The sequence below is a fragment of the Actinoplanes sp. NPDC051851 genome (assembly GCF_040681165.1).
Lineage (GTDB): Bacteria > Actinomycetota > Actinomycetes > Mycobacteriales > Micromonosporaceae > Actinoplanes.
Genome location: NZ_JBFAYF010000002.1, coordinates 171474 through 229144 on the forward strand (window position 1 = coordinate 171474; position 57671 = coordinate 229144).

Genomic DNA, 57671 nt, shown 5'->3' on the forward strand with positions numbered 1-57671 from the left:
CCCCTGCCGGGTCAGCTCGGCGGGCTGCTCGGCGGCGTGCACGAGATTGGCGAACGGACCCCGGGCGTACCGTCCGCGGACCTTTCTCTTGATCTTGCGGGTTGCGGCGAAGGCATCCGGGCCGGTCAGGTGCCACACCTCCGACGGGCCCTCGCAGAGGTACCGGTCGAGGAGGGCCCTGGTCAGCACGTGCTCCTCGTCCGTGTACTCGGTCCAGAGGAAGCGCAGGTCGTCCGGGGTCAGCGTGCGCCGGTGACGGCAGCGGACCGTCAGCCCGTGCGCGCGCGCCACCGCCTCCACCTCGGCGCCCAGCCCGAGCCGCAGACAGTCCGGCTTGAGCAACAGGAACGCCCGATCCACCCCCCGACTCTAGCCGCGCCTCGCACTCACGTGATCCACGAGACGCGTCCTGGAGATCCCCGGTCAACCCAGCGCGTCCTGCAGGAACGTTCCCGCCTGGGCGATCGCCGCCCGGGCCGCGTGGGTGTCGCGGAGCGCGTCCAGCATCACGAAGTCGTGGATGATCCCCTGGTAGCGGACGCCGGTGACCGGGACGCCGGCCGCCCGGAGCGACGCCGCGTACGCCTCGCCCTCGTCCCGCAGCACGTCCGCCTCGGCCACCACGAGCAGCGCCGGGGGCAGTCCGGCCAGCTGTTCCGTGGTGGCCCGCAGCGGCGACGCGGTGATCTCCGCACGGACCGGCACGTCCGGCGCATACTGGTCCCAGAACCACGGCATCGCCTCCCGCCGCAGCCCGTAGCCCTCGGCGAACTGGTGGTACGAGTCGGTCCCGAACGCCGCGTCGGTCACCGGGTAGAAGAGCACCTGACCGGCGAGGGTCGGCCCGGACCGCTGCTTCGCCATGATCGTCACAGCGGCGGTCATCGTCCCGCCCACCGAGTCACCGGCGATCGCGATCCGGCACGGGTCCAGGCCGTACCCGGCGCCGTGCACCGCGATCCACTCCAGCACGGCGTAGATCTCCTCGATCGCGATCGGATACCGCGCCTCGGGGGCCGGCGTGTAGTTCACGAACACGATCGCGGCGTCCGCGGCGACGGCCAGCTCCCGGACCAGCCGGTCGTGGGTCTGCACACCCCCGAACACCCAGCCCCCGCCGTGCACGTACACCACCGCCGGCATCGTCGCCGGCTCCTCCCGCAGCCGTCCCGGTGGCTCTTCGCGCCGTCTTTGCTGTGGCTCTTCCCGCGGTCGGGCCGGCGGGCGCACGATGCGGATCACGACCCGCCCGGTCGGTCCGCCGGTGATCTCCAGGTCCGTGACGTCCGCGGCCGGCCGAGGGACGTTCCCGGACTGCGCCGCCTCCAGCGCCTTCCGCCCGTCCTCCACCCCGAGCTGGTACGGGTAGGGCGGCAGCGCGCTCTCCCGGACGAACTGCTCCGCGGCGGGCTCCAGCACCGGCTTCGGATAACTCATACCCTCACCCTGCCCGCCACCCCACCCCGCGTCGTCCGTCGAACGACTGCACCTCCGGGGTGTGCCCGGTCCCGTGACCCACCCGTGAGGGCCGGCCGGGGCGGGTCGTCAGTCGGTGGGGGAGAGGCCGGGGAGCTGGGTGCGGCGGGTCACGCCGAGGATCGGGTAGGCGCGGCTCAGGTGGGTACCGACCGTGCGCGCGGAGAGGCCCAGCCGCGCCGCTATCTGGGGATTGGTCAGGCCCTGGGCGGCCAGCGTCACCACCTGGCGCTGCTGTGGGGTCAGGCCGTCCACCGCCGGGGCCGGGCCCGGGGAGCCCGCGGCGGCCAGCTCCGCCGCGGCGCGGTCCGCCCAGGCGTGCAGTCCGGCGGCGGCGAAGACGTCACGTGCCGCGCCGAGCAGCGGGCGGGACTCGGCCGGGCGCTGCCGTCGCCGGAGCCACTGGGCGTAGTCCATCCGGGTCAGTGCCCGTTCGAAGGCCCACTGGTCGGTGCCCGGGTCGGCCAGGGCGAGCCGGAAGTACGTCTCGGCGCCCGCCTCCGGTCCGGCCAGCAGCGCGTGCGCCCGGTTCCAGATCGCCGTCACGCGGACCGAGCGCAGCGTACGGACCCGGGCCTCGGCGTACGCGAGAAGGGGTTTGATCTCGATGCCCCGCCCGAGAGCGACGGCGACCTGGGCGAGATCGGCGAGGCTGAGGTCGGAGATCCGGTGGTGGAGCGGGCGGCCGTCGTCGTCGAAGTGCCGCCGGAGCCGGTGGAACGCGAGCCCGTGTTCGCCGCGGATCCCGGCGATCAGCCCCTGAGCGCGGTCCAGTCGCAGGTCGTGCAGGGTGTGCCGGCCGTACTGCAACGCGCCGCGCGCCGCCCCGACGTGCTCCTCGTGATCGGCCTCCTCGCGCAGCACGGAGACCGCGGCGATCGTGGTGAGCGCACCGGCACGGGTGTCGGCGATGATCGTGGCGTGCCGATCCCTATCGGTCACCCGCAGCGTCTGCTCGGCGAGTTCCCGCGCCGTCGTGAGATCACCGGCGTCGTAGGCGACCCAGGCCAGCCCGCCGAGCGCGACCGGCCGATTCAGCCCACCGGGCGGCGAGAGGTCGGCGGCCCGGGTCAGATGCCGCCGGGCCAGCGCCGTCTCGTGCCGGGCCAGCGCGATCGTGCCCAGCGCCACCGCACGGTGGTCCGGCGGCATGCCCTCGTTCCGGTGCGGTTTCCCGTACGCGTTGAGCAACCGCGACGCGTCCCCGTCCGGGTCGGCGTCGTCGACGAGTGCCCGCGCCCAGACCAGGAGCAGCTCGGACGCCCGGATGCCACCCGCGCGCACCAGCTCGCGGATCTCCCCACGGGTCTGGTCGTCACCGCGCAGCCAGGCGATCCGCAGCAGGCGCCCGAGGTCCGCAGCCTCCAGCGGCCCGGTCCGCTCACCACGCGCCTCGCCGTGCGTCCCGTCGTGCGCTTGTCCGTGTGTCCCGTCGTGCCCTTGGCCCTGCGTCCCGTCGTGCGTGCCGCCGTATGTTTCACCGTGCGTGCCGCCGTATGTTGCACCGTGCGTCCCGCCGTGTGTTTCACCGTGTGCGAGCTGGTGTTCCCATGCGGGCTCGCCGGCGTGCCGGGCGCAGATCGCCGCCCGCAGACGCCGGGCGCGCGCCGCATCGGGGTCCGGACCGCTCGCCGCGGCGAGGCCCAGCGCGTACGCCGCCGCCCGCAGACTCCCGCGGTGCAGCAGCTCGGTGCCGATCCGGTCGAGGTGGTTCGCCGCCGTCTCGTCGGGTTCGGTGGAGCTTCGTGCGGTATGCCAGGCCCGTGCCGGATCGTCCGGTGGTAGCAGGCCCGCCAGCCGGCGCCGGGTCTCCTGGCGCAGCGTGAAGCCGGCCCGCTCGATCACCGCCGCCCGGGTGACCGGGTGCGTGAAGCGGCGCGCCCGGCCGGGGCGGAGGACGCCGCTGCCGGTCAGCCCCGCCCAGACCCGCGGCGGGATCAGGGCGTCCAGGGCCTTGCGGGTGTTCCGGCCCGGCGTCTCGGTGGCGAAGGCGGCGAGGAGGGCGGCTTCCAGGCGTACGTCATCGAGGGTCTCGACGGCCGGTGCCAGCGCTCGCCGGAGGCGGGGCGGGACCGGGAGCTCGGTGCTGGTGGGCGGGAGCTCCGCGGGTGGGGGGAGATGGGCGGCGAGCTCGGTGAGGGCGAGGGGGTTGCCGGCGGCCTGGGCGAGGAGGAGACGGGCGCCGGGGTGCGCGCGGACTCCGGGCATCGTGCCGAGCAGCCGTTCCGCGTCCTCCCTGCTCAGTCTGCCGAGCCGGACCGTACGGATACCGTTCCCGTTCCCGGTTTCGCCGTTCCCGGTTTCGCCGTTCCCGGTTTCGCCGTTCCCGGTTTCGCCGTTTCCGGGCAGGAAGCCGGTCCCGGGCAGGAAGCCGTTTCCGGGCAGGAGGCCGGTGCTGGCCAGGAACGGGATGCGGGTCTGCTCGGTGAGCACGGTGCGGGACAGCTCGTCCAGGCGGTCCAGGTCGTCCACACAGAACAGCCGGCGGCCGCCGTGGCCCCACCGGTCCAGCAGCATCGCCATCGCCTCGGCCAGCGGGGCGGGCTCGACCGCCGGCGCGTCCACCCCGAAGATCCGCGCGAACGCCGCCGCGGCCGGTGCCGGGAGCTCCGCGGTCTCCCGCTGCACCGGCGTGAGCAGCCGTTGCAGCCCGGCTCCCGGTAGCGCCTCGTCCCCGGGCAACGCCCGTACCGCCAGCACGGTCGTGCCGGTCTGCCGGCGGGCGGCCTCCGCGAGCAGGATCGACCGCCCGGTTCCCCGTCCCCCGACGACGAGGACCGGCCGTCCCTCCCGCAGCGCCCCGGTGATCAGGTCGAGGTGGCGCGAACGCCCGATCAACGGCACCGTCATCCCGGCTCGCCGCGCGGAGGGGTCTCGTGCTCCGTGCGGGGGCCCTCGGCGCCGGCCGGGGTGGGTGCGAAAGCCGTGCGCAGGTACTCGGCGACCTGCTTGCGGGCCGAGCGCGCCGACGGCGTCCACCGCAGGGCGTCGAGCACCGCGAAATCGTGGACCGTGCCCAGGTAGCGTGCCGCCGTCACGCGTACCCCGGCAGCCCGCAACCGTTCGCCGAACCGCTCGCTCAGGTCCCGCGTGACGTCCGCCTCCGCCGTGATCAGCAGCGTCGGTGGCAGCCCGGCCACGTCCGTGGTGTTCAGCGGATCGGCCCGCGGTTCCTCGCGCGGCGCGTACTCCTTGCACAGCCGCCGCACGTCCACCAGCCGTAACGCCGCGCCGGTCGCGAACTCCACCGCGGACCGGTCCGCCGGATCCGGCAGGCCGAGCGGGTACAGCAGCACCTGCGCCACCAGCGGCGATCGGCCCGGCGGCGGATCGTCCTTCCGCGGCGCGCGGTCGATCAGCGCGACCGACAGGGCCAGCGTCGCCCCCGCGCAATCCCCGGCCAGCGCGATCCGGGCGGTGTCGGCCTCCGGGACGCCACCCGCGCGGGTCCACTCCAGCGCCGCCGAGAGCTGCGTGATCGCCACCGGATAGCGCGCCTCCGGCACCCGTGAGTACTCCGGCATCACCACGATCGCCCCGGTGTCCCGGCAGAGCGACGTCGCCACCCGGTGATGCGTCGACCAGCCGCCGAGCACCCATCCGCCGCCGTGCGCGTACAGGATCACCGGCGCGGCGAGCGCACCCCGCGGCGCCAGGATGTGCAGTCGCGCGTGGCCGCAGTCCGCCCCGAGCTCCGTGACCCGGTGGTCTATATCGGACGCGTCGGCGGGCGGTGACTGCATCATGTCCAGCGCCAGGCGCGCGTCGTCCGGACCCATCGCATAGAGGTACGGCGGATGCAGCGCACCCTCCGCCAGCCGCCGCGCCGCATCGTCGAGTTCGGTCACCGGGTGCCTTCCCGTCTTCCGCGGATGGGGTCGTCCTCGGTCACCGGGTGCCTTCCGGGGCGAGCAGGGAGCCGCGGACGAGATCGCCGAGCTGGGTCCGGTTCGCGACGCCGAGCAGCGGGAAGATCCGGTAGAGGTGTGAGCCGACGGTCCGCGGCGACAGGAAGAGGCGCTCGCCGATCTCCCGGTTGGTGAGCCCGCGCGCGGCGAGCCGGATGATCTGTTCCTGCTGCGCGGTGAGTGCCGCGAAGAGATCGGGTGCGGTCGGGGCGCCGGTGCGGAGATCGCCGCGGACCCGGGCCGCCCAGGTCGTGGCGTGCAGCCGTTCGAACGTGTCCAACGCCCCGACCAGCACGTCCCGGGCCTGGGAGGGCTGTTGGGCGCGGCGCAGCCGATCGGCCAGCTCGACCGCGAGGACCGCCCGTTCGAAGGGGTGGCGCGCCGCGTCCGGCGAGGTGACGATCTCGGTCAGTCTGGCTGCCGCCACTCCCGGCTCCGGTGCGAGCAGGGCGCCTGCCGCGGCCATCTGCCGCCTCTTGCGTTCGGTCGACCACGTTTTCGCGTACGCCGAAACGAAGCGTGCGTGGAGCTCTCCGGCCTCGTCGGCGTGCCCGGTGTGCAGCGCCGCGGCGACCAGGTCAGGCAGGATCAGAACCCGCCACGGGTGCGGGAGGTCCACCGCGCCGCGGAGCAGCCGATAGGCCTCCTCGTGGTCGCCCGCGCCCGCCGCCGCGACGCCCTGAGCCCAGCGGAGCCGCAGATCGAAAGCGGGCGTTCCGGTGACCGTGGGGGAGACGGGCCGCCCCCGCCCGGCGGCGATCACGGCGAGCTGGACCCGTGCCCCGGTCCGCACCATCGCGGCCTCGGCCATCACCGGCGACGAGAGCAGCGGCACGATCAGCTGCTCGGCCTCGACCCAGCGTCCGGTATCGATCAGCGACCATCCGGCCGCTCCGGTGGCGGTGAGGAAGACGCCGGTCGCGGTCCCGTCGGCGACGGCGCGGACCGCGGCGCCGAGCAGCCGGATCGCGTGCTCGGGTTCATCGATCAGCATCGCCCCCGCTCCGGCGGCCGCGGCGTACCCGACCTCCCGGGGCGTGACCGGTTCCGGAACCCGGAGGATCGCCCGCCGGAGCCGCTCGTCGGCGGCGACGAGTGCACGGGGGAAGAGCTCCCGTTCCGGTTGACGATCCGCGGCGGGCCGGGGGACGGCGATGGCGTCGCGCAGGGCTTCGGTCAGGGGGCCGTCGCCGAGGAGGAAGGCGGGGAGCCCCGCGGTCTCGGTGAGCGCGGTCGGGGTGGCGCCGGAGCTCGCCCGCCGCAGCACCGGAACGAGCAGCTCCGCCGCCGCGTCGGCCCGCCCGGCCATGGTCAGCGCCCACGCCTGCAGATCGATCATCTGATCGGACGGCTCCGGGTGGCCCTGCCCCTGTCGCGCCCGCTGGGCTATCCCGGCCGCCCAGCGGACCCGGCCCACCGCCGCGGCCCGGCCCGCCGCCTCGACCAGGACCGGCGCCCGCCGGTCGGCCGGAAGCAGATCGCAGGCCCGTTCCAGCAGCCCGACCGCGGTGACCGCCGCCGCGCCGTCCAGGGTCCGGGCGGCCGCGATCAGCTCTTCGGCGAGCCCGGCGTCGGTCCCGTCCGTCGCCTCCGCGCGATGCCACAGCGCGCGTTGCGGATCCGCGGTCGCCGCCGCGAGCATCCGGTGTGCCCGCCGCCGGGGTTCGGCACCCGCCGCCTCCAGCACCGCGTACTCGACCAGCGGATGCCGGAACCGCACCGCGCCGTCGACGACGGTGATCAGCCCGGCCTCCTCCGCGGGCCGCCAGACGGCGGGGGTCATCGCCGGATCGGCCCGGGCGACGACGGCGAGACTGCGCTCCCCGGCCGCCGCCAGGGTGAGCGCACGCAGCGACGTCTCCGGCAGCGCGGCGACCCGCCGCCCGAAGAGCCCCGCCCGTTCCGCCTCCCCGGACCGGGTGTCTTCGGCCCGCGGGCTTCCCGCGCGGGAGGCCCGCGGGCCTCCCGCGAGCCGGGCGTTCTCGCCGTACTCGTGCAGCGCCAGCGGATTGCCCGCCGAGCGCCGCAGGATCTCCAGCCGGGCCGCACCGGCCGGCGCTCCCAGCCGATCCAGCAGCTGCTCCGCCGCACGGTCGTCCAGCGGCGGCACCGGGATCTGCCGCACCAGCTCGGCCAGCTCGACCGGAACCCGCTCGGTCCTGCTGGCGAAGACCGCCACCACCGGCAGCTGCCGCCAACTGATCACCGACGCCAGCGTGAGCAGCAGATCGAGGCTGGCCGCGTCGACCCGGTCGACATCGTCGACGACGAGCACCAGCACCCGATCCGATACGGACAACCCGCCCTCTCGCCGTTGGCGCTCCGCTGCGTCCGGCCGGTCGCTCGCGAGCACCGCGCAGAGGGCGCACACCGCCGCCCGCAGGGCGAGCAGGTCCACCCGTTCCCCGGGCCCGTCCAGCGCCGCCCGCAGTGCCCGCCGCTGCCCGTCCGGCAGTTCACCGGTATCGCACCCGCCGAAGAGCCCGCGCAGGGTCGCGTAGGACGCCCCGCCGCTCTCCCCGCCACCGCGCAGCACCCGGTGACCGGCCGCCGCCGCGTGCCCGGCGAATCGCTCGACCAGCAGCGTCTTCCCGATCCCGGCCGGCCCGGCGAGCAGAACGGCCGGACCGGCCGCCCGCCCCGGTTCCAGCAGCGCGGTCAGCTCGCCCCACACTCCGGCGCGCCCGAGCAGGTCGAGTTCCATTCCCCGTGTTCCTCCCAGCGGTGCCGCGCCAAGTCTGCCCGCCCCGGCCCGTCCCGCCCACCAGCAGTGATCGTTATCGCTGCCGCCAGCGGTCAGCGATCAGCCGTTGCCTGTGGCTGCGGCCCTCATCCGGTGCGTGACCGTCTCGCTCGCGATCCGCGCCACGGTCCGCAGATCCGCCATCGGTGTCCCGGCCCGGCTGAGCACCGCCAGCGACTGGTTCACCGCGAGCACATAGGTCGCCAGATCGTCGAGCTCACCGCCCGGAACATCCGCTCTGTCGAGCGCCGCCCGAATCCTCGACCACTGCAACCCCATGATCCCGCGAACGTGCTCCGCGCTCGGCTCGCTCAGGTTCGGCGACTGCGCCGCCGACTGGACCACCAGACACCCGTCCGGTACGCCGGGATCCCCGATCCGCGCCAGCACCACCTCGAAGAACGCCGCCACCGCCGCCCCCGGATCGCCCGGATGCCCGGCGAGCGCCGACTCGTACCGGGGCCCGTACACCCCCGAGTACTGATCCAGTGCCTTCCGGAACAGCTCGTCCTTGCCCCCGAACGTCCCGTACAGCGATCCCCGCCCCAGCCCGGTGGCCGTGGTGAGCAGATCGAGCGACGCCCCGTCGTACCCGTGCTCCCAGAACACGTGCATCGCCCGGCCCAGCGCCACGTCGACGTCGAACTGCTTCCGTCCTGCCATGCGCACGACCCTATCGACTCATGTTGGACCGATCGTTCAAAGATAGGCTATGGTCCTCGTCATGACCTTCTCTCATCACCGGATCCCGGTCGGCGACCTGCACCTGCACGCCACGGTCGGCGGCGACGGCCCGCCGTTGCTACTGCTCGGCGGCTGGCCCCAGACCTCGCACGCCTGGCGCCTGCTGATGCCCGCCCTCGCCGAGGAGTTCACCGTCGTCGCCGCCGACCCGCGCGGGGTCGGCACCTCCGACAAGCCGAAGACCGGGTACGACACCGGAACCCTGGCCGCCGACATGGTCGAACTGATGCGGGCCCTGGGCCACGACCGTTTCGCCATGGTCGGCCACGACCTCGGCATGTGGACCGGTTACGCCCTCGCCGTCGACCACCCCGATGTCCTGACCAGGCTCGCCCTCGCCGAAGCCGTGATTCCCGGCCTCTCCGCGTCACCCCCGCTCTTCATGCCCGAGGCCGCCGTCGACCGCCTCTTCCACTTCACCTTCAACCGGCTCGACGGCCTCAACGAGAGGCTGATCGCCGGTCGCGAACGTCTCTTCTACGGCCATCTCTTCGCGACGAAGGCCGCTCGTCCCCTGGAACCGTCCGCCGTCGACCACTACATCGAGACGCTCACCGACCCCGAGGCCCTGCGCTGTAGCTTCGAGTTCTACCGGGCCCTGGACGCCACCATCGACCAGAACCTCCGCCGCAGGTCTCACCGCATCACGACCCCGGTCCTCGCCATCGCCGGCGCCGATTCCCTGGGCCCTCAGGTCGCCGCCACTCTCTCCCCGGTGACCGACGACCTGACGTCGGTCACCATCGCGAACTGCGGCCACTTCCCCGCCGAGGAGGCCCCGTCCGAGATGCTCGCCGCCCTCCTCCCGTTCCTCCGCTGACCCTTCCTCCCCGCTCCGTTCTCCCCGTTCCGTGTCCCCATGAGCCGACCGTCCGGCCGCCGCCCGCGCAGTAACGCCAGGGTGAGTGCCGAAGGGGACGCCAGCGCTACCGACACCGCTCGCGGACGCCGACAGCGTTCCCGGCACGTCAGCGATAAGCCGAGTGGCCGGTCAGCGCCTGACCGATGACCAGGGTGTGGATCTCGGAGGTGCCCTCGTAGGTGAGGACGGACTCCAGGTTGTTGGCGTGGCGCAGCGGTGGGTATTCGAGGGTGATGCCGCTGCCGCCGAGGATCGTCCGGCACTCGCGGGCGATGGCGAGCGCCTTGCGGACGTTGTTGAGCTTGCCGACGCTGACCTGGTGCGGCTTGAGGGATCCGGCGTCCTTGCGCCGGCCGAGGTGCAGGGCGAGCAGCGCCGCGGTGTTCAGGTCGACCGCCATGTTCGCCAGCTTCTCCTGAGTGAGCTGGAAGGCCGCGATCGGGCGGTCGAACTGGACCCGGGTGCCGGCGTAATCGAGGGCGGTGCGCAGGCAGTCCCGGGCGGCCCCCACCGCACCGAAGATGATGCCGAACCGGGCCTCGTTGAGGCAGCTCAGCGGGGCGCCGAGGCCGCGGGCGCCGGGGAGCCGGGCGGTATCGGGAAGGCGGACCTCGTCGAGGATGAGCTCGCCGGTGATGGAGGCGCGCAACGAGAGCTTCTGCTTGATGGTGCGGGTGGTGAAACCCGGGGTGTCCCTGGGGACGAGGAAGCCGCGGATGCCGTCCTCGGTCTGCGCCCAGACCGTGGCGACGTCGGCGATGCTGCCGTTGGTGATCCACATCTTGGTGCCGGTGAGAATCCAGTCGTCGCCGGCGCGGACGGCGCGGGTGCGCATGTTCGCGGGATCGCTGCCGAAGTCGGGTTCGGTGAGGCCGAAGCAGCCGATCGCCTCGCCGGCGGCCATCCGCGGCAGCCACTCCTGCTTCTGCTCCTCGGAGCCGTATTTCCTGATCGAGAACATCGCGAGGGAGCCCTGGACCGAGACGAAACTGCGCAGGCCGGAGTCGCCCGCCTCCAGTTCGAGACACGCCAGCCCGTAGGCGACGGCGCTGGTGCCGGCACAGCCGTAACCGTCCAGGTGCATGCCGAGGACACCGAGCTTGCCCAGTTCGGGGGCGAGTTCGCGGGGGAAGGTCCCCTCCTCGAACCACTCCGCGACGTACGGGCGGACCCGGTCGGCGACGAACCGGCCCACCGTCTCCTGGATCTGCCGCTCCTCGTCGCTCAGCAGACCGGCGACGTCGAGCAGTTCGAGCGGGTCCGTCACAGCCATTCGTCCTCCTTCGGGAAACCACCGAAAGCCCGCGCGGGCGTCGTCCTACCGGAGTCTGCTGCCCGGAGCGGTGCCACGTCACGCATCGGGGCGAAATCGACCGGAGCCGAGCGCCGGCCGAGGTCGCCGGATTCAGCGATACCGGCGCCGCCGGTGGGTGGCTACGGTGAGCGGAGCCGAGTCGACGGGGGCCGAGCGGAAACCGAGGGACGAGAGATGGCCGAGGCCAGCCCACTCGACCGCCTGAGTCCGGGTGATCACGTCTGCCTCGTCGTCGATGACGAACCGTCACGCAGCCGCGGCCTGGTCGCCTACATCCGGGCCGGGTTGCAGCAGCACCACCGGATCCTCTACCAGGGGCAGGGCGCCGGGCGGCTGCGTGTCGCGCTCGCCATCCGGGGCGTGGACGTGACCCGGGCGATGCGCAGTGACCAGCTCCGCCTGATCGGGTCCGGCGTCTTCGATCCGGCGGCGGCGATCGACTGCTGGCGGCAGGAGACCGCCCGGTCGCGGGCCGCCGGGTTCGCCGGGCTGCGGGCGGTCGGCGACATGTCCGGAGCCTGCCGCTGTGGTGCCGACCGGCTCGCCTGGTACGAGTCCGAGGTGAGCCGCCTCCTCGCCGAGGGCTACGCGTCGGCCGTCTGCCTCTACGACCGCCGCCTGTTCAGCGCCGCCGACCTGAGGCGGGTGACCTGCTCGCATCCCACCACGATCACCCATGAGACCGACCCGGACGCGGTGCCGCTGCTGCGCGGGGTGCGTACGGTCGAGCCGCGCGGTCTCCGGCTGGAGGGCGAGGCGGACCTCTCCAACCGGCACGCCCTGCGGGCCCTGATGGACCACCTCGCGGAGGACGCCGCCCGATCCCGGGAGGTGCTCATCGTCGACCTGGGCGGCCTGCGGTTCATCGACGCGGCCGCCGCCCGCATCCTGGTCGGTGTCGCCGGAACACGGATCGTCGGCTGCTCTCCGGCGATCAGCCGGCTCCTGGCCATGGGATGACCGCCCCAGCCCCGGTCGGCGACGTCTCGCCGGGATCAGCTCTCGGTCAGGTTGGTCAGCGGCGTCGGCTGGCTGATGTTCGCGGGCGCGTTCCACTTCTGCAGCTCGGAGGTGTTGCAGACGGCCACCTTCACCTTGCTGGTCCCGTCGCTGTGGAAGTCGTTGGAGGTGGTGCTGGCCTGGTCGGTCGGCTGCAGGCAGTAGCCCAGGTAATCCATGATCCGGTAGCTCGTGCCGTAGTCGCCCGTGTCGTGGTAGACGGTCCACTGGAGGGTGGAGAGCGCCTTGGTCACCGCCGTCTTGCAGGCGGTCACCGTCACCCATGACGTGGAGGTGGCGGTGCCGGGCGACTGGAGGCAGTAGTCGTTGGTGGCGGTGCCGCTGTTGCTGTTGCTCGTACTGCTGGTGTTGTTGACGATGATGGGCCCGGACGCGGAGACCGCCGGAACGACCGGTACCGGGTGCACCCACTGCTGGTTGAAGTCGACGACACCGCTCGGCGACTGCTTGCAGAACCAGGCGATCATGTACGTCGCGCTCATGGACTTGCTCGTGACGTCGAGACAGCGGCTGAACTGGGCGTAGTTGACCAGCTGGTTGGTGCTGTCGCCCGCCATGCCGGCGCCGACACCGGTGGCGGAGCGCCACACCGTGGTCGTGGTGCTGACCGTGCAGGATCCGAGGGTCACCGTCTTGACCGAGGTCGACCCGGGGGTCGTGACCCGGACGCAGAGGCTCTCCACCGCGCTCGCCGAGCTGGTGGAGTGGAACATGCTGCTGCCGTCCAGACTCCACTGGAACGTCGTGGTCCGCACCGACGGGCAGGCCTGGAAGACCAGGGCGTTGCCGCTGGTGTGGGTGCTCCCGGCGTACAGGCACATGCCGGAGGTGGCGGAGGACGACTCCGAGTTGATCAGCTTGAGGTAGAGGTCCGAGGTGTAGCCGAACTGCTGGCGGCTGCTCCCGTCACAGGTCGCCATGAGGATGGCCGTGCCGGCGGTCGGGGCCTTGGTCGTCGTGGAGTCCATGCACTGGTTGCCCAGGGTCGAGCTGGCGATCCGGATCTGGCCGCCCGGGATGTTCGTGTTGCTGGTGGAGAAGATGTAGGTAGCGGTCAGGGTCCGCTTCGCCGATCCGCTGGTGCCGATCGAGGTGACGACCGCGGTGGTGGGCACGTCGGTGGTGGGGCAGGCCAGGGCGGCGCTGTCCTGGTCCAGGTAGGTGAGGGTCACCGCGTACGTCAGTCGTTCGCTCGTGGCGGAGACGCCGCCGTCCCCGGAGAGGGTGCACGGCGGCAGGTTCTCCAGGTATCCGCTCTGGCTGCTGTCGGAGGCGGCCCGGACCCGCGCCATCATCATGTCCAGGCCCGTCTCGGCGGCGCTGAGCGCGGCGTTCCGCTGGTCGAGGTTCTGGGTGGACTTGATCTGCCGGAGCACGATCGGGACCAGGAAGGCGGAGAGCGACATCACGACCGTGATGACGAGCATCGCCATCGGCAGCGAGCCCTCGTCCCCGCGGCGTCGCGTCATCCTCACGAGGTCGGCCTTCCCTTGCTGCAGTCGTTGTCCACCAGGGTGCTGCTGTCGGTGAAGACGTTGTTGCGGTTGGTGTTCTGGGCGGTGAAGAGGATGTCGACCGGCAGCGCGGTGGTCCCCGTCGTGCCGGTGAAGCGGAGCCGGATCTGGGTGTGTTCCAGCTCATACGCGGTGCCCATGTTCCCGGTGCCCGCGCTGGCCGAGGCGTACGGCTTCGAACCGGGGACGTAGACGGTGAACGGCGCGGCGGTGCCGGTCAGGGTCAGGTCGGTGGCGATGGTGGTCGGTGTGCCCGGCGTCGAGGTGGTGGACGAACTCCAGGTGGCCCGGGTCAGCACGCCGCTCTTGTAGGCGAGTTGCCGGCATCCGGAGGGCGTGGCGTACTCCAGGTACCAGTTGCTGCCCACCTGGCCGGGCGTGGCGACCCAGCTCGCGTACCGCAGGTCCTTGTCCAGCCGGCGGAAGCTGTTGGTGAGCTGCTCCTGCGCGTTGCTCAGGGTGTCGGTCCGGTTGACGTCGGAGTAGATCTCGAGGATCCCGCCGGTCACCATGACCAGCACCACCGACATCAGGCCCATCCCGACCAGCAGTTCGACCAGGGTGAAGCCGCCGTCGCGGGAAGCAGGAGCAGGAGCAGGAGCAGGAGCGGGAGCGGGCGCGGTTACCGGGTCGTCGCTCATGTGATCTTCCAGATGAAGGTCAGGACGCTGGTCGCCGTCACCGTGGTCGCGGTGGCCGTCACCGTGTACGTGCCGGTGGCGGTCGGCGTCCCGGAGATGACCCCGGTCGTGGCGTTCAAGGTCAGGCCGGTCGGCAGGCCGCTGATGGTCAGCACCGGGGAGAGGCCGAGGAGGCTGCCGTTGGTGGTCAGCGTGAGCGAGGTGGCCGTGCCCTTGGCGGTCGATTGGTCCGCAGAGGTCAGCGAGGGCGCGGTGAAGACCAGCGACGTACTGGAGTTGACGATGATCACGATCTGCTGGCTGGCGGTGCCGCCGATGCCGTCGGTGACCGTGATGGTGGGCAGGAAACGGCCGGTCACGGTGGGCTTGCCGGCGATGGCGCCGGTGTTCTTGTTGATCGTCCCGCCGGTGGGCAGGCCGGTGGCGGTGTAGGTGTAGCTGCCGTCGCCGCCCGCGCCGACCGCGGTCAGGCTCAGCTTCGAGCCCAGGTCGATCGTCTGGTCGGCGAGCGTGCCCAGCGTCAGGGCGGCGTACACCACGTGCGTGTAGGTGCCGGTGCCGCTCACGCTGTTGGCGTCGGTCGCCGTCACGGTGACCACGTACGTGCCGGCCGTGGTCACGGTGCCGGTGATCGCGCCGGTGGACGCGTTGATGCTGAGCCCCGGCGGCAGGTTGGAGGCGGTGTAGGTGTACGGCGACACGCCGTTCGCCGCGGTGGCCTGCAGGCTGACCGCCTCCCCGACGTGGTTCGAGGCGTTGCTCGGCATGGTCAGCGTGGGTGGCAGCAGCACGGTGAACGTGATCGCCTCGGTGTCGGAGCGGCTCAGCTTGTCGGTGACGGTCGTCGTGGTGACGGTGATGCCGGCGGTGGTGGGGGTACCGCTGATCACTCCGGCCGGGGTCATCGAGAGTCCGGCCGGGAGTTTGCCGACCGTCCAGGTGTTGGGGAGCTGGCCGCCCCGGGCCTCGAGCTGGTAGGTGGTCGCGACGCCCTTGTAGAAGGTGACCGACGAGGTGAGCACCGTCGGGGACGGCCGGTGGATGTCGAAGGTCGGTTCGGCGGCGCGCGACACCAGCGTCGAGACGATGTATTCGCAGGTGTTGCTGGTGCTGCTGTTCGTGCAGGTCTTGTCGGACCAGGTCTCCAGGACGACCACCCGGAAGAACTTCAGGATCTTGGTGGTGTCCGTGGGTGCGGCCGAACCCAGCGGGTAGATGCACTCACCGGTGCCGGTCAGGTAGGCCTCGCACTCGCCGACGTAGATGTTCTGCGTGTAGGTGGTCCCCTCCAGGGTGAGGCTCCGGGCCGAGGTGGGGATCGGCGCCTCCGAGCCCGCCGTGGAGGTGCTGTCGGTGATCAACGGGTCGCCCGCGACCTGCATCGTCGCCAGGTAGGACTTCACCGACGAGCGCGCCGCGTCGAACTGGGTCTGCGTGGCGTTCACGCTGCGCCCGCTCAGCAGCGCGCTGCCCTTGAGCGCGCGGACCTGCTCCAGGGCGGTCGCGGCGAGCTGGATCGCGCCCTGCTTGGTCCGCTGCTTGTTCACGTTCGTCAGGCTGGTGACGAAGAACGGGGTGCTGGCCAGCAGCGTGATGGACAGGATGGTCAGGGCGAGGAGGATCTCCAGAAGACTGAAGCCCTCGTCGCCGGTGACCGGTTCCTGCCCGCTGCTCACGCTGCTCCCATCGGCAGCGGGACGGGTGCGGTTTAGATATTGGACGGGTTCGCCGCCCGCCACGGACCGGCCGTGGCGGGCGGCGGGACGTCAGCCGACGGGAACGAGGTCCGGCTCCGGGGCCGGGGCGGAAGCGGCGGCCTTGCGCAGCGCCCGCTTCTCCCGGCGGTTCTCCACCATCGTGTAGAGCACCGGGATCAGCACCAGGGTCAGCAGCGTCGAGCTGACCAGGCCGCCGATCACCACCACGGCGAGCGGCTGCGAGATGAACCCGCCCGAGCCGGTGACGCCGAGGGCCATCGGGATCAGCGCGAAGATCGTGGCGAGGGCGGTCATCAGGATCGGGCGCAGGCGGCGCAGGCCACCCTCGACGACCGCCTCGGCGACGCCCATGCCGCGCTCGCGGTACTGGTTGATCAGGTCCATCAGCACGATCGCGTTGGTGACCACGATGCCGATCAGCATCAGGATGCCGATCAGGGCGGCCACGCCGAGCGGGGTGCCGGTCACCAGCAGCAGCGCGAGCGCGCCGACGAAGGCGAACGGGATCGAGACCAGCAGGATCATGGTCTGCCGGATGCTGCCGAAGACGGCCACCAGGATCAGGAAGACCAGGCCGATCGCGACCAGGATCGCCAGGATCAGTTGGGAGAACGCCTCGTTCTGGTCGCTCGTCACGCCGCCGGTCTCGTACGTGGCGCCCGCGGGCAGGGTCAGACCCTTCAGCGCCGTCTGCACCGCGGAGCTGGCCGCACCGGTGTCCTCGCCGACCGGGGTGGCCGACACGGTGTTGGTGCGGTCGCCGTCCGAGCGGACCCGCTGGACCGGGCCGTCCACCTGGGTGACCGTGGCGACCTTGTCGAGCCGTACCGCGCCGGTCGCCGTCGAGATCTTGATGGCCTTGATCTCGGCGAGGCTGTCCGGGGCCGCGGCGTCCGCCTTCACGATCACGTCGTGCTGGGTGCCGTCCAGGGAGACCTGGGTGGCGGTGGTGCCCTGCACGGCGGTGCGCAGCGCCGAGACGATCGTCTGGTCGCTGAGGCCGTACGCGGCGGCCTCCTCGCCCTTGGGCACGATGCTGATCTGCGGCGCGCTCGCGCTCAGGTCGCTGGTCACATCCTTGACCTCGGCGACCCCGGTCATCGCCGTCTCGATCTGCGCGGTGGCCTTCTCCAGCGCGGCGTCGTCGCCGGCCTGCACCGAGATGTCGATGGTGCTGCTGCCCAGACCGCCACCGCCACCGCCGCCGACGGTGATCTCACCGGCGCCGTCGATCCCGGCGGCCTTCGCCTTCAGCGCGTCCTCGACGGTGCCGGCGTCCGCGTCGTCGGCCAGGATGATCGTGTACGAGATCCGGTTCGACCCGCCGGCCGAGCCGAACAGGCCGCCGCCCGATGAACCGATCGTGACCTGGTACGACGCGATCCCGTCGATCGTGCCGAGCACCGCCTCGACCTGCTGGGCGGCCTTGTCGGTGCTCGTCAGGTCGGTGCCGGCCGGAAGGGTCTGGCTGACGCTGATGCTGTCCGACCCCGAATCGCCGATGAAGCTGGTCTTCAGCGCGGTGCTCATCCCGACGGTGCCCACCAGCAGCACGATCGCCGCGGCCAGCACCGACTTCCGGTGCCGTACCGACCAGTTGATCACCGGCAGGTAGAGCCGGGGGAGGAGACCCTGCCGCTCCTCGGCCTCGACCCGTTCCCGGTACGTCTCCGGGTCCTCGCGGATCACCGGCGCCTTGAGGAACCAGTACGCGAGCACCGGCACCACGGTCAGCGAGACCAGCAGCGAGGCGAGCATGGCGACCGTGACGGTGATCGAGAAGGCGCCGAAGAGCTCGCCGACCAGACCGCTGACGAACGCGATCGGCAGGAAGACCGCGACCGTGGTCAGCGTGGACGAGGTGACGGCCGAGGCGACCTCACGGACGGCCGTGGTGATCGCGTGGCGGCGGTCCTCGCCGTACCCGAGATGTCTCTTGATGTTCTCCAGGACCACGATCGAGTCGTCCACCACCCGGCCGACCGCGATGGTCAGGCCGCCCAGGGTGAGGATGTTCAGCGAGTAGTCCCGCAGCCAGAGGACGGTCAGCGCGACCAGCAGCGAGAGCGGGATGGAGATCGCGGTGACCAGCGTGGACCGGGCGGAGCGCAGGAAGATCACGATCACCACGATCGCCATCAGCAGGCCGAGCCCGCCCTCCTCGAGCAGCCCGTTGACGGAGTCCTTGACCTGCGGGCCGCTGTCCGAGACCACGGTCAGCTTCGCGCCGTCGCCGAGGTCCTCCTCCAGGCCGGCGAGCTTGCCGCGGACGTCGTCCGAGACCGAGGAGGAGCTGCCGTCGTGGTCCATCGTGATGGAGAGCCCGAGACTCGGCTTCCCGTCCGTACGCGTGATGGAGGTGCTGGCGGCGTCGGTGAGGGCGACCGTCGCGAGGTCCTTGAGCTGCACGGGCTCGGGGGTCTTCGCGGTGCCGCCGAGCGCCGCGGCGGCGGGGGAGGCGACGGTCTGGGTGGTGGCACGGGAGATCCACAGGTTCTTGATCTGGTCGAGCGAGGTGACCGACTTCCCGACCGCGAGGCTCAGGTTCCGCCCGTCCGCGGTGATCGATCCGGCCGACGAGGTGCCGCCGAGGGTGCTGAGCGCGCTCACGATCGACGAGGTGTCCGCGTCGTCGTCCGGCGTCACGGTGATCACCTGGTCGCGGGTGCCGGAGACGGAGACCTCGTTGACGCCGTCGACCGCCTGCAGCGCCGGGACCACGTCGTTCTCCAGTGCGGCGGCGAGCGCCTTCTGGTCGCCGTCCGAGGTCGCCGCGAGGGTCATCGTCGGCATGTCGCCGGTGCTGCCGGTGAGCACCTGCGGGTCGACGCCGTCCGGGAGCTGGGAGGTGATCTTGGAGAGCGCCTCCTGGATGTCACCGGTGGCGTCGTCGATGTCGGTGTCGTAGTCGAAGGAGAGGGTGACCGTGACCGAGCCCTGCTGCGAGGTCGAGGTCATGCTCTCCACGCCGGTCACACCCTTGACCGCGTTCTCGATCGGTACGGTGACCTGTTCCTCGGCGACCTCGGGCGCGGCGCCCGGGTAGGTGGCCATCACGGTGACGGCGGGGAACGAGAGATTGGGCAGGAGCTGCTGCTTCAGCGACGACGCCGCGTAGACGCCGAGCACGACCAGCAGCAGGGTGACCAGGGCCACCAGCTTCCGGTTCGCGAGACTTATCCGGGAGAGTAGGGACACAGTGAGAAGTCTGTGTGCGGGGGCGGCGCGCTCGCGTCGTCCGTCGGCGGACCGTCCGTGTACCGCAGCCGTAGTACGCGGGGCGCCCGGCTACTACGACTGCGGACTGCCACGACCGGGGACTGCCACGACCGGGGACTGCTACGACTGGGGATTGCCGGGACGGACCAGACCGCTCTGGTACGCCACCACGACCAGCTGAGCCCGGTCCCGGACGCCGAGTTTGGCCATCGCCCGGTTCACGTGGGTCTTGGCGGTCAGCGGCGAGAGGAACAGGCGCTCGGCGATGTGCTCGTTGGAGAGGCCGTGCGCGACCAGCACCAGGACCTCGCGCTCCCGATGGGTCAGGTCGTCCAGCCGGGCCGCGGCGGCCGGCGGACTCGCCTCGGGCTGACTGGTCAGGTGGGCGAGCAGGCCGCGGGTGGCCCGTGGGGAGAGCATCGCGTCGCCGGCGGCGACCACCCGGACCGCGTTGATCAGCTCATCCGGGCCGACGCCCTTGCCGAGGAAGCCGCTCGCACCGGCGCGGACCGCGAGCATGACGTTGTCGTCCTGCTCGAACGTGGTCAGCACCAGGACGCGCACCCCGGCCAGGTCGTCGTCGGCGGCGATCCGCCGGGTGGCCTCGATGCCGTCGACGCCGGGCATCCGAATGTCCATCAGGACGACGTCGGCCCGTGCCGTACGGGCCAGCTCGACCGCCTCCCGGCCGTCCATCGCCTCGCCGACGATCTCCAGGTCCGGCTCGGAGTCGAGGATCATCCGGTACCCGGCGCGGATCAGCGGCTGGTCGTCGGCGAGGAGAATGCGAATCAACTGTGGTCCTCGATCGGTGCCGGCAGGGATGCCCGCACGGTGAAACGGCCGCCGGGTTCGGCGTACGCGTCAAGGGTGCCGTCGGCGGCGGCGGCCCGCTCCCGCATGCCGACGATCCCGTAACCGGAGCCGCCGGAACCGCCGCCGTCGTGGCCGGTCGCGACGGCGTTGACCACCTCGACGCGCACGCCGCCGCGGGTGTAGTCGATGGTCAGCTCCGCGGTGCCGGAGCCGTACTTGTGGGCGTTGGTCAGCGCCTCCTGGGAGATCCGGTACGCGGCCAGGTCCACCACGGCGGGCAGGTCGCGTGCCGTACCCACCTGCTGGAACGTGACCTGGAGCCCGGACGCGGCGACGGCGTCCAGCAACTCCGGCAGGCGGGCCAGGCCGCGGGTCGGCTCGATGCCGTCCGGGTCGTCGGACTGCCGGAGCACCCCGACGATCGAGGCCAGTTCCTTGAGTACGGTGTCCCCGGCGTTGCGGATGTGGTCCAGCGCGGGCCGCACCTGCTCGGGCCGCCGGTCCAGCATGTGGCTGGCCGCGCCGGCCTGCACGTTGATCACCGCGATGTGGTGCGCGACCACGTCGTGCAGCTCCCGGGCGATCCGCAGCCGCTCCTGGATGACCCGGCGCCGGGCCTCCTCCTCGCGGGTCTGCTCGGCCCGGCGGGCCCGTTCCTCGACCTCGGCGAGGTAGGCCCGCCGGTTCCGGGTGGCGTCGCCGAACGCGGTGGCCATCCCGACGAAGGTCAGCACCGGGATGGTCGCCGCGGTCAGCACCGGGAACCGGCCGGAGATCACGTCACCGCCGTAGAGGGCGGCACCGCACCCCGCGAAGATCAGCCAGGTGTCCCGGCGGCTGCCGCTGGTCGCCATCGTGTACGCGCACATGCCGGCGGCCAGGATCAGCATCGGATGCCGGCCCTCGTGCGTCCAGGAGTGCGCGATGATCCCAGAGGTCGCCGTGACCAGGGCCTCCCGCGGCCACTTCCGGCGTACCGCCATCACCATCAGGGCGACGGCCGAGGCGGCGATGTCACCCCAGTCCAGCGGCCGGATCTGGTGTTTCATGCCGGAGGCCAGGTAGGTGACGAAGGCCAGCGCGGTGAGCAGGACCGCCACCAGCGTGTCGGTGAGCACCGGGTGCCCGGCGAACACACGGCGGGCCACGGTCATGTGGCCCACGTTAGTTTCCGGTCGCCGGTTCCCGCGTCGTCCACCTGCGGTATCTACCCGAAGGTCACCACCACCTTCTCGGCGGCGCCGGGCGTCGAGCCGAGCGTGAGGGCCCGCTCCGCCTCGGCGAACGGGATCACGTCGCTGATCAGCAGGGCGTACCGCTCCCAGTTCTCCACCAGGTCCTTCGTCACCTCGAAGATCTCGGTCGGGTAGCCCATCGACAGCACCACGGTGAGCTCGGTGGTGAGCAGTTCGCCGAAGTCCACCGGCACCGGCTTCTTGTGCACCGCCACGATGCCGAAGACGGCGCCGTGCTTCACGCTCGCCAGCACGGTCTCCGCGACCACGGGCGCGCCGGCCGCGTCCAGGTAGATGTCCGTGTCCGGCCGGGCGCCGCGGACGAAGCTGCGCGGCGCCTCACCGTGGATCTCCAGCAGCCGGGCGGCGACGTCCTCCTTCGCCGAGTCGATCACCGCGTCGGCGCCGACCCTGAGGGCCTTCTCCAGGCGGTTCGGCACGATGTCGACCACCACCACGTGCGCGCCGCGCAGCTTGTAGCCGATCGCCGCGCCCAGCCCGACCGGCCCGGCGCCGAAGACCACCACCTTGTCGCCGGGCTTCGGGTTCGTCCGGTTCACCGCGTGCCCGGCCACCGCCATCGGCTCGTTCAGCGCGGCGACCTCGAACGGGATGTGATCGGGAACGGTCACCAGGTGGGTGCCGATCATCGCGTCGCGGATCAGTACGTACTCGGAGAGGCCGCCCTGCGCCCCGCCGCTGCCGATGATGCCGTCGGAGGAGGCCATCGGGTTCAGGATGACGTGATCGCCCACCGACAGCCCTTCGACGAGCGCACCCACCTCGGCGATCTCGCCGGCCGGCTCGTGGCCCAGCGGGGTGGCGCCCTGCCGCGGCGGGATGCCGCCGACCGCGATGTAGAGCCCGTCCGAGCCGCAGACGCCGCACGCCCGCATCCGGACCAGCACGTCCCGCGGCCCGGCCACCGGCTTCTCGATCTCCACGAACCCGGTCCGGCCCGCTCCGGTCACCTGTACCGATCTCATCGGACGCTCCTCCGCTAATTCGAATAAGTTGGCGGGTACAGTAGCGCGGGTGACCGGCAGAACGCGAGCGACGATGCGGGACGTCGCCCTGGCCAGCGGCGTGTCCACCGCCACGGTGAGCTTCGTGCTGAACGAGACGGCCGGGCAGACCATCCCCGAGGCGACCAGGGAGAAGGTGCGCCGGGCCGCCGCCGAGCTCGGTTACCGTCCGCACTCGATCGCGCGGGCGCTGCGCGAGGGCGCGTCCCGGATCGTCGTCCTCGAGGCCGGTGGGCTGCCGCCCGGCACCAGCCTGGAGAGCTTCATCGAGGGTCTCGACACCGAGCTCTCCCAGATCGGTTTCGGACTGCTTGTCTCGTACGGGTCGAACCACGACGTGCTCTCCGCGATCTCGCCGCGCGCGGTGATCGACCTGCCCGCGCTCTACGCCCGCCCGGACCGGGACATCGCCGACGGCGGCTGGACCGACGGGCTCGCCGCGCACACCCTGACCCAGGTCACCCACCTCGCCGAGCGCGGGCACACCCGGATCGCGATGGCCGTCCCGACCCGCACCGACCCGTTCTTCGACCTGATGAGCGGCCATCTCCGCGCCGCCGCCGCGGTCCTCGGCCTGCCCGAGCCGCCCGCGCTCGCCGTCGACGGCACCGCGGAGACCGCCGCACGTCTCCGGAGCCTGCTCGCCGTGGGCGTCACGGCCGTCGCCGGCCTCGGCGACGCGCTCGCCGTCGGTACGCTCGCCGCCCTGACCGATCTCGGTCTGTCAGCCCCCGGCGACCTGGCCGTGATCGGGTTCGACGACACACCGATCGGCGCTCTCTGGCGCCCGGCGCTGACCACGGTGCACATCGACGCCCGGGCCTACGGCCGCCGCACCGCCCGCCTCGTCCTGGGCCGCCCCGACACCGGCCCGGCCCCCGCCCCGGCCCGGGTCGTCCAGCGCGCCACCACCTGACCCGCGACCCGGCCCGCGAGCAGCCGCGGCGCCCGCGGCGTGTAAAGCGGCGCCCGCGGCGTGGGATGCGGCGCCCGCGGCGTGTAAAGCGGCGCCCGCGGCGTGGGATGCGGCGCCCGTGGCGTTGGTAGTGGCGCCCGCGGCGTGGGATGCGGCGCCCGCGGCGTGGGATGCGGCGCCCGTGGTGTTGGTAGTGGCGCCCGCGGCCACCCGGCGCGGAGGCCGCAGCGCGCCACACCGGGCGCGTCGCGGGCGTGGTGTGGACGCGCGGCTGGCGTTACGAGGCGTAGAAGTTGCCGTAGACGTCGAGGTCCGTGCCGCTCGCGCTCGTCGCCACCGCCTCGTACGTGTCCCCGCCCGCGTTCCGGCCGCCCGACGGGTACGAGTATTTCGCGGTGAACGTGTACGTCCCCGGCGCGACCGTGTCGGCGGAGGAGAGGGTGAACGTGTACAGGACGGCGTCCGATCCACTGGTCACCGAGGTGGAGACGCTCGCGCCGGGCACCGACTTGGTGGCGCCCCGGGAGGCCAGCCCGTCCGTCGCCGCCACCCGGACGGTCACCGTGAGCCGGGTCAGCTCCTCGGTCGTCGTCAGCGTGATGATCGAGGCGCCCTGGGTGTCCCCGCTGTCCGGGTCGACCGAGCCGTCCGACCAGAGCGGCCCCTGCGACACCCGGGTGAACCCCGGCTGCCCCTTGGTCAGGGTGGCGGCCGGGGTGGCCGTCGCCGTGGGGGAGGTGGTCCGGGTCTTCGCCGGCGTCGTCGGGGTGACGGCGGGTGCCGAGGACGTGGCGGCCGTGGGGGAGGAAGCGGCCGAGGCGGTGTCCGTCGGCGACGGTGCGGTCGATGGCGTGGCGCTGGTCGTCGCCGTGGGCGGCGGGGCGGGCGTGACGTCGTCCTGCTCGGCGCCGCCGGCGAGCGCCCACTGCGCGAACCCGCCCCCGCCGAAGATCGCCACGACGGTCGCCGTCACCACGGCGAGCCGCACGCGTGGTCCGCGACTCGGCGCGCGCCGCCGGCCCAGCCGGGACGCGGCCGGATCCTGGATCGCCGCCGACGTGATCCGCGCCAGCATCGCCTCCCGGTCCGGCTGGTGCGCGGATGCCTCGGCCCGCAGCGCTGCCCGCAACTGGTCCTCGGACAGGGTCACCGCGCAGCCTCCCAACCGTCGATCCGGCTCACCGAACCGCCCAGCAGCTCGGCCAGCTGCTTGGCGCCGCGTGAGGTGGAGCTCTTCACCGCGCCCACCGAGATGCCAAGGGTAGCGGCGACTTCACGTTCCGACAGGTCGAAGGCGTATCGAAGGACGACGCAGGCACGCCGCCGGTGCGGGAGTTTACGGAGGGCGCCGCGGACGTCCAGCACCGCGGGCACGTCGCTGCCCTCGTGACCCCGCCCGGCCAGCCCGAACGTGAAGATCCGCTCGCGGCTCCGGCGGCGGATCCAGTTGCGGGCCAGGTTCATCACGATGCCGTGGCCGTACGCGACCGGGTCCGCGGCGGCCTGGACCCGGTCCCAGTGCCGCCACACCTCGGTCAGCGCGTCGGCGGCGAGGTCGTCGGCGGCCGAGGGCTCCCCGGTCATCAGGTAGGCCAGCCGCGACAGCGACGCATGATGCCGCTCGAAGTACGCGCGGAACGCGTCGTCGCGCATCTGCTCCCCTCCTGAAGGCTTCCCTGGCGGGACGGCAAGCCTTCCCGGACTGGACGACGTTAGAGATCCCGCGTCCACCTGGGCAAGCCCCTACCGGACGGTGAGACGTGGGTATCACCCCGACCTGTGAAAGCGCTTTCCTGAAAAGGGAAATTCTCAGAACCCGCGAAGTCGCCTACTCGCCGGGCTCGACCGGCACCGGTGTCACCCGCCAGATCCGGGCGGCGTAGTCGGCCACCGTGCGGTCCGCGGAGAAGAACCCGTTGTGTGCCGTGTTCAGCACCGACATCCGGGTCCACGCCGCCGCATCGCGCCACGTGCGCTCGACCGTGTCCTGGCAGTCGACGTAGGCCCGGTAGTCGGCCAGCGTCAGGTACTCGTCGCGGTGCAGCAGTGAGTTCGCCACCTCGTGACCCACGCCGCCGAACGCCCCCGACCGGATCGCGTCCAGCGCCGACCGCAGCTCCTCGTCCCGCTCGTAGAACCCGCCCGGGTGGTACCCGGCGTGCTGCGCCTCGGCGGCCTCGAACGCGTCCAGCCCGAAGAGGAAGAAGTTCTTCTCGCCGACCCGGGCCCGGATCTCGATGTTCGCGCCGTCCAGCGTGCCGATGGTGAGCGCGCCGTTCAGGGCGAGCTTCATGTTGCCGGTGCCGGAGGCCTCCTTGCCGGCCAGCGAGATCTGCTCGCTCAGGTCGGCCGCCGGGATGATGCGCTCGGCGAGCGTGACGTTGTAGTTCTCCGCGAAGACCACCCTGAGGTACGGCGACGCCACCGGATCCGCCGCGATGGTGGCGCCGACCGCGTTGATCAGCCGGATGATGTCCTTCGCGGCGTGGTAGGCCGGCGCGGCCTTGCCGGCGAAGAGCACGGTCCGCGGCACCCACGCGGCGCCCGGGTCGTTCCGGATCCGGTGGTACTGGGTGATCACGTGCAGGAGCTTGAGCTGCTGGCGCTTGTACTCGTGGAACCGCTTGATCATCACGTCGTGCAGCGAGTCCGGGTCCCCGGCGGCCAGGTCCACCTTGTTCGCCCGCTTGATCGCGCGCCAGCGCTCCAGGAACGCCGGGTCCCCGGCGAGCGACTCCAGCCCGGCGAGGCGCTCCAGGTCGTTGAGCCAGCCGTCGCCGCCGAGCCCCTCGGTGATCAGGTCGGAGAGGCGCGGGTTGGCCAGCTTCACGAAGCGGCGGGGCGAGACCCCGTTCGTCACGTTCTGGAACTTGGCCGGCCAGAGCTCGGCGAAGTCGTTCAGCACGGTCTCACGCAGCAGTTTGGAGTGCAGCTCGGCGACCCCGTTGACCGCCTCGGTGCCGACCACGGCGAGGTGTGCCATCCGGACCCGGCGATCCGGCTCCTCCTGGATGATCGACATCCGGCGTACCCGGTCGGCGTCGCCGGGGAAACGGCCCTCGACCTCGCGCAGGAACAGCATGTTGATCAGGTAGATGATCTCCAGGTGCCGGGGTAGGAGCCGCTCGAAGAGGCGGACCGGCCAGGTCTCGAGGGCCTCCGGCAGCAGCGTGTGGCAGGTGTACGCGAACGTCCTCCGGGTGATCGACCAGGCCCGGTCCCACTCCAGCGCGTACTCGTCGACGAGCAGTCGCATCATCTCGGCGATGGCGACCGTCGGATGGGTGTCGTTGAGCTGGACGACCGTCTTGGCGGCGAACGCGTCCCAGTCCTCGTTGCGCAGCCGGAACCGGCGGATGATGTCCCGCAGCGAGCAGGAGACCAGGAAGTACTGCTGCTTGAGCCGCAGTTCCCGGCCGAGCTCGGTGCTGTCGTCCGGGTAGAGCACCTTGCTGATGTTCTCGGCCCGGACCGCCTCCTGGACGGCCTCCGCGTACTGCCCGGCGGAGAAGCGGGACAGGTCGAACGACGCCTCGCTGCCCCGGGCGCGCCAGAGCCGGACGATGTTGACCGTGTCGGTGCCGTACCCGGGAACCAGCATGTGGCTCGGTTCGCCCAGCACGATCTCGCCGGGCACCCAGCGCTTGCGGGTCTGCGAGCCGGGGATCGGCTCGGTGTGGCCGTAGAAGCCGACCGTCTGCCGGTCGTCGGGGGCCGGGAACTCCCACGGGTTGCCCTGGAAGGCCCAGTCGTCCGGGCGCTCCGCCTGGGCGCCGCCCTCCAGGGACTGCTTGAAGATGCCGAAGTCGTAGCGGATGCCGTAGCCGACCGCGGGGATGTCCCGGGTGGCCATCGCGTCGACCAGGCAGGCGGCGAGCCGCCCGAGGCCGCCGTTGCCGAGGCCCGGCTCGACGTCGATCGCCTCCATCTCGTCGAGCGTGTAGCCGAGCGCCTTGATCGCCTCGGCCGCCACCTCGCCGGTGCCGGAGTACAGCAGGTTCTGCTCCAGTTGCGCGCCGAGCAGGTATTCCGCGGAGAGGTAGTAGACCCAGCGCGGGTTGCTCGCGTAGTGCGCGGCCGCGGTGCGTGCGCGGCGTTCGGCGAGCCGGTCGCGCACGGTGAGGGCGAGTGCCTCGTACGCGTCCCGTGCGCTCGCCGACTCGACCGTGGTGCCCCGCCGGTAATAGAGGTTGCTGAGCAGATCCTGCTGGAACTCGTCCGTGGTGTTGCCCAGCTTGCGCAGGCCGATGCCCTGGCGAAGATCCATGCGCCCCATTCTGCCGCGCGGGCGTTTCCGGCGGCTGTCGTTCCCGGGACCGGGCGGTCAACGGCGGACCGGATCAGAAGGCGGCGGTGGAGGCGCGCGGGACCAGGCGGCAGGGCCGTGCCACCGGGCCGTGCGCCGGGGTGCCGTTGATCGCCGTGAGCAGCAGTTCCGCCGCCGTCCGGCCGATCCCCTCCAGATCCATGTCGATGGAGGTCAGGGCCGGGCGGCAGGCGTCCACCATGACGTCCCAGTTGTCGAAGCCGACCAGCGCCACGTCGCCGGGGACCGCGCGGCCGGACTCCTGCAGGCCCTCGGCGACGCCGCGGGCGATCTGGTCGCTGCCGCAGAAGACCGCGTCGACGTCCGCCCCGCAGGAGAGCAGGATTCCGGCGGCTTGGCGGCCCCACGCCTCGGTCCACTCGCCGTAGAGGACCGGCGCGGCGAGCGCGAGTCCCGCGCCGCCGAGCGAGTCGCCGGCCGCGGTGGCGCGGACCGTGGCCGAGTGGTGATGCTCCGGGCCGGTGACGTGGGCGATCCGGGTACGCCCGGTGTCCAGCAGATGCCGGATCGCGCGCCGGGCCCCGTCCGCCTCGTCGGGCACCACCGAGCAGTCCCGCGGGTCGGTCGAGCTGATGAACGCGTACACCACCGGCACCGGCAGGTCCGCGCCGATCGGGGCCCGTGCCTGGGTGCGCCGCCCGGTCACGATGATCCCGTCGACCTTGCGGCCGAGCAGCGTACGCAGGTAGTACTGCTCGCGGATCGGGTCGTCCCGGGCGTCGCAGAGGAAGACCGACATCTGCCCGGCGCCGAGCGCGTCCTCCGCGCCGATGAGCAGCGGGATGCTGAACCGCCCGATGGTGTCCGTGGTGATCATGCCGACCGTGTAGGTGCGGCCGGTCTGCAGGCTGCGCGCCGCCGCGTTGACGACGAATCCGAGCTGGTCGGCGGCCTGCCGGACGCGCTGCCGGGTCTCCGGGCGCATGGTGCCGCGACCGTTCAGCGCCTTCGAGGCCGTACCGGTGGAGACCCCCGCGAGGGCGGCGACCTCGGAGATCGTGGCGCCGCGTCGATCGATGCTCAGCGTTTTCCTCCGAGTTTCCGAGAGGGTGGCAATCGGGCGAGTAATCAGACCGTAACTTGCTATTGACAGGCGTGCAAGCTGCTCCCTAGCGTCAAGGCAATCGTTTTCCTCAGTTTTCCTCCTGGGGGTTCAATCATGACGCTTCCTCTCGCGATCCGCCGCGGCCTCACCGTGGCGGCCGCGCTCACCCTGACCACCGGCCTGATCACCGCCTGCTCCTCCGGCGGCGACTCCGGCAGCGACGCGACCAGTTCCGAGTACGCGGTCTGGGACCCGTACCCGCAGTTCGACGACTCCTCGGACTGGGTGAAGCTGCTGACCACCTGCGGCACCACCGCCGGGGTCACCGTCAAGCGGACCGGATACGACACCACCGACCTGACCAACAAGGCCCTGCTCGCCGCCCAGCAGGGCAACTCGCCCGACGTGCTGATCGTCGACAACCCGGTGGTCTCCACGCTCGCCGAGGGCGGCGTGCTCACCACCACCGAGGAGATGAAGGTCGACACCTCGGCCGTCTCGCCGAACCTGCTCGCCGCCGGCCAGCTGGACGGCAAGACGTACGGCATCCCGATCGGCGCCAACACCCTCGCGCTCTACTACAACAAGAAGGTCCTGGACGCGGCGAAGGTCGACCCCGCGACCGTCAAGGACTGGGCCTCGCTGACCGCGGCGCTGGCGAAGGTGAAGGCCGCGGGGAAGAAGGGCATCACCTTCTCGGCGATCGGCACCGAGGAGGGCTCGTTCCAGTTCCTGCCCTGGTACTGGGGCTCCGGGGCGAACCTGACCCAGCTCGACTCGGCGCAGGGCGTCGCCGCGCTGACCCTCTGGACCGACTGGCTGAAGAAGGGCTACGCGCCGAACTCGGTGCTCAACAACACCCAGACCACCAGCTGGCAGGAGTTCGCCGCCGGTGACTTCGCGTTCAGCGAGAACGGCACGTGGCAGCTGGCGAACGCGAAGAAGACCGGTTTCGAGTACGGCATCATCCCGATCCCGTCCCAGGCCGGCGGCACCGCACCGGCACCCACCGGCGGCGAGTTCGTCACCGCGCCGGTCCAGTCGGACACCGCCCGGTACGCCGTCACCCAGAAGCTGATCGCGTGCCTGAGCAGCGCGGAGAACGCGTACACCACGGACACCACGCTCTCCTACATCGCGGCGACCGATGCCGTACAGCAGAAGCAGGTGGCGGAGAACAAGGACCTGACCGTCTGGGTCGAGGCGGTCAAGGCGGCCAAGGGCCGGACCAGCGACGATCTGGGCACCAAGTACCCGAAGATCTCCGAGCCGCTGTGGGGCGCCTTCCAGGCCGCACTCTCCGGGTCGAAGACGCCGCAGCAGGCGCTCACCGACGCCCAGAGCGCCGCGGCCAAGTGACCACGCACGCCGAGACGCTCGTCCGGACCCGGGATGACACCCGGGTCCGGCGGGGCCGCGGACAGTGGACCGCCTGGGCGTTCCTCGCCCCGCTGATCGTCTACCTGGTCGCCTTCTACGCCTACCCGCTCTACCGGAACCTGGACCTGAGCCTGCGGCACTACACGGTCCGGAGCTTCGTGCAGGGCGACGCCCCGTTCAGCGGCGTGGACAACTACCGGACGGTCTTCGACGACGCGACCTTCGTCCCGGCGCTGCTGCACACCCTGGCCTTCACGTTCGTCAGCATCGCGGTCCAGTTCGCCCTCGGCCTCGCGCTGGCGGTCTTCTTCACCCAGCACTTCCGGCTCTCCGCGACGCTGCGGGCGCTCTTCCTGGTCCCGTGGCTGCTGCCGCTGATCGTGAGCGCGTCGACCTGGTCGTGGATGCTCAACAGCGATTCCGGAATTGTCAACTATGCACTTCAGATATTCGGTATCGCCCCGATTAATTGGCTGACCTCACCGCAATGGGCGCTGCCCAGCGTGATCATCGCCAACATCTGGATCGGCATCCCGTTCAACCTGGTCATCCTCTACAGCGGGCTGCAGGCGATCCCGGCGGACATCTACGAGGCGGCCGCGCTGGACGGTGCGAGCGGCCGGCAGCGGTTCTGGCGGATCACGTTCCCGCTGCTCCGCCCGGTCTCGGCGATCACCCTGCTGCTCGGGCTGGTCTACACGCTCAAGGTCTTCGACCTGATCTGGATCATGACGAAGGGCGGCCCGACGGACGCGTCGACCACGCTCGCCACCTGGTCCTACCGGCTCAGCTTCGGCAACCTGCTGCCCGAGTTCGGCCCGGGGGCGGCGGTCGGCAACCTGCTGATCCTGATCGCGCTCTTCTTCGGGCTGCTCTATATCCGGAGGCAACGCCGTGATCAGTAGGAGCCTCAAGACCGGCATCGGCCTGATCCTCACCGCGATCATGCTCTTCCCGGTCTACTGGATGATCAACGTGTCCTTCACCCGGGACACCGAGATGCGGGCCGACCCGCCGCACCTGCTCCCCCTCGGGGGCACCCTGGAGGGCTACCGGCTGGTCCTCGCGCAGCAGATGCCGTACCTGGGAACGAGTCTGATCATCGGACTCGGCACCGTCGCACTCACCCTGATCCTCGCGGCGCCCGCGGGCTTCGCCTTGGCGAAGCTCCGCCCCCGGGGCGGCAACGCCCTCAACTTCGTGCTGCTCATCGCGCAGATGATCCCCGGCATCATCATGGCGATGGGGTTCTACGCCATCTACCTGCGGGCCGGCGTGCTCAACACGGTGCCCGGCCTGATCCTGGCGGACTCGACGATCGCGGTGCCGTTCGGCGTGCTGATCTTCACGGCGTTCATGTCCGGCATCCCCGGCGAGCTGATGCAGGCCGCGCAGATCGACGGCGCCTCTTTGCCGAGAGTGTTCGTCTCGGTGATCCTGCCGGTGTCACGGAACGCGATCGTCACGGTCAGCCTCTTCGCGTTCCTCTGGGCCTGGTCCGACTTCGTCTTCGCCACCACGCTCGACGGCGGCGGCGAGTACCAGCCCATCACGCTCGGCATCTACCACTACATCGGCAACAACAACCAGCAGTGGAACGCCATCATGGCCACCGCCGTGATCGCGTCCATCCCGGCGACGGTGCTACTCATCGTCGCTCAGCGTTACGTCGCCGCCGGAGTGACCGCCGGCGCGGTCAAGGATTGAGGAAACATCGCCATGGACACCTCGTACGGCCCCGTCGTGCCCACCCCCGAGGCCGTCTCCGCGCTGCGGCCGCTGCCCCGTGACGCGGTGGCTCTGTCGCCCGCGAGCCTGCTCGGCGGCTGGCAGGAGCGCAACACCGCCGCCACCCTGCCGCACTGCACCGGACAGCTCGCCGAGCAGGGCAACCTGGCCAACGTCCGCCGGGTGACCGGTGCCGACGGTGAGTTCCGCGGCTTCTGGTTCGCCGACTCGGACATCTACAAGACGCTCGAGGCGGCGTTCTGGGCCGATCAGGAGGTCGGCGAGATTCCCGCGCTGCTGGAGAAGGCGCAGGACCCGGACGGTTACCTCAACTCCTACTACCAGGTCGACCACCGCGACAAGCAGTGGGCGGAGCTGGACTTCAGCCACGAGATGTACTGCGCCGGCCATCTGATCCAGGCGGCCGTCGCGGCGGCGCGGAGCGCCTCCGGCGATGCCGCGGTGCAGGTCCTCTCGGTCGCGCGCCGTTTCGCCGATCTCCTGGTGCGGCGGTACGCCGCCTCGAACGAGGTCGACGGCCACCCGGAGATCGAGACGGCGCTCGCCGAGCTGTACCGGGTCACCGGGCACCGCCCCTACCTCGACCTGGCCGCCCGCTTCGTCGAGAACCGGGGCCACGGTGTGCTCGGCGAGGGCCGCTTCGGTCCCCGCTACTTCCAGGACCACGAGCCGGTCCGCACCGCCGCGGAGGTCACCGGTCACGTGGTACGGCAGGTGTACCTGCTGGCCGGCGCGGTGGACGTGGCCGTGGAGACCGGCGACACCGCGTTGCTGGACGCGGTCGAGCGGCTCTGGGACTCCGCGCTGGACAGCCGGACCTACCTCACCGGCGGGCAGGGGTCGCGGCACCGGGACGAGGCGTACGGGGACCCGTACGAGCTCCCGCCGGACCGGGCGTACGCCGAGTCCTGCGCCGCGATCGGCAGCTTCCAGTGGGCCTGGCGCCTGCTGCTCGCCACCGGGAACGCGAAGTACGCCGACGAGATGGAGCGGCTCCTGCACAACGGCATCGCCGGCAGCACGGGGATCGACGGCGCCACCTTCTTCTACTCCAATCCGCTGCAGCTGCGGACCGGGCACGACGGGTCGCACGAGGACGCGCCGTCCCAGCGGCTGCCGTGGTACTCGTGCGCGTGCTGCCCGCCGAACCTGGCCCGCCTGATGGCCTCGCTGGACAACTACACGGCCACCGGCTCCGAGCGCGGGCTGCAGTTGCACCTCTACACCGCCGGGACGTTCCGCGCCGGTGGTCACGCGGTCGAGGTCGAGACGACCTACCCCTGGGACGAGACCATCGCGGTGACGATCACCGAGGTGGGCCCGGGCCCGTGGACGCTCTCACTCCGGATCCCCGCGTGGTGTACCGACGCGAGGCTGACGGTCAACGGGGACCCGGTCCCGGCCGGTGGCGGACATGTCGCTCTGAACCGGACGTGGCTCGTGGGTGACCGCGTCGAGCTGACCTTGGTCATGCTGCCCCGCCTGGTCGCCGCCCACCCTCGTGTCGACGCCGTCCGCGGTACGGCCGCCGTCGTCCGGGGGCCGATCGTCTACTGCGTCGAGCACGCCGACGTGCCGTTCGACGCCGAGTTCGAGGACCTGGAACTGGACCCGTCCGCTCCGCTGCACGTCAGCCGGGACGGGAACGGCCTCGCCCCGGTCCTGCTGCGGATCCCGCTGCGGGTCCGCCCCACCGACACCCCGCATCTGTACCGGACCCTGCCGGCTCCGGCGAGGGCCACGTCACCGGTGGCCGTCACCGCCATCCCCTATTTCCTCTGGGCCAACCGGGAGCCGGGCCCGATGCGGGTGTTCATCCCCCTATCCGAGAGGTGACACCATGCGATTCTTCATCGCATCGCTCCTGGTCATCGCCGGGCTGGCCGTCCCCAGCCCGGCGCTGGCCGCCGGAAACACCCTCACCGTCAACGTGGGCACCGCCGTCCGCCCGGTCACCCACGTCGCGTCCGGCGGGCTCTACGCCGTCGACACCGGCACCACCGTCCCCGCCGAGCTGCACCTCAACCACCTCACCCAGCCGCCGCCCGGCACCCAGCAGCTCGGCAACGGCGCGACCACCCCGTGCTGCGACGGCCTCCAGGTCGCGGCCAAGGTGACGAGTGCCGGAGCGCAGCAGTTCTGGCGCCTTCCGGACATCTACCCCGGTTTCCCGTACGGCTGGGTCAGCTGGTCCGACTGGGAGTCCAAGGTGACCACGATGGTGAACGCGCGGGTCGCCGCGACCGGCACCACCAACGTCGACGGCTACGAGCTCTGGAACGAGCCCGACTGGACGTGGAACACCAGCGCGGCCGGCACCTTCAACGCCGGCTGGACCCGGACGTACCAGAAGATCCGCACGCTCGACGCCACCACGCCCATCGCCGGCCCGAGCATCTCCTACTACAACCACGACTACCTGGTCAGCTTCCTCACCAACGCCCGGGACACCGGCACGCTGCCCGACGTGATCGTCTGGCACGAGCTCGACCTGCACGACTACCTCAACGTGGGCGCGGACGTCGCCGACTACCGGGCGATCGAGGCGTCGCTGGGCATCTCCGCCCGGCCCATCTCGATCAACGAGTACGCCTCCCCGGACCAGGTCGACATCCCCAGCGTCGCGGCGCACTACATGGCGGTCTTCGAGCGGTACGGCGTCCGGGACGCGGAGCGCGCCTACTGGTACGAGGCCGGCACCCTGAACGGCCTGCTCTACAACAACTCCCCGACCGCGTCGTACTGGCCCTACAAGTGGTACGGCGACATGTCCGGGAACATCGTGCAGACCGTCCCGTCCTCGTGGCTCGACGGCGTCGCCGCGTACGACGGCACCCGGAAGATCGTGAATGTGGTCTTCGGCGGTGACAGCGGTGCCAATACCGTGCAGGTCAACGGCTTGAGCGCGCTGGGCTCGCAGGTCAGCGTCACCCTCAACAAGACCGGCGTGACCGGCCGGACCACCAACTCCTCGGCGACCACGGTCTCCACCAGCACGTACACCGTCTCGAACGGCGGTATCACGGTCCCGGTGTCCGGGATGCTCGCCGAGGCCGCGTACCAGTTGGTGATCACCCCGGCCAGCGGCGTCACCACCTGGCAGCAGCGCTACGAGGCGGAGAACGCCACCGTGGTCAACGCCGCCCGTCTCGGGGCGAGCTCGGCCTCGAACGGCGGTTACGTCGGCCGGATCGACGGCTCGTCCACCAGCCGTGACCAGTCCTTCGTCGACTTCACGGTCAACGTGCCGACCGCGCGGAGCTACACGATGACGGTCGGGTACGCGAACGCCACCGGCGCGACGGCCACCCAGGGCCTGGCGTACAACGGCGGTGCCTGGTCGACGATCAGCTACCCGGCCACCGCCGCGTGGGGCGTCTTCGGCTCCACGGTCAGCACCACGGTCACGCTCAAGGCCGGATACAACGTGATCCGCCTGGCCAAGGGCTCGCCCAACTTCGCGGGCGGCACCGGTTACGCCGAGCTGGACTACCTCAACCTCGCCTGACCGGCTCGCTGCCGGGCCGTCCCCGGCCCGGCAGCCTGACCGGTGTCGATCCGCGGCGATGTTGTCAACAATCTGTGTGTCCCCTCACTCGGGACCCCGAAACCCGTGCGAAGTTAGGTGAGGCTAACCTAAGTTACGGAGTGACAGTCCTCCACCGAGGACTCATCCGTAAGGAGTGTCATGCCCGTAATCTCCCGCCGGGTCAGCCGCACCGTCGCGGTCGTCGCGGCCGCCGCAGCGAGCAGCGCCTTCGCCCTTCCCGGTGTCGCGCTCGCACACAGCGCCGCCGTCAAGACCGCGAGCGTCCAGTCCGCCGCCGTCCTCAAGGGGCAGTACCAGTCCGCGTACTCGCAGCGGAACAAGGCGCTCTGGGTCACCACCGCGGTCGGCCGTACGGCCACCCCGTCCGCGATCTACAAGCTCGACCCGAAGACCCTCGCGGTCGAGGGCGTCATCAACCCGCCGGTGCTGGACGCGACCACCGGCGCCGTCGAGGGTGTCTACGGCATCGCGGTCGACGACGAGTACAACCGTCTCTGGGTGACCAACACCCGGAACAACACGGTCGCCGTCTACAGCCAGAAGACCGGTGAGCACCTGGCGACCCTGCCGGACGTGGCGCACGCCCGCGAGATCGTCGTGGACGAGAAGCACAACACCGTCTGGGCCAGCGCGTTCGGCGCCGCCACGCTGGTGGCGTACGACAGCAGGACGCTGACCGAGAAGAAGCGGATAACGGTCACCGGAAGCAGCCCGACCGGGCTCGCGGTCGACGAGAAGTCCGGCACGCTGTACGCCACCGACCTGGCCGGTGACCAGATCATCGAGGTCACCCGGAAGTCCGACACCCCGGCGCTGATCCCGGTCGGCGACGGCCCGATCTCGGTCGCGCTCTCCAGCGACGGCCGGTTCGCGTACACCGCGAACCAGACCGCGGGCACCGTGTCGGTCGTGGACACGAAGAAGGACGCCGTGGTGGCGACCTACACGGCCGGGGCGGGTGCGCTCTCGGTCGCGTACGAGGAGCGCTCGAAGACCGTCCTGGTCGCGAACCGCACCGCGGCCAGCGTCTCGGTGATCGACGCCAGGACCGGCACGGTCGAGGAGACCATCGCGACCACCGCCAACCCGAACCACATCGAGGCCGCCAACGGGTACGCGTACCTGGTGGACAAGTCCGGTGCGGGCGCGGCCGGCGAGGACTACCTCTACAAGATCAAGCCCGCCAACTGAGCTGGGCCGATGACTGGTGTCCCACCTCCTCCGCTGCCCGGAGGAGGTGGGACACTCTTCCGTGTGCTGGAGGAGTTGCTGCCGTCGGCGGTCCGTTCGGCCGAGGCCTTCACCGACGACGCCGACGAGGCCTGTCACCCGGGCGAGGAACACCTGATCGCCTCCGCGGTGCCGGGCCGCCGCCGTGAGGTGATCACCGCCCGCCGCTGCGCCCGTGAGGCGCTGGCCGCTCTCGGTCACGCGCCGGTCGCCATCCCGCGGGGCCCGCGCCGGGAGCCGGTCTGGCCGTCCGGCGTCGCCGGGAGCATCACCCACTGCGCGGGGTTTCGTGCCGCCGCCGTCGTCCCTGTCGAGCGGGTGGCGAGCGTGGGCATCGACGCCGAGCCGCACGCCCCGCTGCCGCCCCGGGTGCTCGGCTCGGTGACCGGTCCCGGCGACGCGGACCTGCTGGCCCGGCTGGCCGTCGAGGCGCCGGAGACGTGCTGGGACCGGGTGCTGTTCAGCGCCAAGGAGTCGGTCTACAAGGCGTGGTATCCGTTGACCGGCCGCTGGCTCGGCTTCGAGGACGCCAGCCTCACCTTCGACCCGCCGCGGACCGCCTTCACGGCCCGGATCCACCTCGAGGCCGAGCCCCGCCTGCGCGAGATGCGCGGTCGCTACCTGGTCCGGGACGGCTTGATCGTCACCGCGGTCTGGGTGGACTGACGCCCCCGCCATCGGGGAGTCAGTCCAGCACCGACGGGCGCTGACCGGTCGCCTTCGAGAGCACCTGGTCCAGCGCGGAGAAGAGCACGTAGCGCTGCTTCGACGAGTAGCGCGGATGGCAGGCCGTCATGGTCAGCGTCGCCGTCGTCGGCTCCACCCCGGGTTTCTCCGGCGTCGGCGCGATCACGTCGACCCGGGTGGGCGCGACGATCACGTGGCGCTGGACCCTGTAGACGTACCAGGCGGTCTGCGTCTCGATCACGATCGGGTCGCCGGCCCGCAGGTCGTCGATGTCGTTGAAGGGCAGCCCGGCCGGTCCGCGGTGCCCGGCGATCGCCAGGTTCCCGACCTGTCCGGGCAGCGCGCTCCCCGGGTAGTGCCCGGGCCCCTTGCGCAGGTCGGCGGTGGTGACGCCCTCGACCACGGTGTACTTCGTGTCCCAGCGCGGCACCCAGATCACCGCGAACGGTTCCCCTTCTGCGGGCACGCTCGCGAGGGCGTCCAGGCTGGTCACGGCGGCGCCCGAGGCACCGGAGGCGGCCGTGGAGGGCACCGCGGCGGCCGCCCACTCGGCGGAGAGCTGGTCGTCGAGCGCACGCTGCGCGTCCGCGGTCTCCGGGCCGGGCAGCAGCGTCTGCACGGCGAGCACCGCGGCGCAGACCGCGCCCGCGCCGATCAGCCCGGCCGCGCCGGCGGTCAGCGGGGTCGGGCGCCAGGAGCGGCGTACCCGCCGTACCACGATCACCAGCAGGACCAGCGCGAACGGCAGCAGTGGCAGCAGCAGCGGCCACGACGAGGTGGTGGCGGTGAAGGTGGTGCCCGCTCCGGCGCCCGCGTCGATCCGCCCGGCGATCGGGTAGCGCCCGATCGCCGGGGCGGCCACCGTGAACGTGGTCTCCACCCGCCGTTCGCCGCCGGCCGCGATCGCGCCGATGGTCAGCGCCTCCGGCGCGCTCGATCCCGCCGCGCGCCCCAGGTCCAGGCTGAGCTCCGCGCCGGTCACCGCGGTGGTGCCGGCGTTGTGCACGGTCAGCCGCAGCGTCCGGACGGCCGGGCCGCCGACCAGCGCGGCCAGGCTCCAGCGGTCCACCACGTCGACGTCGGAGACGGTGAGCCGGGCGTCCGCGCCGGTCCCGCCGGCCGCGGCCGTGCTGACCACCGAGTTGTCCGGCACGTCCGGTACGTCGATGGTCACCGACGCGATCCGGTCCCCGGTCACCGTGGCGGCCCGCACCACGCACGGGCAGCCCACCGGGGGCGCCACCAGCGTCAGCGTGAGCCGGGCGCTCCCGGTCGCGGGCACCGAGACCGACGAGGCCGAGGCCACCGCGCAGTCCGCCGAGCCCTGCCGCCCCTCGTTCCCGCAGAGCGCCGCGGTCACCACGCCGCCCGGCCACCCGGTGAGCGTGACGCCGACCGTGTCGCCGAGCTTCGCGCTCGCCCGGTCCACGGTGACCGAGGGGCCGGCCGCCGCGGCGGGGGAGGGGAGCAGGAGGACCGTCGCCAGCACGCCGAGGACAGCGGCGACCCGGCCGGTGGTCACGCCCCGGCGCGCCGGCGGCGCCGCTCGACGAGCAGCAGGGCGATCCCGGCGACCGGCAGCAGGATCGCGCCGCCCAGCCACGGCCCGGCGTCGATCCCGGTCTTCGCCAGCGTCCCGGAGCCGGTCGAGGTGCTCGTCGCGGTGGCGGTGGCCGTCGCGGTCGACGTGGACGTCGTGCCGGAGCCGGACGAGGTGGTCACCGCGAAGTACGAGCTGGCCAGACTCCGCGCCGGGGTGTCGTTCTCCTGTCCCGACCCGGCCAGCAGGCGCAGCCAGTGCTCCGAGCCGGCCTCGGTGGCGGCCGGGATGGTGACGCTGCCGGAGAGCGCCCCGCTGTCGCTGGCGGTGAACTCGCCGAGGATGTCGTTGTCGTCCAGCTTGACGGTGACCACCTGGCCCCGGTCGCTGTCGTTGACCCAGCCCGTACCGGTGAGGCGGATCTTCGACCCGGCGGCGACGGTCGCCGAGGCGAGAGTGACGGTCGCACCCTGCGCGTTGGACGGCCGGGGCGTGCTCGCCGCGACCGCCGGGGTGGCGGTCAGGGCGACGAGGGCGGCCGCGGTGAGAGCGGCGGCTGCGGCGATCTTCATGAACGGGCCTTTCAGGCGGAGGGAGCGGTCATCGCCGCGCCGAGCTGGTCGAGGATGACGACGGCGGCGAGGGGTCCCCCGGCGCTGGCCCAGGCCGAGCCGTCCACCGGGATGACGTGGTCGTTCCGGTACGCGGTGAGCGCGGTGAACCCGGGCGTCTTCAGCGCGTCGTCCTGCAGCATCTTCCTGCTGGCGGCCACGCCGACCTCGGTGCCGGTGCTGCCGCCGGTCGGGTTGGTGGCCCCGCCGAGGGTGCCGAAGAACATCCAGTCGGCGTCGAGCTGGTCCAGGTTCTCCCGGCTGACCGGCTGGGAGTGCCCGGGGCCGTCCTTGTCCTGCGCGGGTGGCCGGGCGAGGCCCAGCTCGGTCAGGATCTTGCCGGGCGGCAGCTCCTTGAGCAGCAGGGACGGCTGGCCGGTGCCCCAGCGGACGATGCTGACCGTGTCGTCGGCGTTCTCGCCCAGCTTGCCCTTGATCTCGGTGACCCGGCTGTCGTACCCGGCGAGCACCTTCTCGCCGTCGGCGGCCTTGTTGAGCACCTCGGCGAGCACGGTGAAGTTCGCCTTCCAGTCCGCCGAGTTCTTGCTGACGTAGACGGTCGGCGCGATCGCGGTGAGCTTGGCGGTGACCGCGTCGTCCTGGGTGACCGTACTGTCGGTGACGATCAGGTCCGGTTTCAGCGCGAGGATCTGCTCGATGTTCGGGCCCGAGACGGAGGCGACGATCGGGATGCCGTCGGCCTTGTCGGCCAGGTAACCCGAGGCGGTGGCCTGTCCGCGGCCGCTGGTGGTGCCGACCACGTTGACGCCGAGCGCGAGGGCGCCGTCCAGGGTCGGTTCGCTCAGCGTGACCACCCGGGACGGGTTCTCCGGCACCGCGACGCTGGTCCCGTCGGCGCCGGTGACCGTACGGCCACCGGAGCTCTCCGAGCTGGACGCGCCCGAGGTGCAGGCGCCGAGCGTCAGGCCGAGGAGTCCCGCGAACGCGAGGGCCCGGAGGCGCGAGGACATACGGCTTCCTCCCAGTTTCTCTTCAGGTGACGGGCTGCACTCACCCTGTCCAGCGGACGTTAGGTTAGCCTAACCTCGCTTCGGAGGGGCTACCCCTCCCGAGTAGCAATGGCCACACCGGAGCGTGTGGCCCGAAAGGAACCTCTGTGGACTCCTCACGCATCGCGCGGATGCCTCCCCGGGCCACCCGGTGGGGCGCGGCGCTGCTGGGCGTGGCCGCGGCGCTCGCCGCGACCTCCCCGGCGCTCGCCGCCGATCCGAAGGCGGACAACGCGAGCGGCGCGACCGTCGCCCTGGTCTCCACCACGGTGGCGCCGGGCGGGAAGCTGTCGTTCACCGGCACCGGTTTCGTCAACGCCGACGGCACCGGGTCGATCGTCTCCGTGAAGATCGACGACGGATCGGTCCTGGACACCACCAACGGCAACTCGTCGGTCTTCGCCGACGTGACCGCCGAGGCCACCACCGGGAACATCAGCGGCTCGGTCACGATCCCGACCACCCTGACCGGTGCCAATCACTGGCTCCGCTTCCTCTCCGGCAGCGGCCAGGCCGGTGACACGGTGCGCAGCGTGCACACCGAGTACTTCACCGTCCAGGAGGCGACCGCCGGCCCGGCGGTCACGCTGGCCGCCGACACGGTCACCGCCGGCGGCAGCCTGACCGCCTCCGGCACGGCGTTCCCGGCCTCGGCCACGGTCACCGTGAAACTGGACAAGACCACCATCCTGACCACCTTCACCAGCACCGCGAGCGGGAGCTTCGCCGGTACGGTCCCGATCGCGGACACCGTGACCGAGGGCTCGCACACGCTCTACTTCCTCGCCACCGGCACCAGCGTGAACGTCGCGTTCACCGTGGTGGCGCCGGAGGAGCCGGCCGAGGGCTCGGTCTCCGCGACGGTGACCATCACGACGAGCGTGCCGGACACCGGCGCCCTCGCCATCAAGGTCGGCGCGAGCAGCGTGGCGCTGGGCACCCCGCAGCTCACCACCGGCCTGGACGCCCTGGTCGCCACCGGGGCACTGCCCACGGTGACGGTCAGCGACCTGCGGGCCGCGAACCCCGGCTGGAGCGTCTCGGGGCAGATCGGCGACTTCACCGGCACCGCCGGCACGGTCGACGGTAAGTACCTGGGCTGGACCCCGAAGGTCGTCTCGGCGTCCTCGGGTCAGACGGTCACGGCGGGCTCCGCCGTCGCCGCGGGCACCGGCTTGAAGTCCTCCGCCGGCCTGGCCACCGCCGCATCGGGCGCGGGCCGGGGCACCGCGGAGCTCGGTGCCGACCTCGAACTGCGACTGCCCACCACCACGGCGCCGGGCGACTACTCGGCGACGCTCACCCTCACCGCCATCTGATCCGGTGACGCCGGGGGTGGGCATACCGTCCCCGGCACGCCGATCCCCTCCGTGGAGAAGCCATGCCCCGATTGCTCGCCGGTGCCGCCGTCCTGGTGGCCGCGGTGATCGCCGTTCCCGTCCCGGCGGCCGCCGAGCCCACCGCCGCGGAGGCTGCCGCCTGGTCGGTCCAGCCGTCGAGTCGCAGCGGCCCGGGCAACCGTCCCTTCTTCACGTACGACCTCTCCCCGGGCGGCACGGTCGCCGACTACGTCGCGGTCACCAACCTGGGCACCACGCCGCTCACCTTCCACGTCTACGGCGCCGACGCGTTCACCACCGCGGCCGGCGGCTACGACCTGCTCCCCGCCACGACGACCTCCACCGACGCGGGTTCCTGGATCGCGCTCGGGCAGACCACGGTGACCGTTCCGGCCCGCTCCCGCGCCGACATCCCGTTCACCCTGAAGGTCCCCGCGAACGCCACGCCCGGTGACCACGCCGCGGGCATCGTCGCCGCGATCACCACCGCCGCCGCGGACGCCGCCGGCAACACCACCCGCCTGGAGCAGCGCGTCGGCACCCGGCTCTACCTGCGCGTCGCCGGCGATCTCCGGCCCGGCCTGCGGGTGGACGGCCTGACCGCCGCGTACTCGCCGGGCTGGACCCCGTTCGGCGGCACCCTCGACCTGAGCTACACGGTCCGTAACACCGGTAACACCCGGACCGCCGCCGGTCAGTCGATCGACGTCGAGGCCCTCTTCGGCCTGACGGCCGCCACCCCGGCGGTGGATCCGCTTCCCGAGATGCTTCCGGGCGCCTCCCTGGATTTCCGGGTACGCGTGGACGCCCCGGCCCTTCTCCGGCTCTCGGCCGCCGTCGCGCTCGACTCGCCGGACGGCGCGACGGCGCGCTCCTCGGTCGGCGTGTGGGCGTGGTCCTGGTACTACGTCGTACTCCTGGTGCTTCTCACGCTCCTGATCGGGCTCCTCCGCCGGTGGTGGCGCACGCGTTCCACCGCCTCCCCCGAGGTGGGCGAACCGGCGACGGCGGACGCGCGGTGACCGTGCTGCAGGAGCGCCGGACCCCGGTGCGGGTGACCGCGGTCGTCCTCGTCGTGATCGCGCTGGTGGTGGCGGTCGTGGCGAGCGTGGCCCTCGGCGCCCGGCCGGTGCCGCTGAACCACGTCTGGTCCGCGCTGACCGATTTCGACGGTAGCCCGGACGCCATCGCGGTGCGCCGCCTGCGCCTGCCCCGCACCCTGCTCGGCCTCGTCGTCGGCGCCGCCCTCGGTATCGCCGGCTGCCTGATGCAGGCGCTGACCCGCAACCCGCTCGCCGAGCCCGGCGTCCTCGGCGTCAACGCGGGCGCCGCCGCCGCGATCGTGACCGCGATGAGCCTCTTCGGCGTGACCACCCCGGCCGGGTACGTCTGGTTCGCGCTGTTCGGTGCCGGTGGGGCGTTCGCGCTGGTCTACCTGCTCGGCGGCGGCGGCCGGATCCGCGAGTCGCCGGCCCGTCTCGCCGTCGCCGGCACCGCCGTGGCCGCCGCGCTGACCGGTTTCACCTCGGCCGTGGTGCTCTTCGACTCGAGCGCGTTCGACCAGTTCCGGTTCTGGGCGGTGGGCGCCCTCGCGGACCGCGGCATGACCGTGTTCTGGCAGGTGGCGCCCTTCCTCGCGGCGGGTCTCCTGCTCGCCGCCGTGATCGGCCCCGGCCTCAACGCGGTGGCCCTCGGCGACGACCAGAGCCGGGCGCTGGGCGCGAATCCGGTCCTGGTCCGCGGTGCCGCCGCCCTCGCCGCCGTCGCGCTGAGCGCCGGTGCGACCGCCGCCGCCGGCCCGATCGGCTTCGTCGGCCTGGCCGTCCCGCACGTGGCCCGGGCCGTGGTCGGTGCCGACGAACGCTGGGTGATGGGCTACTCCGCCCTGCTCGCCCCGGCCCTGCTGCTCCTCGCCGACGTGGCCGGCCGCCTGCTCGGCCGCCCCGGCGAGTTGGAGACCGGTGTGGTCACCGCCGCGATCGGCGCGCCGCTCTTCATCTACATCGTCCGTCGCCTGCGGGTGGGCCGATGAGGCTCACCGTGCTGCGCGCCGGCCCCGTGTCGGCCCGCTACTCCCCGCGTACGGTCGCCATCGGACTGATTCTGATCACGGTGGCCGCGGCCACCGCGGTGGCCGGCCTGACCATCGGCGACTACCCGCTCAGCGTCCCCGACGTCCTGCGTACGCTCGGCGGCCACGGCGACCGCGCCGCCGAGTTCGCCGTCTACGACCTCCGCCTGCCCCGGGTGCTGACCGCGCTCTTCGTCGGCATGGCGTTCGGCATGTCCGGCGCGATCTTCCAGAGCCTCTCCCGCAACCCGCTCGGCAGCCCCGACATCATCGGCTTCACCACGGGCTCCGCCACCGGCGCCCTGATCGGCATCCTGATCTTCGGCGGGGGCGGTGCGGTGATCGCGGGCAGTGCCGTCCTCGGCGGCCTGATCGTGGCGATCCTGGTCTACCTGCTCTCCTCCCAGGACGGCACGGTCCGCCCCAGCCAGCTCATCCTGGTCGGCATCGGCGCCAGTGCGGTCCTCTCCTCGGTCAACGGCTACCTGCTCACCCGCGCCGACCTGGGCGACGCCATGCAGGCCGCCGTCTGGCTGACCGGGAGCCTCAACGGCCGCGGCTGGGAACACGCCGTCCCGGTCGGCGCCGCGGTCCTGCTCTGCTGCGCCGCGATCCTGCTCGCGGCCCGCCCCCTGGGCGTACTCTCGCTGGGCGACGACACCGCCGGCGGTCTGGGCGTACCCACCGAGCGGATCCGCCGTTCCCTGCTGATCGGCGCGGTCGCCCTCACCGCGGTCGCCACCGCCTCCGCCGGCCCGATCCCGTTCGTGGCCCTGGCCGCCCCGCAGATCGCCCGCCGTCTGACGGGCGCCCCGGACGCCACCCCGCTGATCGCCGGCCTGACCGGAGCCACCCTGCTGGCCCTCGCCGACGTGGCGGCCCAGCGCCTCTTCGCCCCGGCCACCCTCCCGGTGGGCGTGCTGACGGCAGCCTTGGGCGGCCTCTACCTGGTCTGGCTGCTGGCCGCCCGCCGCCGCTCCGGCCGCTGGTAACCTCCCCGCCGCCCGCCGCCCGCCGCCCGCCGCCCGCCGCCCGCCGCCCGCCGCCCGCCGCTGGCGCACGTAAACCCGTGCCCACTTTCGCGTCTCAACACCGGCTGCGGCTCTGTGGCTGGTGCTCAAGGGTCTCTCGCGAGCGCCGAGACACCCCGGAGCACCAGCCGTGGAGATCAGGTGAGGCGAGGGCCGAGGGCTTTGCCGACCGCCGCGAGCGACGTCGGGGAGACCAGGCCCGGGTGGGTGCAGTCCAGGTGGTGGATCTCGAGGTCACCCTTCACATAGGGGCGCCACGCCTCCGCCGTCAACCACGACTCGGCCCGGGGCGCCGCCGCCACGAACATCAGGGTGTCGCCGTCGAAGAGGCGGTGCTCGTGTTCGCGCATCATCTGGGCGTTCTCGGTCACCACCCGTGGAATCGTCGCCAGCACCTCCTCGCTGAGCTCCGCCATCGGACTCGCCGCCCCCCGCAACGCTGCCACCACCGCGCCGGTGGTCAGCAGCTCGCCCCCTGCCGCCACGACGTCCGCGGCCGGGCCGGATGAGGACGGGAGAGCGGTGGCGTCCGGGCTAGGGCTGGGCGGCGCGGAGGAAGGGGCCGGGCTGGACGATGCGGGGGAAGGGGCCGGGCCGGGTGGTGTCGGGGAAGGGAGGGCGTCGAGGCCGGCCATGTAGAGGAGGGCGCGCAGCGCGTCCTGGCCGGTCGGGGCGGGCAGGTCGCGCCACTGGTCGCTGGGGTAGGCGTCGAGCAGGGCGAGGACCCGGACCTCCGCACCCTCCGCGGCCAGGGCGGCCGCGATCTCCTGGGCCAGTACGCCGCCGACCGACCACCCGGCCAGCGCGTAGGGGCCCTGTGGCCGTACCGCCCGGATCTCCCGCAGGTAGTCGGCGGCCGTCTCGACCAGCGACGAGCCGGAGGAGCCGCCGGTGAAGGCACGGGACTGGACCCCGTACACCGCGACCGATCTGTCCAGGTGGGGGAGCAGGCCCGCGTAGCACCAGGAGAGCCCGCCGGCCGGATGGATCAGGAACAGCGCCGTCCCCGGAGCCTCCCGCAACGGCAGCACCACATCGAGCCCTTCGGAGGCGGCCGAGGCCGTGGAAGCGGAGGACGAGGAGGAGGTGGAGGGGACGCGGGCGGCCAGGCCCGCCACCGTCGGCGTCGCGAAGACCGCGGCCAGCGGGACGGCCACCCCGAGCGACGAGCGGATCCGCTGCACCAGGGTCGCGGCGTGCAGGGAGTGGCCGCCCAGGTCGAAGAAGTTGTCGTCCGGGCCGGGGCGCGGGACGCCGAGCACCGCGGCCACCAGGTCGGCGATCGCCTCCTCGGCGGGAGTGCGCGGTTCGCCGCCGCTGCCCACGGTGGACGGTGCGGGTAGCGCGCGCCGGTCGAGTTTGCCGCTCGGGGTCAGCGGCAGGTCCGGCATCGGTACCACGGCCGCCGGGATCATGTGCTCGGGGACCAGGGGCGCCAGATGCGCACGGCAGGACGGCAGGTCCAGGTCGCCGACGACGTACGCGATCAACCGGGCGTCGATCAGCGCCACCGCGGACCGGGTGACCGCGGGGTGCTCGTTGAGCAGGGCCTCGATCTCGCCGAGCTCGACCCGGAAGCCCCGGATCTTGACCTGGCCGTCGGCGCGGCCGAGGAATTCGATCGCACCGTCGGGGCGCCATCGGGCCAGGTCACCGGCGCGGTACATGCGCTCGCCGGGGACGAACGGGTCCGGCAGGAAGCGTTCCTCGGTCAGCTCGGGGCGGTTGAGGTAGCCGATCGCGACCTGGACGCCGGCGATGTACAGCTCGCCCGGCACACCCGGCGGCACCGGGCGCAGTCCGGCGTCGAGCAGGTAGATCCGGGTGTTCCAGACCGGGCGCCCGATCGGAATCGGTCCCGGCGGGTCGGTGGGGCGCACCGGCCAGTACGTCACGTCGACCGAGGCCTCGGTCGGGCCGTACAGGTTGTGCAGCTCGCAGCCGATCACCTCGTGGAACCGGGTGGCCAGGTCGGCGGGGAGTTCCTCGCCGCTGCAGATCACCCGGCGCAGCACCGTGCCGGTGGCCGCCGCGCTCTCCTCGGCGAGGAAGACCCGGAGCATCGAGGGCACGAAGTGGACGGTCGTCACCCGTTCGGCGACGATCAGCGAGGCGAGGTACGCCGGGTCCTTGTGGCCCTCGGGCTTCGCCATCACCAGCGTCGCCCCGGTGATCAGCGGCCAGAACAGCTCCCAGACGCTCACGTCGAAACCGGTCGGCGTCTTCTGCAGCACCCGCTCACCCGGCGTCAGGCCGTACTCGTGCTGCATCCAGAGCAGGCGGTTCACGATGCCGCGATGTGGAACCAGCACGCCCTTCGGGCGTCCGGTCGAGCCCGAGGTGTAGATCGCATAGGCGGCATCTCCCGCTTGTGGCCTCCTCCGCGACGTCTCCGGTACGGCCGAGAGCCCGGCGGGCACCTCCGGAAGCTCATGGAGCACCACGACGGGTTGCGCGTCCTCGACCATGAAGGCGAGCCGGTCCGCGGGGTAGGAGAGGTCGAGCGGGAGGTATCCGGCGCCCGACTTGAGCACGGCGAGCAGCGCGACCATCAGGTCCAGCCCGCGCGGGAGCGAGACCGCGACCAGGGTGCCCGGGCCCGCCCCGCGCTCGATCAGCCAGGACGCGAGGCGGTCGGCGTTCGCGTGCCATTGCGCGTACGTCAGGAACCCGCTCTCGAAGACGACCGCCGGAGAGTGCGGCGACCGCTCGGCCTGCGCCTCCAGAAGGTCCGTGAGGGTGGCCGCCGGGACCTCGTGCGCGGTGCTGTTCCAGGTCCGCAGCACCTGGACGCGCTCCGCGGCGGTGAGCACGTCCACCTCGGCGGCGGGCGTGTCCGGATCGAGCTCGCCGACCCGGGTGAAGAGCGCGGCCAGCCGGTGGAAGTGCCCGTCGAGGTCGTCCTCGGAGTACGCGTCCGGGTTGGCGTCGACGGTCAGGTCGAGTCGTCCGGTGTCGGTGTCCAGGCCGACCGTGACCTCGAGATCCTCGGTCGGCCCGGTGGCCAGGTAGTGCACCCGGGCGGTGACGCCGTCGCCCAGGTCGAGCGTACGGCGGAAGGGTTTGACGTTGACCTGCGGACCGAAGAGGCGCCGTCCGGTGCCGACGATGCCCAGGTCACGCTGGAGCCACTCGTACCGGTAGCGCTGGTGACGTGCCCCGGCTCGCAGTTCGTCGCGGACCGCGGTGACCAGGTCGCGCAGGCTCGACCCGGCCGGCACCGGCAGGCGCAGCGGCAACACGTTGACCACGCTGGCCGGCACCTTCGCGGCGGCGCTGCCGAGGCGGCCGGAGACCGGCATGCCGAGCACCAGGTCCGGTTCGCCGGTGATCCGGTGCAGGTAGAGGGCGGTGACGGCGTACGCGATCTCGGCCCAGGTGACCCCGAACCGCTCGGCGGCGGCCCGGATCCCGTCGGCGGCCCGTCCGGGCAGCTCGACGTGCCGGTGCGCGTACCGGTGCGCGGCCGGCGCGGGCCGCTGGGTGAGCGTGACCGGCTCGCGGGTGCCGTCCAGCCGGTCCCGCCAGTAGTCCCGGTCCCGGGCGAACTTCGCCGAGTCCAGGTACGCCCGCTCCTCCTCGACCAGGGCGTCGATGCTCCGGAACGCCGGGAGTTCCCGACCCCGGTACGCCGCCACGATCCGCTCGGTGACCATCGCGAACGCGTAGCCGTCGAAGAGCAGGTGGTGGGCGCGGAGATACCAGACGGTCTTCGCCGGGGTGACCAGGAGCGCCTGCCGGGTCAGGGGAGCGCCGGACGGCGGCAGCGCGACCGCGAGGTCGGCGTTGATCCAGTGGAAGACGGCGGCCTCGTCGGGCAGCGGGACGATCTCCGGGCCGGTGACCGGTTCGTCGACCCGCCAGACCCGGTCGCCCTCGGCCGCGAAGCCGGTGTGCAGCGCGTCCGTCGCGGCGCTGACCCGGGCGATCGCCGTGGCCAGCCGGTCGACGTCGACGGGGCCGTCGATGTCGATCCGGTGGGCGCAGAGGTAGGTGGGGTTGCCGGGGTCGAGGACCTGGGCGAACCAGAGCGCCTGCTGGGGCGCGGTGAGGGGACGGCGAGCGGTCGTCATAGTTAGGGTAGCCTAACCAAAGTTACTGACCATCCGCCATGGAGGTTGCCGAATGTCCTCGAACCGGACGGTGCCCGCTAGCTCGGTCCCACCGCGGATCCCCCGGCCGTGGCCGGCGCCGCTGGCGGAGAGCCCGCGGATAGCCGCGCTGACACCGGAGGGGGTCGGGGAGTTCTGGGCCGAGGTGGAGCGCGACGGCGCCCCGCTGATCGAGAAGGACGGTGCGGAGGGCGCCCTGCTCACCTTCGTCTGGCGGGACCGCGCGCCGACCCGGGACGTGCTGGTGCTGGTCAACAAGCTGGCCGACCGGTCCAGGCTGGAGCAGTCGCGGATGCGCCGGCTGGCCGGGACCGACCTGTGGCACCTGACCTACCGGGTACGCGACGACTGGCAGGGTAGCTACCAGTTCGCGCCGGACGAGTCGGTCACCGCGCCGTCCGTGACCGACGCGGCCCACTGGCGCCGGGTGGCGATGAACCTGGTGGCCGACCCGCTGAACCCGGAGATCCTGGCGCAGACCCGGCCGCCGCACCGCTCGGTGGCGGCGGCGCCCGGTGCGTCGGCGGGCCCGCGCTGGTGGCAGCCGTCCGCCGGGGTGCCGGCCGGGACCGTCGACGTGGTCGAGACGCCGCGCCGGGTGTGGCGCTACACGCCGCCGGGCTACCGGGCGGACGGCGACCCCTACCCGCTGCTGGTCCTGCTCGACGGGGACGTGTGGGGGCCGCTGCTGCCGGTCGCGCCGATCCTGGACAACCTGATCGCCGCCGGGCGGATCCCGCCGCTGGTCGCGCTGATGCCGGACAGTGTGGACCGGCCGACCCGGTTCACCGAGTACGCGTGCGACCCCTCGTTCGTCTCCTTCCTGGCCGGCCCGCTCATCGCGTCGACGGGCCTGAACGTCACGGACGACCCGGCACGGACCGTGATCGCCGGGCAGAGCCTGGGTGGGCTGACGGCGGCGTTCGCCGGGCTGACCCGTCCGGACCGGTTCGGGAACGTGCTGAGCCAGTCGGGCGCGTTCTGGTGGCAGAGCAACTCCCCGGACGATGTGGACGCGGAATGGTTCAGCCAGCAGGTGGCGCTGATCGAGCGGCAGCCGGTGCGCTGGCGGGTCGAGGTCGGGCTGGACGAGTGGGTGAACCTGCTGCCCAGCCGGCATCTGCGAGACGTGCTGCGGGCCCGTGGATACCGGCTGGACTACACCGAGTTCGCCGGCGGCCACGACCGTCTCTGCTGGCGTGACCGCTTCGGCGACGCCCTGGCGTCCCTGCTCGGGGATTAGTTCCCGGCTTCCCCGGCGGTGGCCACCGTCTCCCCGGCGGTGGCCACGATCTCCTTGGTGGTGGCCACCACGCCGCAGCGCGTCTGGACGTGGCGGAGCGCGTCGCAGTGGTGGGCCGGGCTGAAGTCGGCGACCGCGTCGGCCACCACGAACGGCTGGACGCCGCGCATGAAGGCGTCCAGCGCGGTGGCCATGATGCCGATGTGCGCGTAGACCCCCGTGATGATCAGCTGATCCCGGTCGCCGAGCCGCTCGGCCAGGTCGGTGCCGACGAACGCGCTGTACCGCCGCTTGGTCAGCACCACGTCCTCCGGCCCGGGCTTCAGCTCGTCGGCGATCGCCAGCGCGCGGGGGTCGGCGGGCGGGCCGTCACCCCAGAAGTCCTGCAGGAGACCGCGCTCCTCGCGGCTCTGACCGCCCGGCTGTGCCGAGAAGAAGACCGGGATGCCGGTGCGGACGGCGTACTCGCGAAGGCTGTTGATGTTGCTCACGACCTTGGAGAGCAGCGCGTTGTCGGCGGTCCCGAACGGTGCCAGGAAGTGGTTCTGCATGTCGTGGACGAGCAGGGCGGCACGGCCCGGCTCGACCTGCCACTGGACCTTGCCGCCGGCGCGGGAGAACCCGGCCGGGAGGTGATAGGGCGTGATGCGGGGAAGCATGGCGGCGTCAGCCTTTCTGATCAGCCAGTTTCTGGAGTACGGCGCGGAGCTCCCGGCGGCTGGTCTTGCCGACGCCGGTCTGGGGGAAGCTCTCGACCACGCGGAGCCGGTCGGGGATCTTGTAGGTCGCGAGCCCACGGTCGCGCAGATGCTGCTTGATGTGCGGGAGCCGCGGCGTCTCCGCACCCTCCTTGAGCACGATGAACGCGCAGCTCCGCTCGCCGAGATAGGGGTCGGGGACGGCGACCACCGCGGCGTCGTGGACGGCGGGGTGGGTGAGCAGGTGATCCTCGATCTCCTCGGCCGCGATCTTCTCGCCGCCGCGGTTGATCTGGTCCTTGGCCCGGCCCTCGACGGTGAGGTAGCCGCGCTCGTCCTGCCGGACCAGGTCCCCGGTGCGGTAGAAGCCGTCCTCGGTGAACGCGACCCGGTTGTGCTCGTCGGCGCGCCAGTACCCGCGGATCGTGTACGGCCCCCGGGTCAGCAGGTGCCCGACCGTCCCGTCCGTCACCGGCACGTCATGGTCGTCGACGACCCGCACCTCGTCGTCCGGGGAGATGGGGCGGCCCTGGGTGTGCAGGATCAGGTCGTCGCCGTCGTCCAGCCGGGTGTAGTTGACCAGGCCCTCGGCCATCCCGAAGACCTGCTGGAGCGTGCAGCCGAGGGTGGGGCGGACCCGTGCGGCGACCGTGTCGAGCAGTTTCGCCCCGCCGACCTGGAGGACCTCCAGGCTGCTCAGATCGTTCGTCGTGGACCTCGCCGCGTCCAGCCACACCAGCGCGAGCGGCGGGACCAGGGCGGCGATGGTCACCCGCTCCCGTTCGATCAGCGGGAAGACCACCGCCGGGTCGGGGGTGGTGGAGAGGACCACCGTGCCGCCCGCGTGCAGGACGCCGAGCACGCCGGGGGAGGACATCGGGAAGTTGTGCGCCACCGGGAGGACGACGAGGTAGGCGCTCTCCGGGGTGAGCTCGCAGATCTCGGCGCTGGCCCGGACGCTGTAGAGGTAGTCGTCGTGCGTACGCGGGATGAGCTTCGGCAGCCCGGTGCTGCCGCCGGAGAGCTGGAGGAACGCCAGGTCCTGCGGCTCCGGCCCGTCGTCGGTGTACGGCTCGTCGCGGTAGAGGCCGGCCAGCGCGACCTGCCCCTCGCCCGGCTCCCCGGCCACGATCACGGCCGTCCTGTTCGTCAGCGTCCGGTGGTCGAAGCCGTCGTAGACGTCCGTGGTGACGAACGCGACCGCCTCGGTGTGCTCGACGAAGTAGCCGATCTCCGCCGCCCGGTGCGCGGGTAGCGCGAAGACCGGCAGCGCCCCGAGGCGGAAGAGCGCGAAGATCACGTCGAAGTACTCGGCGACGTTGGGCAGCTGCACGACGACGCGGTCCCCGGCGCGGATGCCGAGCTCGTCGAGCCCGGCGGCCAACCGGCCGACGTTGTGTTCCAGCTCACCGTAGGTGATACGGCGGTTCCGATCGACGATCGCGGTCCTCTCCGGATGTTTCCGCGCCGATTCGTCCAGCAGGTCGTGGAGGGTCTGGCCGGTCCAGTAGCCCCGCTCGCGGTAGAGCTTCGCGAACTCGTCCGGCCACATGTCGCTCCGGTAGCCGTGCTCGGCATCGCGGTTCGTGGCATCGCGGTTCGTGGCATCGCGGTTCGTGACAGTGTCAGGCCGCATGCTGCACCCCCAGGGCGGCGAGCATGGTGCCCAGCTTGGCGGTGGTCTCGGCGAGCTCGGCCTGTGGGTCGGAGCCGTCCACGATCCCGGCGCCCGCATAGACGTCCAGCCCGTCCGGCCCGGCCGTCGCGCAGCGGATGGTGACCGCCCACTCGCCGTCCCCGTTCGCGGCGGTCCAGCCGACCATGCCGGCGAAGAACCCCCGGTCGAACGTCTCCAGCTCGGCGATCGCGCGCCGGGCCACGTCCGGCGGGGTGCCGCAGACCGCCGGCGTCGGGTGCAGCGCCGTGGCCAGGGCCAGCGCGGAGACGCCCGGGTCGGCGATCTCACCGGTGATCCGGGAACCCAGGTGCCACATGGTCGGGGTGGCGGTGAGCGTCGGCTCGGAGGGCACCCGCAGGTCCCGGCAGAACCCGCGCAGCCCGTCGGCGACCGCCTCGGCCGCGAACGTGTGCTCGTGCCGGTCCTTCGCGGAGACCAGCAGCCCGGCGGCCCGGCGCGCGTCCTCGGCCGGATCCGGGCTGCGCGGGATCGAGCCGGCCAGCGGGTGCGCGCTCACCGTGGTCCCGCGCCGGGCGACGAGCAGCTCGGGGCTGGCGCCGAAGAGCGTCCGGCCACCGCCCACGTCGACGCCGAACGTGTACGCCCCGGCCCCACTCGCCGCCAGCCCACGGACCACGGGCGCCGGGTCGAAGTCCGGGGTGTTCAGCCGCAGGGCACGGGCGAGGACCACTTTGGTGTACGCCCCGGCGCGGATGTCCCGCACGGCGCGCTCGACCGCCGCCACGTACTCGTCGTCCGGCAGCGGATCGAGGTGCGCCTGACTCTTCGGGCTCACCGGCGGACGACTTTCCCGCTGCCCTATCACCAGACTTTGTCGTATTTTTTCCGGTACGACCAGGCGGGCCGGTGCGTCGAGTGCGAACGGCACGGCACCGACGACGATCTCAGCGCCGTCCCGCAGCAGGGTGCCGGCCTGCTCGGGACAGCCGGCCTCGGCACGTACGCCCTCGGCCAGCAGCACGCCCCGAGGCGAGACGAACACCGAGGACCCGCCCGGCTGATAGGCCGCGAGCAGGCCGGATTCGTCGAACACGATAGTTCTCCCTTGTTGTTCGGAGCTGTCTCAGGCTGGTGTCCCGCGGGTCGGCTCTCCGCCCGGGCTCGTCAGGCCCGGCTCTCGTCTGTCACCCGTGCTGCGGTGGCGGGCTCTCGCGCGAGCTCGCCCGGGATGTTCCGGCGGCGTTGCCTGGTGGGGTGGGCGTTGCCTGGTGGGGTGGGCGGTGCCGCCTGGTGGAGCGGGTGGTGTCCCCGGCGGAGTGGGCGGCGTCGCCTGGTGGGGTGGGCGGTGTCGCCGGTCAGGCCCGGAGCGTGGCGCCGCCGTCGACGTAGAGGTCGTGCATGGTGATGTGGCGCGCCCGGTCGGAGGCGAGGAAGAGGACCGCGTTGGCGACGTCGTCCGGGGTGGCGATGCGGCCCAGCGGGATCCCGACCCGGAATGCGGCGGGGTTGCCCGCGAGGACCGCCGACGAGTCGTCGCCGTCCCACAGCTCCCGCTGCATCGGGGTGTCGGTCGACCCCGGCGCCACGATGTTGCAGCGGATCCCGTGCGGCGCCAGCTCCAGCCCGAGGCACTTGGTGAACATCGTGGTCGCGGCCTTCGACGCCGCGTACGCGGCCATCCCCGACCGTGGCACCCCACCCGCGTTCGACGACACCGTGACGATCGCGCCCCGCCGCCGCGGGATCATCCGGCGTGCGACCGCCCGGCTGAAGTGGAACACCCCGGTGGTGTTGACGGCGAACGTGTGCGCCCAATCCTCATCGGACAGGTCCACCACGTCCCCCAGGTGCAGCACCCCGGCCACGTTCACCAGCAGGTCGATCGGCCCGTCGACGGCGTCCACGACCGCCTGCACCCGCGCGGGGTCGGTCACGTCCGCGGCGTACGCCTCGACCAGCGGATGCTCCGGCTCCTTCAGGTCCACGGCGACCACCCGCACACCCTCGGCGACCAGTGCCAGCGCCACCGCCTCCCCGATGCCCCGTCCGGCCCCGGTCACGATCGCGGTCTTCCCCTGCATCCCGTACGGGCTCACCCTGCCCCGATCACCCTCCCGCGATCCGCCGCCGCCCGGCCCCGTGCCGCGCTGGTTGTCTGTGCCCGGTCTTGCGTCGGGCCCGCCCGGTCTTGCGTCGGGCTCGCCCGGTCCGGTGCCGTGCTCGCCCGGCGCCGCGTCGCGCTGGTCGGTGGCGTCCGGGTGTGCGCTGCGCTGGTCGTTCTCGTTCTCGTTCCAGGGCGGCCCGTCGTCGTGCCGGGTGTTCTCGGCCGGGCTCACGGCGCGGAGGCCAGTCGCGCCCAGGCCTCGATCGTCGGCTCGTCAGCCAGGTCGAGGAACCCGATGTCGTGCCCCTGCTCCCGCCAGCGCGTCGAGAGCATCAGCACCCTGATCGAGTCCAGCCCGTACTCGATCAGGTTCTCGTCGTCAGCCAGCTCATCCGGGTCTTCGCCGAGCACTTCGGCGACGTCCCGGCGCAGGCGCTCCTTGTCCAAGGGCATGGTCATGCCATCGGCTCCGTTCGTGGTTAGGTTAGGCTAACCTAGCATCGAGCGGAGTGTCCGCAATATGCCTCCTGCCGTGACAAGTGCAACCATTAAGGACGCTTGCGTGGCCGGTGGTGATCCCCGGCAGTTCGGTGACGTCATGCCACTCATCATGCTGCGGCGCGCATCGCTTGGCATCGGTCCGTGGTAGGGCTCCTCCCCGACCCTGGTAGTAGTTCCGTGGACCGATGCCTCGGTGGTCGTCGATGCGTACCGTCGGCGAGGTGGACGAATCGGATGCACCTCAGAGCGTGCGCCGGCGCATGGCCTGGAGTGTGGTGGGGCCGATCGCCGGTGTTGCCACGGCGCTGTTGCTGCTGTTCGCGCCCACGTATGGGTATCACCGTGACGAGCTCTACTTCCGGCTCCTCGCGACGCATCCGCAGTGGGGCTATGTTGATCAGCCGCCACTGACGCCGATGGTGGACCGGGTGGCGATCGCGCTGTTCGGCGACCACCTCGTCGCGATGCGGCTGCCGTGGGCGTTCGCGCTCGGCGCGGCCGCGGTGCTCGCCGCGGCGGTCGCGCGGGAGGTGGGCGGTGGCGCGTTCGCACAGGGGCTGGCCGCCTCGGGGGTGCTCAGCGCGTATCCATTGAGTGCGGCACACGTGGGCTCGACCGCGGCGCTGGACCTCCTGGTCTGGCTCGGCGTGATCCTCCTGGCGATGAGAGCGCTTCTCCATGACCACCCACACGCGTGGCTCGGGGCCGGACTGGTCGCGGGCGTCGGGCTCTACAACAAGCACCTGGTCGTGCTGCTGCTCCTCTGCCTGGCGGCGGGGCTGCTCATCGCCGGCCCGCGGCGGGTGCTGCGATCGCCGTGGCTCTGGGGCGGTGTCGCGATCGCGCTGGTGGGCGGCCTGCCGAACCTGATCTACCAGGTGGCGAACGGATTTCGCGGATCGTGTGCGCCTACCGCCCCTGCTCACCGTTGAGCGCGTGCGCCCGCTGCCCCTCTCGTGCCGTTTGTGTGCGCGCTGCGCCGCTTGCGCGCTGCGCCGCTTGCGCGCCATTCGTGTATCCGCGCCGCCCCCAGGTTCATCGGTCGCGGCGCCGTCGACTGTGCGACGCGGACTGATGCGACGGTGGGTGGCGATCGGCGACCCCGGCAGTCCTGGAGACCCCCGTGTGTGCAGACGCGAGCGCGGCGTGGGGTGTGCCGGGCACCGGGTGAGCGGGGGCTGGGTGCCGGGTGAGCGGGGGCTGGACGCTGGGTGCCGGGTGTGGGGTGAGCGGGGTGTGGGGTGAGCGGGGTGTGGGGTGGGGCTGGGTGAGCGCAGGGCGGGGTGCGGGCGCGAGGGCGAGCGGGGAGGGGCGGGTTGGGGGCTGGTTACCGAGTGCGGTGTTGATCTCGAAAAACTTTGTTTCTGTTCCACTAGGGGGTGGTATCCCGCAGAATGGGCGGGCGGGGCGGATGATCGTTGGAAATAAGGGTAGCCTTACCTGACTAGCGGAGATCCTCCCACCGGCAGTGAGGTGCAGACCATGGCGAACAGACCGGCGCGACCTGCCCATGAAGGCTTGGTCACGCGGGTGGAGCAGCTCACGCCGCACATGGTGCGGGTGGTGGTGGGTGGCGAAGGGCTGACCCGGATCACTGCTGGGCAGTTCACCGATCACTACATCAAGGTGCTCTTCCCGCAACCCGGCGTCGATTACCCGGAGCCGTTCGACATGGGCGTGATCCGGGAGACGCTGCCGCGGGAGACCTGGCCCGTCGTGCGGACCTACACCGTACGTAAGTGGCTGCCCGAAGTCCCCGAGCTCTGGGTCGACTTCGTCGTGCACGGGACCGAGGGTATCGCCGGGCCGTGGGCCGCGCAGGCTCAGCCGGGGGATCCGGTCCGGTTCATGGGGCCCGGCGGCGGCTATGTGCCCAGCGCCGACGCGGCCTGGCACCTGCTCGCCGGGGACGAGAGCGCCCTGCCGGCGATCGCGGCCGCGCTCGAGGGGATGCCCGACGGCGCCCTGGTCCGCGCGTTCATCGAGATCGACGGGCCCGACGAGGAGCAGAAGCTGGAGACCGCGGCGGACGCCGAGATCACCTGGCTGCACCGTGGTGGCCGTCCGGTCGGCGAGGCGCTGGTCGAGGCGGTGCGCGGGCTCGCGTTCCCGGAGGGGCAGCTGCAGGCGTTCGTGCACGGCGAGGCCACTTTCGTACGCGAACTACGCCGTTTTCTGCGTGTTGAGCTCGGTCTCGGGCTGGACCAGCTGTCGATCTCCGGCTACTGGCGCCGCGGCATGAACGAGGACGGCTGGCAGTCCAGTAAGCGGGAGTGGAACGAGCAGGTCGAGCAGGAGCAGGAGACGCCCGCCGCGGTCTGACCGTCAACGATGCTCGTCACGACTTCTTGATAAGCATCACAACGCGGAATCGGTCCTTACCCCCGCCGCGCGTCCCCACGCCGGCGGGGCCATGATGGTGCCGTGGTAATCCAGGAGGAGAAAGCAGTCAAGCCGCGCCAGGGACGGATGTTCGCCCTGGTCGCGCTCGTGCTCGCGGCGGTGAACCTGCGGCTCGCGGTCACCAGCGTCGGTCCGGTGCTGGTCGAGATCCGCGACGGGCTCGGGATGAGCACGACCACGGCGGGACTGCTGACCTCGGTTCCGGTGGTCTGCTTCGCGACGGTCGGGCTGCTCGCTCCCCGGGCGGC

Annotated in this window: 45 protein-coding genes (2 of these 45 cut by a window edge); 18 read left to right on the plus strand and 27 right to left on the minus strand. The window is 72.0% G+C overall.

The features are described from left to right. The 6 genes from AB0M08_RS03270 to AB0M08_RS03295 form a co-directional block, all read right to left on the minus strand. Window positions 1-360, minus strand: the beginning of a protein-coding gene (locus AB0M08_RS03270) for a hypothetical protein (RefSeq protein WP_364487568.1). Its footprint begins 414 nt before the window's first position; only the first 360 of its 774 coding nucleotides appear in the window; it begins with the start codon at window positions 358-360; its stop codon lies beyond the left edge, outside the window. 63 nt (window positions 361-423) lie between these two features. Continuing rightward, window positions 424-1437, minus strand: a complete 1014-nt coding sequence (locus AB0M08_RS03275; RefSeq protein WP_364487571.1) for an alpha/beta hydrolase — start codon at window positions 1435-1437, stop codon at window positions 424-426. A 108-nt stretch (window positions 1438-1545) separates the two neighbouring features. Further along, window positions 1546-4326, minus strand: coding sequence for a LuxR C-terminal-related transcriptional regulator (locus AB0M08_RS03280; protein WP_364487574.1), 2781 nt, complete (start codon window positions 4324-4326; stop codon window positions 1546-1548). Further along, complete coding sequence (locus AB0M08_RS03285) at window positions 4323-5324, minus strand: alpha/beta hydrolase (RefSeq protein ID WP_364487577.1); 1002 nt, start codon at window positions 5322-5324, stop codon at window positions 4323-4325. Before AB0M08_RS03285 ends, AB0M08_RS03280 begins: the two co-directional genes overlap by 4 nt. Window positions 5325-5364: 40 nt before the next feature. Further along, entirely contained in the window at window positions 5365-8088 is a 2724-nt protein-coding gene (locus tag AB0M08_RS03290; protein WP_364487579.1) for an AAA family ATPase, read from the minus strand. Between the two features lie 99 nt (window positions 8089-8187). Then, window positions 8188-8790: a TetR/AcrR family transcriptional regulator gene (locus AB0M08_RS03295; protein ID WP_364487582.1), complete on the minus strand. Its 603-nt coding sequence runs from the start codon at window positions 8788-8790 to the stop codon at window positions 8188-8190. 61 nt (window positions 8791-8851) lie between these two features. Here AB0M08_RS03295 and AB0M08_RS03300 point away from each other — a divergent pair, with 61 nt between their 5' ends. Further along, window positions 8852-9691 (plus strand): alpha/beta hydrolase, encoded by an 840-nt coding sequence (locus AB0M08_RS03300; protein WP_364487585.1) that lies wholly within the window; start codon window positions 8852-8854, stop codon window positions 9689-9691. 148 nt (window positions 9692-9839) lie between these two features. Here AB0M08_RS03300 and AB0M08_RS03305 read toward each other — a convergent pair whose 3' ends face one another. After that, window positions 9840-11006 carry an acyl-CoA dehydrogenase family protein gene (locus AB0M08_RS03305; protein ID WP_364487588.1) on the minus strand — a complete coding sequence of 389 codons (1167 nt, stop codon included), beginning with the start codon at window positions 11004-11006 and terminating at the stop codon, window positions 9840-9842. A gap of 216 nt (window positions 11007-11222) precedes the next feature. Here AB0M08_RS03305 and AB0M08_RS03310 point away from each other — a divergent pair, with 216 nt between their 5' ends. After that, window positions 11223-12008, plus strand: a complete 786-nt coding sequence (locus AB0M08_RS03310) for an MEDS domain-containing protein (protein ID WP_364487591.1) — start codon at window positions 11223-11225, stop codon at window positions 12006-12008. A gap of 35 nt (window positions 12009-12043) precedes the next feature. On the opposite strand, the gene AB0M08_RS03315 is transcribed toward AB0M08_RS03310, so the two are convergent. The 7 genes from AB0M08_RS03315 to AB0M08_RS03345 all read right to left on the minus strand — a co-directional run bounded on the left by AB0M08_RS03315 (window position 12044) and on the right by AB0M08_RS03345 (window position 22197). Next, window positions 12044-13537, minus strand: a complete 1494-nt coding sequence (locus tag AB0M08_RS03315) for a ricin-type beta-trefoil lectin domain protein (RefSeq protein ID WP_364487594.1) — start codon at window positions 13535-13537, stop codon at window positions 12044-12046. Window positions 13538-13539: 2 nt separating this feature from the next. Continuing rightward, the gene (locus AB0M08_RS03320) at window positions 13540-14223 is read right to left on the minus strand and encodes a prepilin-type N-terminal cleavage/methylation domain-containing protein (protein ID WP_364487597.1); all 684 of its coding nucleotides are present in this window, start codon (window positions 14221-14223) and stop codon (window positions 13540-13542) included. After that, complete coding sequence (locus tag AB0M08_RS03325) at window positions 14220-15899, minus strand: putative Ig domain-containing protein (RefSeq protein ID WP_364487600.1); 1680 nt, start codon at window positions 15897-15899, stop codon at window positions 14220-14222. Before AB0M08_RS03325 ends, AB0M08_RS03320 begins: the two co-directional genes overlap by 4 nt. 90 nt (window positions 15900-15989) lie before the next feature. Continuing rightward, on the minus strand, window positions 15990-19139 hold the full coding sequence (locus AB0M08_RS03330) for an efflux RND transporter permease subunit (RefSeq protein ID WP_364487602.1): 3150 nt from the start codon (window positions 19137-19139) through the stop codon (window positions 15990-15992). A 141-nt stretch (window positions 19140-19280) separates the two neighbouring features. Further along, complete coding sequence (locus tag AB0M08_RS03335; protein WP_364487604.1) at window positions 19281-19955, minus strand: response regulator transcription factor; 675 nt, start codon at window positions 19953-19955, stop codon at window positions 19281-19283. Further along, entirely contained in the window at window positions 19952-21130 is a 1179-nt protein-coding gene (locus AB0M08_RS03340; protein ID WP_364487607.1) for a histidine kinase, read from the minus strand. Before AB0M08_RS03340 ends, AB0M08_RS03335 begins: the two co-directional genes overlap by 4 nt. Before the next feature lie 53 nt (window positions 21131-21183). Continuing rightward, window positions 21184-22197, minus strand: a complete 1014-nt coding sequence (locus AB0M08_RS03345) for a zinc-binding dehydrogenase (protein ID WP_364487610.1) — start codon at window positions 22195-22197, stop codon at window positions 21184-21186. Window positions 22198-22246: 49 nt separating this feature from the next. Between AB0M08_RS03345 and AB0M08_RS03350 the strand changes: the two genes are divergently transcribed. Beyond that, window positions 22247-23152 (plus strand): LacI family DNA-binding transcriptional regulator, encoded by a 906-nt coding sequence (locus AB0M08_RS03350; RefSeq protein WP_364487613.1) that lies wholly within the window; start codon window positions 22247-22249, stop codon window positions 23150-23152. A gap of 277 nt (window positions 23153-23429) precedes the next feature. Here AB0M08_RS03350 and AB0M08_RS03355 read toward each other — a convergent pair whose 3' ends face one another. The 4 genes from AB0M08_RS03355 to AB0M08_RS03370 all read right to left on the minus strand — a co-directional run bounded on the left by AB0M08_RS03355 (window position 23430) and on the right by AB0M08_RS03370 (window position 28551). Next, the gene (locus AB0M08_RS03355) at window positions 23430-24302 is read right to left on the minus strand and encodes a hypothetical protein (protein ID WP_364487616.1); all 873 of its coding nucleotides are present in this window, start codon (window positions 24300-24302) and stop codon (window positions 23430-23432) included. Beyond that, the gene (locus AB0M08_RS03360; RefSeq protein ID WP_364487619.1) at window positions 24299-24805 is read right to left on the minus strand and encodes a SigE family RNA polymerase sigma factor; all 507 of its coding nucleotides are present in this window, start codon (window positions 24803-24805) and stop codon (window positions 24299-24301) included. The genes AB0M08_RS03355 and AB0M08_RS03360 overlap by 4 nt, the downstream gene beginning before the upstream one ends. A gap of 175 nt (window positions 24806-24980) precedes the next feature. Further along, window positions 24981-27419, minus strand: coding sequence for a glycogen/starch/alpha-glucan phosphorylase (locus AB0M08_RS03365; RefSeq protein ID WP_364487622.1), 2439 nt, complete (start codon window positions 27417-27419; stop codon window positions 24981-24983). 73 nt (window positions 27420-27492) lie between these two features. Next, a complete protein-coding gene (locus AB0M08_RS03370) occupies window positions 27493-28551 on the minus strand; it encodes a LacI family DNA-binding transcriptional regulator (protein ID WP_364488025.1) in 1059 nt (352 codons plus the stop codon). 87 nt (window positions 28552-28638) lie between these two features. Here AB0M08_RS03370 and AB0M08_RS03375 point away from each other — a divergent pair, with 87 nt between their 5' ends. From AB0M08_RS03375 to AB0M08_RS03405, 7 genes are all read left to right on the plus strand, one after another. Beyond that, window positions 28639-29883: an extracellular solute-binding protein gene (locus AB0M08_RS03375; RefSeq protein WP_364487625.1), complete on the plus strand. Its 1245-nt coding sequence runs from the start codon at window positions 28639-28641 to the stop codon at window positions 29881-29883. Then, window positions 29880-30809, plus strand: a complete 930-nt coding sequence (locus AB0M08_RS03380) for a sugar ABC transporter permease (protein ID WP_364487628.1) — start codon at window positions 29880-29882, stop codon at window positions 30807-30809. Before AB0M08_RS03375 ends, AB0M08_RS03380 begins: the two co-directional genes overlap by 4 nt. Next, window positions 30802-31611, plus strand: a complete 810-nt coding sequence (locus tag AB0M08_RS03385; RefSeq protein WP_364488028.1) for a carbohydrate ABC transporter permease — start codon at window positions 30802-30804, stop codon at window positions 31609-31611. Before AB0M08_RS03380 ends, AB0M08_RS03385 begins: the two co-directional genes overlap by 8 nt. A 12-nt stretch (window positions 31612-31623) precedes the next feature. Beyond that, on the plus strand, window positions 31624-33489 hold the full coding sequence (locus tag AB0M08_RS03390) for a beta-L-arabinofuranosidase domain-containing protein (protein WP_364487631.1): 1866 nt from the start codon (window positions 31624-31626) through the stop codon (window positions 33487-33489). 4 nt (window positions 33490-33493) lie between these two features. After that, complete coding sequence (locus AB0M08_RS03395; RefSeq protein ID WP_364487634.1) at window positions 33494-35161, plus strand: hypothetical protein; 1668 nt, start codon at window positions 33494-33496, stop codon at window positions 35159-35161. 180 nt (window positions 35162-35341) lie between these two features. Continuing rightward, a complete protein-coding gene (locus AB0M08_RS03400) occupies window positions 35342-36394 on the plus strand; it encodes a YncE family protein (protein WP_364487637.1) in 1053 nt (350 codons plus the stop codon). A 63-nt stretch (window positions 36395-36457) separates the two neighbouring features. Beyond that, window positions 36458-37099, plus strand: a complete 642-nt coding sequence (locus tag AB0M08_RS03405) for a 4'-phosphopantetheinyl transferase superfamily protein (protein ID WP_364487640.1) — start codon at window positions 36458-36460, stop codon at window positions 37097-37099. Between the two features lie 19 nt (window positions 37100-37118). Here the strand turns inward: AB0M08_RS03405 and AB0M08_RS03410 are convergent, their stop codons facing one another. Genes AB0M08_RS03410 through AB0M08_RS03420 form a run of 3 tightly spaced genes read right to left on the minus strand, consistent with a single transcriptional unit; the run spans window position 37119 to window position 40242 of the window. Beyond that, window positions 37119-38642 (minus strand): class E sortase, encoded by a 1524-nt coding sequence (locus AB0M08_RS03410; RefSeq protein WP_364487643.1) that lies wholly within the window; start codon window positions 38640-38642, stop codon window positions 37119-37121. Beyond that, window positions 38639-39232: a hypothetical protein gene (locus AB0M08_RS03415; protein WP_364487646.1), complete on the minus strand. Its 594-nt coding sequence runs from the start codon at window positions 39230-39232 to the stop codon at window positions 38639-38641. The genes AB0M08_RS03410 and AB0M08_RS03415 overlap by 4 nt, the downstream gene beginning before the upstream one ends. 11 nt (window positions 39233-39243) lie before the next feature. Continuing rightward, window positions 39244-40242 (minus strand): iron-siderophore ABC transporter substrate-binding protein, encoded by a 999-nt coding sequence (locus tag AB0M08_RS03420; protein ID WP_364487649.1) that lies wholly within the window; start codon window positions 40240-40242, stop codon window positions 39244-39246. A 146-nt stretch (window positions 40243-40388) separates the two neighbouring features. Between AB0M08_RS03420 and AB0M08_RS03425 the strand changes: the two genes are divergently transcribed. The 4 genes from AB0M08_RS03425 to AB0M08_RS03440 all read left to right on the plus strand — a co-directional run bounded on the left by AB0M08_RS03425 (window position 40389) and on the right by AB0M08_RS03440 (window position 44684). Further along, window positions 40389-41600: a hypothetical protein gene (locus AB0M08_RS03425; RefSeq protein ID WP_364487652.1), complete on the plus strand. Its 1212-nt coding sequence runs from the start codon at window positions 40389-40391 to the stop codon at window positions 41598-41600. Between the two features lie 62 nt (window positions 41601-41662). Continuing rightward, window positions 41663-42643 carry a DUF916 domain-containing protein gene (locus AB0M08_RS03430; protein WP_364487655.1) on the plus strand — a complete coding sequence of 327 codons (981 nt, stop codon included), beginning with the start codon at window positions 41663-41665 and terminating at the stop codon, window positions 42641-42643. Continuing rightward, on the plus strand, window positions 42640-43653 hold the full coding sequence (locus tag AB0M08_RS03435; RefSeq protein ID WP_364487658.1) for an iron chelate uptake ABC transporter family permease subunit: 1014 nt from the start codon (window positions 42640-42642) through the stop codon (window positions 43651-43653). Before AB0M08_RS03430 ends, AB0M08_RS03435 begins: the two co-directional genes overlap by 4 nt. Beyond that, entirely contained in the window at window positions 43650-44684 is a 1035-nt protein-coding gene (locus AB0M08_RS03440) for an iron chelate uptake ABC transporter family permease subunit (RefSeq protein ID WP_364487661.1), read from the plus strand. Before AB0M08_RS03435 ends, AB0M08_RS03440 begins: the two co-directional genes overlap by 4 nt. A 176-nt stretch (window positions 44685-44860) precedes the next feature. Here the strand turns inward: AB0M08_RS03440 and AB0M08_RS03445 are convergent, their stop codons facing one another. Next, window positions 44861-48796: an amino acid adenylation domain-containing protein gene (locus tag AB0M08_RS03445; protein ID WP_364487664.1), complete on the minus strand. Its 3936-nt coding sequence runs from the start codon at window positions 48794-48796 to the stop codon at window positions 44861-44863. 52 nt (window positions 48797-48848) lie between these two features. Here AB0M08_RS03445 and fes point away from each other — a divergent pair, with 52 nt between their 5' ends. Further along, the gene (fes, locus tag AB0M08_RS03450; RefSeq protein ID WP_364487667.1) at window positions 48849-50078 is read left to right on the plus strand and encodes an enterochelin esterase; all 1230 of its coding nucleotides are present in this window, start codon (window positions 48849-48851) and stop codon (window positions 50076-50078) included. Here fes and AB0M08_RS03455 read toward each other — a convergent pair. The 5 genes from AB0M08_RS03455 to AB0M08_RS03475 all read right to left on the minus strand — a co-directional run bounded on the left by AB0M08_RS03455 (window position 50075) and on the right by AB0M08_RS03475 (window position 54978). Continuing rightward, window positions 50075-50737 carry an isochorismatase family protein gene (locus AB0M08_RS03455; RefSeq protein ID WP_364487670.1) on the minus strand — a complete coding sequence of 221 codons (663 nt, stop codon included), beginning with the start codon at window positions 50735-50737 and terminating at the stop codon, window positions 50075-50077. The genes fes and AB0M08_RS03455 overlap by 4 nt on opposite strands. Window positions 50738-50744: 7 nt before the next feature. Next, entirely contained in the window at window positions 50745-52412 is a 1668-nt protein-coding gene (locus tag AB0M08_RS03460; RefSeq protein WP_364487673.1) for a (2,3-dihydroxybenzoyl)adenylate synthase, read from the minus strand. Then, the gene (locus AB0M08_RS03465; RefSeq protein WP_364487676.1) at window positions 52402-53508 is read right to left on the minus strand and encodes an isochorismate synthase; all 1107 of its coding nucleotides are present in this window, start codon (window positions 53506-53508) and stop codon (window positions 52402-52404) included. The genes AB0M08_RS03460 and AB0M08_RS03465 overlap by 11 nt, the downstream gene beginning before the upstream one ends. A 262-nt stretch (window positions 53509-53770) precedes the next feature. Next, on the minus strand, window positions 53771-54751 hold the full coding sequence (gene dhbA / locus AB0M08_RS03470) for a 2,3-dihydro-2,3-dihydroxybenzoate dehydrogenase (protein WP_364487679.1): 981 nt from the start codon (window positions 54749-54751) through the stop codon (window positions 53771-53773). Continuing rightward, entirely contained in the window at window positions 54748-54978 is a 231-nt protein-coding gene (locus tag AB0M08_RS03475) for a phosphopantetheine-binding protein (protein WP_364487682.1), read from the minus strand. Before AB0M08_RS03475 ends, dhbA begins: the two co-directional genes overlap by 4 nt. 263 nt (window positions 54979-55241) lie before the next feature. Between AB0M08_RS03475 and AB0M08_RS03480 the strand changes: the two genes are divergently transcribed. The 3 genes from AB0M08_RS03480 to AB0M08_RS03490 form a co-directional block, all read left to right on the plus strand. Then, entirely contained in the window at window positions 55242-55952 is a 711-nt protein-coding gene (locus tag AB0M08_RS03480) for a glycosyltransferase family 39 protein (RefSeq protein ID WP_364487685.1), read from the plus strand. A gap of 550 nt (window positions 55953-56502) precedes the next feature. Beyond that, on the plus strand, window positions 56503-57342 hold the full coding sequence (locus tag AB0M08_RS03485) for a siderophore-interacting protein (RefSeq protein WP_364487688.1): 840 nt from the start codon (window positions 56503-56505) through the stop codon (window positions 57340-57342). A gap of 102 nt (window positions 57343-57444) precedes the next feature. Next, window positions 57445-57671 carry the 5' portion of an MFS transporter gene (locus AB0M08_RS03490; protein WP_364487691.1) on the plus strand. 961 nt of this gene lie beyond the right edge of the window, so only the first 227 of its 1188 coding nucleotides appear in the window; it begins with the start codon at window positions 57445-57447; its stop codon lies off the right edge, out of view.

Excerpts from the sequence above, each read along its gene's own strand:
- AB0M08_RS03375 (WP_364487625.1), top strand. The coding sequence starts at position 28,639 with ATGACGCTTCCTCTCGCGATCCGCCGCGGCCTCACCGTGGCGGCCGCG.
- AB0M08_RS03445 (WP_364487664.1), bottom strand. The coding sequence starts at position 48,796 with ATGACGACCGCTCGCCGTCCCCTCACCGCGCCCCAGCAGGCGCTCTGG.
- AB0M08_RS03400 (WP_364487637.1), top strand. The coding sequence starts at position 35,342 with ATGCCCGTAATCTCCCGCCGGGTCAGCCGCACCGTCGCGGTCGTCGCG.
- AB0M08_RS03395 (WP_364487634.1), top strand. The coding sequence starts at position 33,494 with ATGCGATTCTTCATCGCATCGCTCCTGGTCATCGCCGGGCTGGCCGTC.
- AB0M08_RS03305 (WP_364487588.1), bottom strand. The coding sequence starts at position 11,006 with ATGGCTGTGACGGACCCGCTCGAACTGCTCGACGTCGCCGGTCTGCTG.
- AB0M08_RS03475 (WP_364487682.1), bottom strand. The coding sequence starts at position 54,978 with ATGACCATGCCCTTGGACAAGGAGCGCCTGCGCCGGGACGTCGCCGAA.
- AB0M08_RS03440 (WP_364487661.1), top strand. The coding sequence starts at position 43,650 with ATGAGGCTCACCGTGCTGCGCGCCGGCCCCGTGTCGGCCCGCTACTCC.
- AB0M08_RS03310 (WP_364487591.1), top strand. The coding sequence starts at position 11,223 with ATGGCCGAGGCCAGCCCACTCGACCGCCTGAGTCCGGGTGATCACGTC.
- AB0M08_RS03460 (WP_364487673.1), bottom strand. The coding sequence starts at position 52,412 with ATGCGGCCTGACACTGTCACGAACCGCGATGCCACGAACCGCGATGCC.
- AB0M08_RS03295 (WP_364487582.1), bottom strand. The coding sequence starts at position 8,790 with ATGGCAGGACGGAAGCAGTTCGACGTCGACGTGGCGCTGGGCCGGGCG.
- AB0M08_RS03430 (WP_364487655.1), top strand. The coding sequence starts at position 41,663 with ATGCCCCGATTGCTCGCCGGTGCCGCCGTCCTGGTGGCCGCGGTGATC.
- AB0M08_RS03390 (WP_364487631.1), top strand. The coding sequence starts at position 31,624 with ATGGACACCTCGTACGGCCCCGTCGTGCCCACCCCCGAGGCCGTCTCC.
- AB0M08_RS03280 (WP_364487574.1), bottom strand. The coding sequence starts at position 4,326 with ATGACGGTGCCGTTGATCGGGCGTTCGCGCCACCTCGACCTGATCACC.
- AB0M08_RS03300 (WP_364487585.1), top strand. The coding sequence starts at position 8,852 with ATGACCTTCTCTCATCACCGGATCCCGGTCGGCGACCTGCACCTGCAC.
- AB0M08_RS03275 (WP_364487571.1), bottom strand. The coding sequence starts at position 1,437 with ATGAGTTATCCGAAGCCGGTGCTGGAGCCCGCCGCGGAGCAGTTCGTC.
- AB0M08_RS03315 (WP_364487594.1), bottom strand. The coding sequence starts at position 13,537 with ATGACGCGACGCCGCGGGGACGAGGGCTCGCTGCCGATGGCGATGCTC.
- AB0M08_RS03365 (WP_364487622.1), bottom strand. The coding sequence starts at position 27,419 with ATGGATCTTCGCCAGGGCATCGGCCTGCGCAAGCTGGGCAACACCACG.
- AB0M08_RS03420 (WP_364487649.1), bottom strand. The coding sequence starts at position 40,242 with ATGTCCTCGCGCCTCCGGGCCCTCGCGTTCGCGGGACTCCTCGGCCTG.
- AB0M08_RS03415 (WP_364487646.1), bottom strand. The coding sequence starts at position 39,232 with ATGAAGATCGCCGCAGCCGCCGCTCTCACCGCGGCCGCCCTCGTCGCC.
- AB0M08_RS03360 (WP_364487619.1), bottom strand. The coding sequence starts at position 24,805 with ATGCGCGACGACGCGTTCCGCGCGTACTTCGAGCGGCATCATGCGTCG.
- AB0M08_RS03345 (WP_364487610.1), bottom strand. The coding sequence starts at position 22,197 with ATGAGATCGGTACAGGTGACCGGAGCGGGCCGGACCGGGTTCGTGGAG.
- AB0M08_RS03340 (WP_364487607.1), bottom strand. The coding sequence starts at position 21,130 with ATGACCGTGGCCCGCCGTGTGTTCGCCGGGCACCCGGTGCTCACCGAC.
- AB0M08_RS03320 (WP_364487597.1), bottom strand. The coding sequence starts at position 14,223 with ATGAGCGACGACCCGGTAACCGCGCCCGCTCCCGCTCCTGCTCCTGCT.
- AB0M08_RS03485 (WP_364487688.1), top strand. The coding sequence starts at position 56,503 with ATGGCGAACAGACCGGCGCGACCTGCCCATGAAGGCTTGGTCACGCGG.
- AB0M08_RS03290 (WP_364487579.1), bottom strand. The coding sequence starts at position 8,088 with ATGGAACTCGACCTGCTCGGGCGCGCCGGAGTGTGGGGCGAGCTGACC.
- fes (WP_364487667.1), top strand. The coding sequence starts at position 48,849 with ATGTCCTCGAACCGGACGGTGCCCGCTAGCTCGGTCCCACCGCGGATC.
- AB0M08_RS03455 (WP_364487670.1), bottom strand. The coding sequence starts at position 50,737 with ATGCTTCCCCGCATCACGCCCTATCACCTCCCGGCCGGGTTCTCCCGC.